At 72.2% G+C, this 51,646-nt stretch carries 38 protein-coding genes (1 of these 38 cut by a window edge); 23 read left to right on the forward strand and 15 right to left on the reverse strand.

Going from position 1 to position 51,646, the window contains the following annotated elements:
- A protein-coding gene (lanL, locus tag ACFRU2_RS32560) for a class IV lanthionine synthetase LanL (protein WP_382979057.1) crosses the window boundary here: on the forward strand, nucleotides 1-2,737 show its 3' portion. The gene continues 269 nt to the left of window position 1, outside the view; 2,737 of the gene's 3,006 nt are visible here — the last part of the coding sequence; the start codon falls outside the window, past its left edge; the stop codon is at nucleotides 2,735-2,737.
- Nucleotides 2,738-2,849: 112 nt separating this feature from the next.
- The gene (locus ACFRU2_RS32565) at nucleotides 2,850-2,975 is read left to right on the forward strand and encodes an ALQxL family class IV lanthipeptide (RefSeq protein WP_250744215.1); all 126 of its coding nucleotides are present in this window, start codon (nucleotides 2,850-2,852) and stop codon (nucleotides 2,973-2,975) included.
- 159 nt (nucleotides 2,976-3,134) lie between these two features.
- Here the strand turns inward: ACFRU2_RS32565 and ACFRU2_RS32570 are convergent, their stop codons facing one another.
- The 3 genes from ACFRU2_RS32570 to ACFRU2_RS32580 all read right to left on the reverse strand — a co-directional run bounded on the left by ACFRU2_RS32570 (nucleotide 3,135) and on the right by ACFRU2_RS32580 (nucleotide 7,025).
- Nucleotides 3,135-5,642, reverse strand: a complete 2,508-nt coding sequence (locus tag ACFRU2_RS32570) for a protein kinase (RefSeq protein WP_382979061.1) — start codon at nucleotides 5,640-5,642, stop codon at nucleotides 3,135-3,137.
- A 103-nt stretch (nucleotides 5,643-5,745) separates the two neighbouring features.
- Nucleotides 5,746-6,387, reverse strand: coding sequence for an ABC transporter permease (locus tag ACFRU2_RS32575; RefSeq protein ID WP_382979064.1), 642 nt, complete (start codon nucleotides 6,385-6,387; stop codon nucleotides 5,746-5,748).
- Between the two features lie 11 nt (nucleotides 6,388-6,398).
- On the reverse strand, nucleotides 6,399-7,025 hold the full coding sequence (locus ACFRU2_RS32580; protein WP_382979067.1) for a hypothetical protein: 627 nt from the start codon (nucleotides 7,023-7,025) through the stop codon (nucleotides 6,399-6,401).
- A 168-nt stretch (nucleotides 7,026-7,193) separates the two neighbouring features.
- Here ACFRU2_RS32580 and ACFRU2_RS32585 point away from each other — a divergent pair, with 168 nt between their 5' ends.
- A complete protein-coding gene (locus ACFRU2_RS32585) occupies nucleotides 7,194-7,850 on the forward strand; it encodes a response regulator transcription factor (protein WP_382979070.1) in 657 nt (218 codons plus the stop codon).
- On the forward strand, nucleotides 7,847-9,139 hold the full coding sequence (locus tag ACFRU2_RS32590) for a sensor histidine kinase (RefSeq protein WP_382979073.1): 1,293 nt from the start codon (nucleotides 7,847-7,849) through the stop codon (nucleotides 9,137-9,139). The genes ACFRU2_RS32585 and ACFRU2_RS32590 overlap by 4 nt, the downstream gene beginning before the upstream one ends.
- Nucleotides 9,140-9,141: 2 nt before the next feature.
- On the opposite strand, the gene ACFRU2_RS32595 is transcribed toward ACFRU2_RS32590, so the two are convergent.
- Nucleotides 9,142-10,398, reverse strand: coding sequence for an NAD(P)/FAD-dependent oxidoreductase (locus ACFRU2_RS32595; protein WP_382979076.1), 1,257 nt, complete (start codon nucleotides 10,396-10,398; stop codon nucleotides 9,142-9,144).
- 186 nt (nucleotides 10,399-10,584) lie between these two features.
- Nucleotides 10,585-14,928, reverse strand: coding sequence for a S8 family serine peptidase (locus ACFRU2_RS32600; protein WP_382979079.1), 4,344 nt, complete (start codon nucleotides 14,926-14,928; stop codon nucleotides 10,585-10,587).
- A 91-nt stretch (nucleotides 14,929-15,019) separates the two neighbouring features.
- Between ACFRU2_RS32600 and ACFRU2_RS32605 the strand changes: the two genes are divergently transcribed.
- Together ACFRU2_RS32605 and ACFRU2_RS32610 are read left to right on the forward strand one after the other, a co-directional pair.
- A complete protein-coding gene (locus ACFRU2_RS32605; protein WP_382979082.1) occupies nucleotides 15,020-15,991 on the forward strand; it encodes a helix-turn-helix domain-containing protein in 972 nt (323 codons plus the stop codon).
- A 170-nt stretch (nucleotides 15,992-16,161) separates the two neighbouring features.
- Nucleotides 16,162-20,871 (forward strand): HEAT repeat domain-containing protein, encoded by a 4,710-nt coding sequence (locus tag ACFRU2_RS32610; RefSeq protein WP_382979084.1) that lies wholly within the window; start codon nucleotides 16,162-16,164, stop codon nucleotides 20,869-20,871.
- A 66-nt stretch (nucleotides 20,872-20,937) separates the two neighbouring features.
- On the opposite strand, the gene ACFRU2_RS32615 is transcribed toward ACFRU2_RS32610, so the two are convergent.
- The 7 genes from ACFRU2_RS32615 to ACFRU2_RS32645 form a co-directional block, all read right to left on the reverse strand.
- The gene (locus ACFRU2_RS32615; RefSeq protein ID WP_382979086.1) at nucleotides 20,938-21,753 is read right to left on the reverse strand and encodes an enoyl-CoA hydratase/isomerase family protein; all 816 of its coding nucleotides are present in this window, start codon (nucleotides 21,751-21,753) and stop codon (nucleotides 20,938-20,940) included.
- On the reverse strand, nucleotides 21,750-22,997 hold the full coding sequence (locus ACFRU2_RS32620; RefSeq protein ID WP_382979088.1) for a cytochrome P450: 1,248 nt from the start codon (nucleotides 22,995-22,997) through the stop codon (nucleotides 21,750-21,752). Before ACFRU2_RS32620 ends, ACFRU2_RS32615 begins: the two co-directional genes overlap by 4 nt.
- 103 nt (nucleotides 22,998-23,100) lie before the next feature.
- Complete coding sequence (locus ACFRU2_RS32625; protein WP_382979090.1) at nucleotides 23,101-24,516, reverse strand: cytochrome P450; 1,416 nt, start codon at nucleotides 24,514-24,516, stop codon at nucleotides 23,101-23,103.
- Nucleotides 24,517-24,526: 10 nt separating this feature from the next.
- Nucleotides 24,527-25,087 (reverse strand): ATP/GTP-binding protein, encoded by a 561-nt coding sequence (locus ACFRU2_RS32630; RefSeq protein WP_382979093.1) that lies wholly within the window; start codon nucleotides 25,085-25,087, stop codon nucleotides 24,527-24,529.
- 3 nt (nucleotides 25,088-25,090) lie between these two features.
- Entirely contained in the window at nucleotides 25,091-25,483 is a 393-nt protein-coding gene (locus tag ACFRU2_RS32635) for a DUF742 domain-containing protein (RefSeq protein WP_382979096.1), read from the reverse strand.
- Entirely contained in the window at nucleotides 25,476-26,318 is an 843-nt protein-coding gene (locus ACFRU2_RS32640) for a roadblock/LC7 domain-containing protein (RefSeq protein ID WP_382979098.1), read from the reverse strand. Before ACFRU2_RS32640 ends, ACFRU2_RS32635 begins: the two co-directional genes overlap by 8 nt.
- Complete coding sequence (locus ACFRU2_RS32645; protein ID WP_382979100.1) at nucleotides 26,315-27,550, reverse strand: ATP-binding protein; 1,236 nt, start codon at nucleotides 27,548-27,550, stop codon at nucleotides 26,315-26,317. Before ACFRU2_RS32645 ends, ACFRU2_RS32640 begins: the two co-directional genes overlap by 4 nt.
- Nucleotides 27,551-28,620: 1,070 nt before the next feature.
- On the opposite strand from ACFRU2_RS32645, the gene ACFRU2_RS32650 reads away from it, so the two are divergent.
- The 16 genes from ACFRU2_RS32650 (at nucleotide 28,621) to mtnC (ending at nucleotide 46,604) form a co-directional block, all read left to right on the forward strand.
- Complete coding sequence (locus tag ACFRU2_RS32650; RefSeq protein WP_382979102.1) at nucleotides 28,621-29,313, forward strand: hypothetical protein; 693 nt, start codon at nucleotides 28,621-28,623, stop codon at nucleotides 29,311-29,313.
- Nucleotides 29,314-29,417: 104 nt separating this feature from the next.
- On the forward strand, nucleotides 29,418-29,870 hold the full coding sequence (locus ACFRU2_RS32655) for a CPCC family cysteine-rich protein (protein ID WP_382979104.1): 453 nt from the start codon (nucleotides 29,418-29,420) through the stop codon (nucleotides 29,868-29,870).
- Nucleotides 29,867-30,280 (forward strand): hypothetical protein, encoded by a 414-nt coding sequence (locus ACFRU2_RS32660; RefSeq protein ID WP_382979106.1) that lies wholly within the window; start codon nucleotides 29,867-29,869, stop codon nucleotides 30,278-30,280. Before ACFRU2_RS32655 ends, ACFRU2_RS32660 begins: the two co-directional genes overlap by 4 nt.
- Before the next feature lie 278 nt (nucleotides 30,281-30,558).
- A complete protein-coding gene (locus ACFRU2_RS32665; RefSeq protein ID WP_382979109.1) occupies nucleotides 30,559-32,355 on the forward strand; it encodes a non-ribosomal peptide synthetase in 1,797 nt (598 codons plus the stop codon).
- Between the two features lie 4 nt (nucleotides 32,356-32,359).
- Complete coding sequence (locus ACFRU2_RS32670) at nucleotides 32,360-35,872, forward strand: SDR family NAD(P)-dependent oxidoreductase (RefSeq protein WP_382979111.1); 3,513 nt, start codon at nucleotides 32,360-32,362, stop codon at nucleotides 35,870-35,872.
- An 80-nt stretch (nucleotides 35,873-35,952) separates the two neighbouring features.
- Entirely contained in the window at nucleotides 35,953-37,164 is a 1,212-nt protein-coding gene (locus ACFRU2_RS32675) for an aminotransferase class V-fold PLP-dependent enzyme (RefSeq protein WP_382979113.1), read from the forward strand.
- Nucleotides 37,161-37,937 carry a thioesterase II family protein gene (locus tag ACFRU2_RS32680; protein ID WP_382979115.1) on the forward strand — a complete coding sequence of 259 codons (777 nt, stop codon included), beginning with the start codon at nucleotides 37,161-37,163 and terminating at the stop codon, nucleotides 37,935-37,937. Before ACFRU2_RS32675 ends, ACFRU2_RS32680 begins: the two co-directional genes overlap by 4 nt.
- A gap of 1 nt (nucleotide 37,938) precedes the next feature.
- A complete protein-coding gene (locus ACFRU2_RS32685) occupies nucleotides 37,939-39,084 on the forward strand; it encodes a peptidogalycan biosysnthesis protein (RefSeq protein WP_382979118.1) in 1,146 nt (381 codons plus the stop codon).
- A gap of 75 nt (nucleotides 39,085-39,159) precedes the next feature.
- Nucleotides 39,160-40,383, forward strand: a complete 1,224-nt coding sequence (gene metK, locus ACFRU2_RS32690) for a methionine adenosyltransferase (protein WP_382979120.1) — start codon at nucleotides 39,160-39,162, stop codon at nucleotides 40,381-40,383.
- Nucleotides 40,380-41,972 carry an S-methyl-5-thioribose-1-phosphate isomerase gene (gene mtnA / locus ACFRU2_RS32695; RefSeq protein WP_382979122.1) on the forward strand — a complete coding sequence of 531 codons (1,593 nt, stop codon included), beginning with the start codon at nucleotides 40,380-40,382 and terminating at the stop codon, nucleotides 41,970-41,972. Before metK ends, mtnA begins: the two co-directional genes overlap by 4 nt.
- Nucleotides 41,969-42,622: a methylthioribulose 1-phosphate dehydratase gene (gene mtnB, locus ACFRU2_RS32700; RefSeq protein WP_382979124.1), complete on the forward strand. Its 654-nt coding sequence runs from the start codon at nucleotides 41,969-41,971 to the stop codon at nucleotides 42,620-42,622. The genes mtnA and mtnB overlap by 4 nt, the downstream gene beginning before the upstream one ends.
- A 50-nt stretch (nucleotides 42,623-42,672) precedes the next feature.
- On the forward strand, nucleotides 42,673-43,467 hold the full coding sequence (locus tag ACFRU2_RS32705) for an S-methyl-5'-thioadenosine phosphorylase (RefSeq protein ID WP_382979127.1): 795 nt from the start codon (nucleotides 42,673-42,675) through the stop codon (nucleotides 43,465-43,467).
- Complete coding sequence (locus tag ACFRU2_RS32710; protein ID WP_382979129.1) at nucleotides 43,464-44,654, forward strand: pyridoxal phosphate-dependent aminotransferase; 1,191 nt, start codon at nucleotides 43,464-43,466, stop codon at nucleotides 44,652-44,654. The genes ACFRU2_RS32705 and ACFRU2_RS32710 overlap by 4 nt, the downstream gene beginning before the upstream one ends.
- A gap of 216 nt (nucleotides 44,655-44,870) precedes the next feature.
- Entirely contained in the window at nucleotides 44,871-45,230 is a 360-nt protein-coding gene (locus tag ACFRU2_RS32715; protein WP_382979131.1) for a response regulator transcription factor, read from the forward strand.
- 52 nt (nucleotides 45,231-45,282) lie between these two features.
- Nucleotides 45,283-45,876, forward strand: a complete 594-nt coding sequence (locus ACFRU2_RS32720; RefSeq protein WP_382979133.1) for an acireductone dioxygenase — start codon at nucleotides 45,283-45,285, stop codon at nucleotides 45,874-45,876.
- A complete protein-coding gene (gene mtnC / locus ACFRU2_RS32725) occupies nucleotides 45,873-46,604 on the forward strand; it encodes an acireductone synthase (RefSeq protein ID WP_382979136.1) in 732 nt (243 codons plus the stop codon). Before ACFRU2_RS32720 ends, mtnC begins: the two co-directional genes overlap by 4 nt.
- Nucleotides 46,605-46,675: 71 nt before the next feature.
- Here mtnC and ACFRU2_RS32730 read toward each other — a convergent pair whose 3' ends face one another.
- The 3 genes from ACFRU2_RS32730 to ACFRU2_RS32740 are packed head-to-tail and all read right to left on the reverse strand — an operon-like array spanning nucleotide 46,676 to nucleotide 49,942.
- Nucleotides 46,676-47,386, reverse strand: coding sequence for a 4'-phosphopantetheinyl transferase family protein (locus ACFRU2_RS32730; RefSeq protein WP_382979139.1), 711 nt, complete (start codon nucleotides 47,384-47,386; stop codon nucleotides 46,676-46,678).
- An 11-nt stretch (nucleotides 47,387-47,397) separates the two neighbouring features.
- Nucleotides 47,398-48,657, reverse strand: a complete 1,260-nt coding sequence (locus tag ACFRU2_RS32735) for an ATP-grasp domain-containing protein (protein WP_382979142.1) — start codon at nucleotides 48,655-48,657, stop codon at nucleotides 47,398-47,400.
- A gap of 1 nt (nucleotide 48,658) precedes the next feature.
- A complete protein-coding gene (locus ACFRU2_RS32740) occupies nucleotides 48,659-49,942 on the reverse strand; it encodes an MFS transporter (protein WP_382979144.1) in 1,284 nt (427 codons plus the stop codon).
- A gap of 359 nt (nucleotides 49,943-50,301) precedes the next feature.
- On the opposite strand from ACFRU2_RS32740, the gene ACFRU2_RS32745 reads away from it, so the two are divergent.
- The gene (locus tag ACFRU2_RS32745; protein WP_382979147.1) at nucleotides 50,302-51,558 is read left to right on the forward strand and encodes a cysteine desulfurase; all 1,257 of its coding nucleotides are present in this window, start codon (nucleotides 50,302-50,304) and stop codon (nucleotides 51,556-51,558) included.
- Nucleotides 51,559-51,646: the final 88 nt, after the last annotated feature.

Below are 51,646 nucleotides of genomic sequence, written 5' to 3' on the forward strand. Positions count from 1 at the left end.
CTCGGCCCCCCTGGTCCTCGCCCGCGCCGCCGAAGTGCTGACCGGCCACCGCGCGCCGTTCAAGTTCGCCGGGAGCCCCGCGCGGGTCGCCGCCCTCGTCTCGGGGCGCTTCGCCCGCGGCGGAGCCGGCAAGTTCATCACGGTCTACCCGGCCGACGACGAGCAATTCCGGCTGCTCGCCGAGGAGTTGCACCGGGCCACCGTGGGTCTGCCCGGGCCCGCGGTGCTCTCCGACCGCCGCTACCTGCCGGACAGTCAGGTCTACTACCGCTACGGGGTGTTCGCCGCGCCCCGCGAGCTCACCCCCGACGGAGCCTACGCCGCCCGGCTGACCGATCCCGCGGGCCGGCCGGTTCCGGACGAGCGCAACGCCTGGTACAGCCCGCCGTCCTGGGCGGGTGACCCGTTCCCGGACCGCCCGGCCGCCCCGGCCCGCAGTACGGCCACCGCGAAGCCCGTGCTGCTGCACGAGCGCTACCTCGTGCGCGGCGCGATCCAGCACTCCAACAAGGGCGGCGTCTTCCGGGCGGAGGACACCGCCACCGGAGCCAAGGTGGTCGTCAAGCAGGCCCGCCCCCATGTCGGCGCCGGCCTCGAAGGCCTGGACGTACGGGACCTGCTGCGCCGGGAGGCGGCCCTGCTGGAACGCTTCCGCCTGCGGTTCCCCGACCGGGTCCCCCGCCTCGTCGAGGTGTTCGAGCAACAGGGCAGCGCCTTCCTGGTCGCCGAGTCGGTGCCCGGAGCCACCCTGCGCCGGACCGTCGCCGAGCGGCTGATCAGGGAGGGTGCCGCCTGCCCCGACGAGCGGACCGCCGGCTCCCTGGTCCGGCAACTGCTCGACCTGGTCGCCGCCGCCCACGAACTCGGCCTCACCCTGCACGACTTCAACCCCAACAACGTCATGGTCACCCCCGACGGGCAACTCCGCCTGATCGACCTGGAGATGGCCGCCGCGGAGGGCGAACGCTGGGTGCTCGGCGCCACCCCCGGCTACACCGCACCCGAACTGCGCGCCGCCGACCCGGTGGCCCCCGCGTTCGGTCCCGCCGTGGACCTCTACGCCCTCGGCGCCACCGTCCTGCACGCCCTGACCGGCGCCGACCCGCTCTTCGCGGCGGACCGGCCCGCGAGGGAGGCCCGCCCGGACGAGGAGCGGCTGTCCGGGCTGTTGGAGCTGCTGGGCCGGGACCAGCCGCTCGTACGAAGGTTCGGGCCGCTGGTCCGCGGCCTGATGCGCGACGCGCCCGCGGACCGCTGGACGCTGGAGCGGGCCCGGGAGGATCTCGCGGGCAGCCCGGCACCGGAGACGGAGACGGAGATGGCGGTGGCGGTGGCGGCACTCGGGACGCCTGCCGTACGTGTCGAGCCCGCCCTACGGAGCGCGCCCGCAGCGCCCGCGGACCTCCGGGCACGGCTGCTGCACGACGGGATCGCCCACCTGCTCGCCACCATGCGCCCGGCCGACCCCGACCGGCTCTGGGCCGCGGACTCCGTCGGCGCGACCTGCGATCCGGTGGCCCTCCAGCACGGCTCCGCGGGCCCCTTGGGCCTGCTCGCCCGGGCCCTGCGGCACGCGGACGACCTCGCGGCCGGCCCCGGCTCCGGCGCGCCCCGCGGGAGCTCCCAGGGCTCCCCGTACGAACCCCCGGTCACCCGGGAATCCCTGCGCGCGGGGCTGCGTACGGCCGCGCTCTGGACGGCGGACCGGCAGGAGGCGCTCCCCGGCCACCTGCCCGGACTCCACTTCGGCCGCTCGGGCACGGCCTGGGCCCTGCTCGACGCGGCCCGGGCACTGGAGGACGCGGCGCTCACCGAACGCGCCGTGGCCCTGGCCCTGGCGCTGCCCGTCGAGTGGCCCAACCCCGATGTCTGCCACGGCGCGGCCGGAGCCGGCCTGACCCAGCTGCACTTCTGGCGCACCACGGGCGACCCGCGGTTCCTCGACCGGGCCGCGCGGGCCGCCGAAGGCCTCCTGGCAGCGGCCCGGCGCACGCCCGAAGGCGTCTTCTGGCCGGTGCCCGAGGACTTCGACTCCGGCCTGGCCGGCGCCTGGCACTACGGGTTCGCGCACGGGGTCGCCGGCGTCGGCACCTTCCTGCTCCTCGCCTGGGAGGCCACGGGCGACGAACGGCTGCGCGCCGCGGCCGTGGAGGCGGGCGCCACCCTCGCCGGGGCCGCCCGCCGCGGACCGGCGGGCACCCTGTGGCCGGTGGACCGGGCCCGGCACCTGTCGGACTCCCCGGAACTGGCCCGGCACTGGTGCAGCGGCTCCTCCGGCGCGGGCACCTTCCTGGTCCGCCTCCGGGCGGCCGGCGGAGCCCGCGACACGGGCTGGGCCGACCTGCCGGACGTGCGCGGCCTACCCGAAGTACCTGGCCCACCCGGCCTGCCCGACCTCGCCGAGCTGGTGGAGGGCGCGGCCGCCGCCGTCCGGGCTGGCCGGGTCACCGATACGGCCGCCACCTGCCACGGGCTCGCGGGCAACGCCGAGTTCCTGCTCGACGCCGCCGAGCTGACCGGCGACGCACGCCACCGGGCGGGAGCCGAGCTGCTGGTCGAGCACATGGCGGCCCAGGCGGTGCTGCGCGACGGCCGGCTGCTGGTGCCCGACGAGAACCGCAAGACCGTGCTGGCCGAGTACGCCACCGGCCTGGCCGGGAGCCTCTCGCTGCTGCTGCGCCTGCGGTACGGCGGCCCGCGCGCCTGGCTGCCCGAGGGCGGCTCCGCCCACCCCTGAGTGTCCGGTGGCCGACGGCCACCGGCTGCCGGGCCCGCACGGGTCCGGCGTTCCACCCGCAGTTCCCTCTGCAGTTCTCGCTGCAGTTCCATCCGCACAGAAGGAGACCGCCATGGCGGAGTTCGACATCGACGCCCTCCAGGTCCTGCCCGAGGACCTCCGTACCGAGGACGCCCGCGGCGAGGAGCACGCCGCCGCGCTGATCACGGCCTGCCGCTGGCACACGAGCGGCTGCTGATCGCCCGCTGACGGGGCGGCGACCCCATTCGCCGCCCTGGGAGGGGACCGGACCTCTGCACCGGCCCCTCCCTCGCCGGCCGGCACCCGCCGGGGCCGGCTCTCGCGCACGGGCCTGGACGTCCTGGACGGCCTGGACGGGCTAGACGGCCTGGACGGGCTAGACCGGCGAGGGTTCGACGGAGGACCACCCCTTGGCGGTCGGGGTGAAGACGATCCCGCCCACCACCAGGAAGCCGAACGCGTCGTCGGCCCCGGGGCGGACGCCGCCCGGGACGGCGAACCGGCCGGTCTGCTTGCGGGAGACCAGGTCGATGACCACGCCCGAGGTCCGGCACCGTACGTACGCCAGCCCGTCGGTCACCACCACCGCGTTCGAGGCCTCCGGGCGCTCCGGGTCGGTGCACTCCTGCGCCAGCGGAATCCGCCACACGGCCCCGCCGGACTCCTGGTTGAGCTCCATGAACCCGGGCTCGCCGCCCGCCGCGGTAGCCATCAGGTACACCTTGTCCCCGGCCACGGCCGGTCCGGACAGCGTGGTGCCGGCGTAGGGGAGGTCCGCGCTCCGCCGGCGTGCCGGCTCACCGCGCAGCACACCCGCCCCGTTCTCCTTGTTGCACAGGAAGACGGTCGCCTCGCTCTCGTCCCGGCCCAGGGTCAGTCCGCGCGTCTCGCAGATCCCGGGCATCGTGAAGCGGGTGCCGTCCTGGGCAGTCCCGAACGGCAGCTTCTTGCCCGTGGCCCCGTCGAGGGCGGTCACGAAGCTCTCGAACCTCATGTCGGCGTTCTGGGTCCGCCCTTCCACGTACACCCGGTCCCCGTCGACGCGTAGCGCCGGATAGCCGTCCGCCGACCCGTCCGACCCGAACGCCGCCTGGGTCCACAGGACCTTCCCGTACCGGGTCTCCAGCGCGGTGACCGTGCCGGACATGGAGACCGCGAACACCCGGCTGCCGTCCGCGTCCAGCACCGGCCGGCGCAGCATTTCCTTGGTGGGGAACTTCCACCGGGGGGTGCCGTCGCCGAGGTCCAGCGCGGTGAACCCGCTCCTGTCGAGCGTGATCACCGTGTGGGTCCCGGCGGTCGCTCCCGGGGCCACCATCGGGGCCTTCCCGTCCACGATGCCTTCCAGCAGGGACCCCCACAGCAGTTCGCCGGTCGCCGCATTGAACCGGCTGAGAACGGAGGCCTTGCCGGGGCGGGCCGCGGTGCACACCAGAGAGGATTCCGCGTACGCGCAGGACCCCATGTCCTCGGTGCCGTTCCAGGCCCGCCACCCGGCGGGGCGCCGGGCGGGCGAGTCCGCGTAGGCACGGCTGCCACCCGGGCTGCCGCCCTCGGTGGCCACGTACGGGGCGAGGGTCCCGTGGGGCGTCGGGGTGGAGGGGGCCCGCGTGGTGGGGGTGCCGGAGGGCCCGGCGGAGGACTCGGGGGCCTTCGCGTTGTCCCGCGAACCGCCGGCCGGCGGGGAGAACCGCAGGTAGAGCCCGCCGCCGGTCAGCAGCGAAGCCGCGAGCGCCGCGGCGAGGAGAGCGCGCCTGCGGGGCCTGCGCGGCCGCCGGGGCCGCCCGGCCGCCACCTCGGCGGCGGGGCCGGTGGGCGGCCCGGACTGCCGGGTGAGCGCCCCGTCGGTGTCCTCGGATCCCTCCCCGGACACGGCGGGCGATTCCGGGCCGCCGGAGCCGGAGCCGGAGCCGGAGTTGGTGCCGGAGTCGGAGCCGTCGGAGTCGTTGGCACCGGCCCCGGGCTCCGCTCCGTCGCCTCCGTCGCCGGCCCGCGTGCCGGTCCAGGTCCCGGATCCGAGCGGCTTACGGGCTTCCCCGCCGGGGCCGTCATCCTCGCGGAGCGGGCTCTCCCAGTCGGCCGCCGGGATCTGCGCGAGCACGGCCAGCAGTTCGTCCGGTCCCGGCCGGGCGGCCGCCTCCTTGGCCAGGCACGCCCCGAGCACGGCCCGTAGCGAATCGGCCAGACCCTCGATGTCCGGCGCGTCCGACACCACGCGGTAGGCCGTCATGTAGTGGGACTCGGCGTCGAAGGGCCCCCGCCCGGTCGCGGCGAACACCAGCACCGATCCCAGCGAGAACACGTCCGAGGAGGGCCGCACCCGCGCCGGAGCCGACAGCTGCTCCGGCGACATGTACGGCGGAGTCCCCAGGATCTGCCCGGTCGAGGTCAGGGTCTGCTGCCCCGCCGCCCGCGAGATCCCGAAGTCGATCACCCGCGGCCCGTCGTCCGTCAGCATGACGTTGTCCGGCTTCAGATCGCGGTGGATCACCCCGGTGGTGTGCAGTTCGCGCAGCGCCTCCACCAGCCCGAGCGCGAGCACGCGCAGCGCGCTCCCGCGCAGCGGCCCGTCCGCCTTCACCCGGGCGCCCAAGGTCCGTCCCGGCACCAGCTGGGTGGCCATCCAGGGCCGCTCCGCGTCCGGGTCGGCGTCCACCACCGCCGCGGTGAAGGCCCCGCTCACCCGCCGGGCGGCCGCCACCTCCTGCCGGAACCGGGTCCGGAACTCCGGGTCGTCGGCGAACTGCTGGTGCACCAGCTTCACCGCGACGAGCCGCCCCGAAGCGGCCCGCCCCGAGTACACCGTCCCCATCCCGCCGGAACCCAGCCGGGCGATCAGGACATACCCGCCGATCGCCCGCGGATCCCCGTCCCGCAGTGTCATGTCCCGCCCCACCCCACCGAGTACAACCGTCGGCGGCACCCTATCCCGGACCTGCGCACTCGTACCGCGAAGGCACCCCCCGGCCCGCCCGGATCCGCGGGCGTCACGCCGGACGCAGGGCCTCCGTGGGGGAGGTGCGGGCGGCCCGCAGCGCGGGGTGCAGTCCGGCGAGCGCGCCCACCACCACCGAGACCGGCGGGCCGGCGATCAGGATGCGGAACGGGATGACCGCAGGCCGGCCCTGGACCAGTGCGTAGCCGTACACGGTCAGGCTGCCCAGGAGCAGTCCGCCCGTCCCGCCGATGAAACCCACCAGCACGGCCTCCAGCAGGAACTGCGCCGAGATCTGGCCGCTCCGGGCTCCCAGCGCGCGGCGCAGCCCGATCTCGCCGCGGCGTTCCATCACGCCGACGACCATGGTGCTGGAGATCCCGATGCCGCCCACCAGCACCGCCACCCCGGCCAGGACGAGTACGAGCGGGGTGAGGTCGTTCTCCGTCCCGCTGCGGGCCGGCAGGAGATCGGAGGGCCGGCTCACCGCGACCGCGGGCCGGCCGACCGGGGCCGCCGTGCCCAGCTCGGAGCCGAGCTGGTCCAGCCGTGCCGGCAGGTGCTGCTGGTCGGAGTCCGAGATGCCGGTGACCGCGACCGCGGCGGCGATTCCCACCGAGATGCCCAGCCCGGACAGGGCGGTACGCAGCTTGCGCGTCCGCGGCCCGATCATGCCCAGGCGCAGCAGGTCCATGGGGCGCACGGTCACCCACCGATCCGGTAGCCGGGCAGCGGCAACCGCGCATCGCAGGCGCGCGCGGCGGCATCCCACCGGGCCTCGTCGAACACCGAGCGCGGGATGACGACCACCGCCTCCTGGGGATCCGGGTCCGGCATCTCGGAGTAGCCGTTCTTGCGCGCGCACGCGACCCACTTGCGGGCCATCTCCACGAACTTGGTGGTGTCGGCCTTCTTGACCTGGTGCATGCCGGGCACCTTCTCGTCGCACAGCCGGGCCGCGTCCTCGTACCCGGACCGCATGCCTCTGTAGGTGCTCGCCGCCGGAAGGCCGATGGCGCCGTCCTCGTCCTGCTCGACGCTCGTCCGCCCCTGCCGGTGCATGCAGTCCACCCAGGCCCGGCGGACCGCGTCGTCGTCCTGCGGCGTGGCCTGCCTCCCGCGCTCGCCCCCGGCGACTTCGGGCGCCGGGGCGTCGGCCGAGCACCGGGCCAGGGACAGCAGCGCCGTCGCGGCGGCCGCGGCGGGCAGTGCGCGCAGGATCCGTACGCTTCGTGGACCGCGCAGGCCCGGCAGGCCCGGCAGGCCTTGCGGACCTCGCAGGTCTCGCAGGGCCCGTACGGTCCGGCCGCGTATCGCGGATGCGCTTCGCATGTCCCACACTCCCAGTGCGTTGCCGATGAACGCCCAGTTCTACGGTTCGTGCGGTGAGCCGCTTGTGATCGCGCGCCTAACCACCGGCTAACCGGAGTGCGGGCAGGCTGGTCCCCGGCGCCGGCCCGGAGGGAACAGCGGCGGCACGGGCGAACGGAGCGGGGCGCGATGAGGGTGCTGGTGGTCGAGGACGAGCGGGAACTGGCCCTGATGCTCACCGAAGGGCTACGCGGCGAGGGCATGCTCTGCGACGTTGCCCACGACGGCCTCGAGGCGCTCGAGCGGACGGGCGAGGCCGACTACGACGTGGTGATCCTGGACCGGGACCTGCCCGGACTGGGCGGCGACGCCGTGTGCCGTGCGCTCGCGAGCATGGGCCACCCGGCCCGGATCCTGATGCTGACGGCCGCGGACACCCTGTCCGACCTCGTCGACGGCCTCGGCCAGGGCGCCGACGACTACATGACCAAGCCCTTCTCCTACCTGGAGCTCGTCGCCCGGCTGCGCGCGCTCGGCCGCCGCACCGCGGTCGGCCGGGCCGAGGTGGTGCTGAGCCGGCACGGAATCCGCCTCGACACGGTGCGCAGGGTCGCCGAACGGGACGGCCGTCCGCTGCACCTGACGCCGAAGGAACTGGGCGTCCTGGAACTGCTGCTGGCCGCCGACGGGGCCCCGGTCACCACCGAGGACCTGCGGGAGCGGCTGTGGGACACGGGACTCGACCCGGCCACCACGGCGGTACGGGTCACCGTGCACGCGCTGCGCCGCAAGATCGGCGATCCGCCCCTGATCGTGCACGACGCGGGCTACGGATACCGGCTGTGATCCGATCCCGCTTCCCGCTCGGCCCCGGCCGCCTGCCGCTGCGCGGCCGGCTGACCCTGGTGACCACGGCCGTCTTCGCCGTGCTCGGCTGCGGGGTGCTGGTGCTGAACTGGCTCAGCTCGCGCCAGCTCATCGAGGCCAACCGCGACCTCATCACGGAGTCCGCCGGAACTCTGGACCCGGCGCTCTCCGACCCGGCGCCCCTCGAAGTGCCCCCGGGCTCCACCGAACTGCCCCCCGGATCCACCGAACTGCCCCCGGGCTCCACCGCAGTGCCCCCGGGCTCCACCGAGGCCGCCGCCACGACGACCCCGGCCCAGGCCTTCGACCACTTCCAGGACGCCATCCTGGGCGACCTGCTGACCCGTTCCGCGCTGCTGCTCACCGTCTTCACCGCGCTCGCCGCGCTGCTCGCCTGGTGGGCGAGCCACCGCTCCCTGCACCGGCTCCACCAGGTGACCGGGGCCGCACGCCGGATCAGCACCGGCAGCAGTCTGGACGAGCGGCTCGCGCTGGACGGTCCGTACGACGAGATCCGCGAACTCGGGGACACCTTCGACGCCATGCTCGACCGGCTCGACCGGAGCTTCACGGCCCAGCGGAGCTTCACCGCACACGCCTCGCACGAGCTGCGCACCCCGCTGACCGTCCTGCGCACCGCGCTGGAGATCCCCCTGGCCCAGGGGCGGGTCCCGGACGACCTGCGCCCCGCCGTCCTGCGCGCGCTCGACGCCAACGTGCGGATCGAGCGGCTGATCGCGGCCCTGCTGACCCTGGCGCGCGCGGAGAGCGCCGCACTGGCGCTGCGTCCGACGGATCTGGCGGACACCGCCCGGGCCGCGGCGCACGACCTGGCCGAGGAGGCCCGTACCGCCGGGGTCAGGGTCACGCTCGACGCGGCGGACGCGCCGGTGGACGGGGACCCCGCGCTGCTCCGGCAGGTCGCGCTCAACCTGCTGGCCAACGCCGTGCGCCACAACTACCCCGGCGGCACCGCCGTGATCGCGACCGGCACCGCGGACGACAGGGTGTTCCTGGAGGTCTCCAACACCGGCGACCTCGTGCCGCCGGAGGAGGTGCCCGCGCTGTTCGCGCCGTTCCACCAGGGCAGGGAGCGCGGCAGCGGTTTCGGGCTCGGGCTCGCCGTGGTCCGGGCGATCAGCGACACGCACCACGGCGAGATCGTGGCCACGCCCCGTGCGGGCGGCGGGCTCACGGTCCGCGTCCTGCTGCCCGGCCGCGACGGGGGCGCGGCCGGCTCCGGGTCGGCCTCAGCCGGTACGGGTTGACCTCATGCGTCGTCCGCCCCGCGGTGTTTGATGTTGATGAGCCAGGCCTTGGCCAGGACCACGGGATTCAGGAAGCGCACCGGGCCGATCAGCCGGGACGCGAACAGGTGCATGTGCCGCGCCATGGCCGCGTCGCGCGCCGCCGCCGCGAACACCAGCTCCTCCCCGGCATTGAACGGACGGGACTTGGCGAAGTCGATGGCGAGCGTCTGGTGACCGCGCAGCTTGCGCTGGTGCTTGCCCGCGTACCGCTTGAGCGCCTTGCCGAGGTCGCCCCGGCCGGCCGCGGCGGGGGCGACCGCCTCCGCCAGCCATTGCGCGGACTCCAGGGCCCACCCGCATCCGACTCCCCACAGGGGGTCGCCGGTCAGGGCGGCGTCGCCGATCAGCGCGAGGCCCGGTGCGGTGGGCTTGCGCAGGTGGAGCGGGTAGTCGACCGTCCCGATGATCTTCGAGACGCGCTCGGCGGAGTCGATCGCCGGCGCCTCGGGCAGGGCGCGGACGAAGGCGGCGAAGCTGCCCTCCAGGTCCTCGCGGAACTCCGGCAGCCGCTTCTTGTCCGGGAGCACCGCGAGGACGGTCACTCCGTCGTCGTTCGGGAACGCGTAGGCCATGTCGGGTTCGAGGAACCAGGTGTGACCGATGCCGTCGCGGAGCGGCAGGTTGCGGAAGTGGGCGAGGTAGCCGAAGCGGTTGTTCGGATGCGTCCAGGTGCGCATCCCGGCGTGCTTGGCCACGGCCGAGTCCTTGCCGTCGGCGCCGACCACCAGCCGGGCCCGGATCTCGCGCTCGCCCTGCGGCGTCGACGTGCGCACCCCCACGGTCCGTCCGGCTTCCCGGACCACTCCGGTGACCTGGTGACCGAGGAGCAGGTCGACGCCCGGGGTCTGCGCGGCACGGGACCTGATCAGCGGGTCGAGGGTGCTGCGGCGGACGTTGTACGCGTACGGCAGCGGGGGGCCGCCCGGCGCGGGCTTCGGCTCGATCCAGCCCCAGCGGGTATACCAGCGGGCCTCGTTGTGCACGCCCCCCGCCTTCTCCAGGGCGGGGACGAGGCCGAGCTCGTCCAGGATCGGATAGGCGTTGGCCGTGATGGAGTGGGTGCACAGCACCTTGTACGCCTCGGGGTCCGAGCGGCGTTCCAGCAGCGCGACGCGGACGCCGCGCCGGGCGAGCAGGATCGCCGCGGCGCTGCCGGCGAGGCCGGCTCCGCTGATGACCACGTCGTAGTCGTGTTCCGCGCTCTCAGGCCTGGGCATGCGCTGATCGCCCCCTTCGGGGTGTGGTGCCGCTGACGGGAGTGGGAGTGGTGCAGCACCACTGGTGTCATGCTCATGAAGACTTGTCAAGATCGCGCCGACCCCGACTCCGAGCCCGGAGGCGGGCCGGTGCGGTCGCCTTGTCGTACGGCGGCCGCACCGGCCCGGACCGAGTGGGCCCCGGCCTCAGTCGTCCAGCTCCAGGCGGTGGACGCCGCCCTGGTCGACGCCGGCGAAGAGGTACCGGCCGTCGGGCGAGGCCGCCAGGGACAGGACGTCCTTGTTCGGCATCGAGCGGGAGATGTTCCGCCAGGTCAGCCCGCCGTCGGTGGAGCGCAGTACGCCGCGCCCGCCGGTCGGGGTGAAGTCCGTCCAGCGGGTGTTGGTGCCCGCGTAGAGGGTGTTGCCGACCCGGAGGAGGTCGGAGACGCTGATCCGCAGGGCGCCGGTGTCGGCCTTGGCGAAGGTCTTGCCGCCGTCCTTGCTGACCCGGATCGCCTGACCGCCCGTGACCATGGCGTCCGCCGTGAACTGGACCGCGTGCACCTCGGCTTCGGACACCTGGTGCATCGTGGCCCCGAAGTCGTCCGAGGAGGACAGGCCCCACCAGCCGCCGCACCAGATCCGCCCCGGCTTGCCGGGGTCGGCCACGAGGATGTCGCAGTACCGGCCCTGGTCGAAGGTCGTCCAGTGGGCGCCGCCGTCGGTCGTGGTGTAGAGGCCCGCCGAACTGGAGCTCTTGTACGAGATCATCATCCGGTCCGGGTTCGCGGGGTCGACCAGGAACGCGGTTCCGTTCGCCTCGCGGGTGGCGACGTCCGACCAGGTCCGGCCGGCGTCCGTGGTCTTCTGCAGCACCACGTCGTAGAGGTAATTGACCAGCTGCCAGCCGGACTTCGGGTCCGCTGCGGACGGCTGGAACCCGACGACGGCGGTACCGGTCGTCCCCTCGCGCTCCGCCGCACCCCACTCGGGGCTCGCCGCGGGCACCGTGGTGCGGTAGGTGCCGACCGAAGTGCCGGCGAGGAGCTGGTCGCCGAAGGCCGCCAGCGCCGGGACGGACTCGCCCTGGACGCCGATCCGGCGGTAGCCGCCGTCCCGGGTGGAGCGGAACAGACCGGCCGCGCCGGAGCCGATGGTGTGGGAACCGTCGGCCCAGCGGTCGTAGTCGTAGACCACCGAACCCGGTACGGGCTGCGCGGACGTGGTCCACGTACGGCCGCCGTCGCGGCTCAGCGCGCCGGTGCCGCTCAGGTCGTCCTGGTAGATGTCGCCGCCGGAGACGTCGACCAGACCGCTGAAGGTGCGGCTGGTCTTCTCGACGCCGCGGCCGCCGTCACGGCTCACGTACAGGCCCGAGTTCTGGCCCTGCACCTTGATGGCGAGCAGTGCGCCGTCGGCGTCGAAGCCGCCGATGAGCTGCACGCGCGGAGTGGCCTGGAAGACCTTCTGCGCGGGCCCGGGGGTGCCGGTGACGAAGTTGCGGATCACCCAGATCGCCTGGCCGGCCCAGAGGTACAGGTCGTCGCCGCCGATCACGCTCTTGGCGACGTACCCGGTGATCCCCGTGAGGTCCACCGGTGTCCAGGTGGCGCCCCGGTCCCGGCTGACGAACCGCTCGCCGGTGTACTCGGACGCGGCGAGCAGGACGCGGGTGCGGGCATCGGCGCTCAGCTGGGTGATCGGGGCCGGCGGACCGGCCATCCGCTCCCAGCTGCGGCCGCTGTCCTCGGTGCGCATCAGCACGCCGCCCTCCGGGAACGCCGACGGGTGGGCGCTGACCACGGCCTCCCACCAGCGTTTCGGATCTCGGGAGTCGATGACCAGGGAGGGCTCGGTCAGCGCGTTGCTGACCGGGGTGTGGCCCCGCTGCTGCCAGCTCCTGCCGCCGTCGGTGGTGAGCCAGGCGCCCGGGCGGGTGCCGAGGGTCATCACGGCCCGGTCCGGGGCGCCGGGGGCCAGTTGGGTGGTGCCCACGGCGCTGTTCGGGCCGACGGCCTTCCAGTTCTTCGCCTTGGGCGCGGTGAGGGCCACCTCGACGGCGCCCGTACCGTATTGGCGCACCGCCGTGGAGGTGGTGGCGCGGGCGGTCATCGTGTGGACGCCCGATCCGAGGCCGGTGAAATCGGCCCGGTAGTAGAACGGGTCCGAAGTGGGCGCCGTCGCCTTGGTGTAGGCCTTGCCCTTGGGCGGGGTGACCGTCAGCACCGGCGGCGCGGTGAGCGGTGTCGGGCTGTACACGTACACGGTGGTGGAGCCGTCGTTGGACGGGTCCTCGGCCGGGTCGACGTACAGCGGGATCGCCGCCATCAGGTACGGGACGGTGAGCGCCCGGCCCTCCCCGGGGGTGACGGTGACGCGGCCGCTCAGGTAGTTGGTGGCGTAGTCCGTGACGTCGGGCCGGTCGCGCGCGACGGTCAGCGTGACCTTCGCGGTGCCGCCCGCCGGGATGTCGACGTGGTCCGGGGTGACGGTCGCGGGGCCGGTGACGGTCACCTTGCCGCCGACCGGTGCGCTGCCGGTGTTGTGCAGGGTGACCTCCCGGCTGCCGGTGACCTGCGGCCGGTCCATGTGCGCCAGGCCGAAGGAGACGGTGGCGGGGGAGGCGTACAGCCCGGCCCGCGCCGCGGCGGCGGTGTCGAGCCGGCCGCTGCCCTGCGCCTGGAGGTCGGGGCCGTCGAGCGGCTTCGCGGAACCGATCACCTCGGCGCGCAGCCGGTCCGCGGGGCGGTCCGGGTGCAGCTGGCGCAGCAGCGCCGCCGAGCCCGCGGCGAGCGGCGAGGCCATCGAGGTGCCGGACATCCGCCGGTAGCCCGTGGGCTCCGTGCCCTTGGGCACGGTGGACAGGATCTCGACGCCGGGGGCGACGATATCGGGCTTGAGGCCGAGCCGTTCGGAGTCCGGGCCGCGGGAGGAGAACGAGGCCATCTCGTCCGTGGAGTCGCGGCCGCCGAGCACCAACTCGCCGCCGGACTCGGCCAGCGCGGCGAGCCGCTGCCCCGTCTCGTGGTCCACGCCGGTCACGACGAGCCGGTCCAGGCGCAGGGAGTCGCCGGACTCCGCGGGCGTGGCACCGAGCAGGACCTCGCTCCGGGCGGCGGCCCCGCTGCGGGCGTCGGTCCCGCTGCGGGCGGGCTCCTGTTCGCGCTGCGGCCGGAGCGGGTTCGTACGGCTCTTGCCGCCGAACACGACCGGGCCGCCGCCTCCGCCGCCGACACCGCCCACCAGGGCGGCGGCGCCGCGCCGTTCGGCCTCGCGCCAGGTTTCGAGCTCCTCGGGCCACACGTCGTACGGGTTCACGGCCGGCGGGATCGCGTACAGCACGACTTTGCCGCGGACGTCGCCCGCCTTCGCCCAGTCCTCCGCGGTGCCCATGCCGATGCCGACCACCCCGGCGGTCACCTCCCCGGCGGGCGGGTTGGCGGACCGTCCGCCGCGGTAGCTCTGCAGGGTCTCGCCCGACGCCTTGAGCACGGGCAGCCGTATCCCGCTGGTGGAGGCGCCGACGGCGATGACACCGGGAGCGGCGGCCGGGGAGCCGACGGTCCAGTAGCCGGGACCGGAGTTGCCGGCCGCGGCGAAGACCAGGACGCCGGCGTCGACGGCCGCGGACGCGGCCCGGGACAGCGGGTCGCTCGCGGTGCCCGCGCTGTTGCCGAGGCTCATGTTGATGATGTCGGCGCGGTGCGGATTGGCCGGGTCGACCGCCGCCTCGATGGCCGCGATGATGCCGGAGTCGTCGCCGCTGCCGTTCGCGCCGAGCACCCTGTACGCCAGCAGTTCGGCGTCCGGCGCGGCGCCGGTGACGCCCCCGGCCGCGGCCGGCTTGCCCGCGACGATGCCCGCGACATGGGTGCCGTGGCCGTTGTCGTCCATCGGGTCGGCATCGTTGTCAACGAAGTCCCATCCGCCGACGACCTTGTGGCCCTCACCGAAGCCGCCGCCGAGATCGGGGTGGCCGTAGTCGACCCCGGTGTCGATCACGGCGACGGTGACGCCCTTGCCGGTGACCTTGACGCCGCCGGGGTCCTCCTGGTCCCACAGGGCCGGGTTGCCCACGACCCCGTTCGCGTCGGCGTCCAGGGCGCGCGAGGTGCCGGCGGCGCTGACGGCCTTCACACCCGGCAGCTTGCGCAGCTTCGCCGCGTCGTCGGCGCCGACGGTCATGGCCACGGCGTTGAGCAGCAGCGTGTGCCGGCGTACGGACCGGGCGGTGACGCCGGCGCCCTTCGCCTCGGCCAGGAACGCGTCGTGCCTGCCCGTCAGGTTCTTGCGCGCCGCCGTCACCTCGGCCGCCCGCGCGTCCCGCGCGGCCCTGGATTCCTTGGCGCTCCCGTCGCCCGTGGCGTCCCGCGCGGAGCCGGGCCCGGCCTCCAGCGCCGCGGCGCCCTCGAACTCGACGATGACCCGTTGCGTGCCGCGGCCCGCGGACTCGGGGGCGGCGACGGCGGGCGGGACCGAGACGAGCAGTCCGCCGAGCACCGCGGCCACCAGGCCCGTATGCGCAGTTCTTCGGTGTGAGTGACCCATAGGCGGTACCTAATGCGGCCCGGTCCGGCCAGGGCAACGATTCCCCGTGGCCCATTGCTGCCGCTGGCACAGGTGGGCCAGGATGGCCCGCATGTCCCAGGAGCTGGAGGCCGTCGGCATCGACGCCTTCGACGAGCAGGTCTACCGGGCGCTGCTCGCCCGGCAGGCGGCCGCGCCCGCCGAGCTGGCGAGCGAACTCGGCACGGGCTCCGAGCGGGTGGCGCGCGCCCTCGACCGGATGCACGACCGCGGGCTGGTCGGGCGGCTCTCCGGCCCCCGGCGGCGCTACGCGGCCATCGACCCGCAGCACGCGGTGGAGGCGCTGATCCAGGAGCGCACGGTGGCACTGGGCCGCGTACGGTCGGCAGCGGGCGAGCTCGCCGGACTCTTCGAGGCGGCCCGGCGCGGCGATGCCAAGGAGGTCGAGATCGTCTCCGGCCGGGAGGCGCTGGGCCGTTGGTTCGTACGGCTCCAGCAGGAGGCGAAGCAGCAGGTCCGCACCCTGGACCGGCCGCCCTACGCACTGACCACCGCCAACCCGGTGGAGGAGACGGCGATGCGCGGCGGGCTGGCGTACCGCGCGGTGTACGCCCCGGAGGCGCTGGAGTGGCCGGGGGTGCTGGACGACATCCGGCGGCTGGTGGCCCAGGGGGAGCAGGCGAGGGTCCTGCCGGGCCTGCGGATCAAGCTGGCCATCGCGGACGACGCACTCGCGCTGATGCCCCTGTCGCTGGACCTGACGGACGTGCGCGCGGCGGTGATCCGCCCGTCCTCGCTGCTCGAGGCGCTGACGGACTACTGGCGGCTGTGCTGGACCCTGGCGACCCCGCTGCTCGCGTCACCGGAACCGACGGGACCCGGCGAGGAGTCCGCGGAACCCGGCGAGGAGGACCGGCTGCTCCTCGCCCTGCTGGTCAGCGGGTTGAAGGACGAGGCGATAGCGCGCCAGCTGGGCTGGTCGGTACGGACCATGCGACGCCGGATGAGCCGCCTGCACGACCAACTGGGCGCGGCGAACCGCTTCCAGGCGGGGGCCATCGCGGCCCGGCGGGGCTGGCGCTGACCCGCCCCCGGGCTGAGGGCCCGAGCGGACGGCCCGGACGGCCCGGACGGCCCGGACGGCCCGGACGGCCCGGACGGCCCGGACGGCCCGGACGGCCCGGACGGCCCGGGCGGCCCGGGCGGACGGAAACGCGGTGGTGGCGCCGGGAACCTCCTGGTTAGCATCCGAAGATGACGACGCCGGCAGACAAGCCCCTCCACGACGCCGTGCGTCGAGCCGACCTCGACTGGCCGGCCCGCCACCTCGACCCGCAGGTCTGCCCGCCGGCCGCCTTCGGACTCCTCGTCCGGCACGAGGATTCCCGGCTGCGGTACCTGGGACTGGCCCTGCTCGCCGAGCGCGTCACCTCGGGCCGGACGGGCGACGAGCACGAGATGGCCGAGCTGGCGGGGCTGCTGCCGGCATCGGTGGAGGGCACGCCGGAGGAGGCGCTCCTCCTGGCCCGGCTCCACGAACGACTCGGCCCGTACCTCCGGGGGCACCGCCGGCCGTCGTGGCGTACGGCCGGGCTGCCGGTACGGGTACGGATCGCCTGGCTGCGCGCCGAGATCCTGAACGAGCCCGCGGTGATCCGGAAGGAGCCCCCGGGCGAACTGCTCTACCAGGCCCTGCGGGAGACGACCGCCACCGGAGCACACCGGCCCGAGCAGCTCGTGAACGAGCTGGTGGCCAGCGGCGACCCGGTGGTGCAGGGGGAGGGACTGCGGCTGGCCCGGCAGGCACTGCACGCCGGCCTGCTGGCCCCCGTACGGGTACGCGCCCACGTGATCGGGCTCCTCGGCAGCGCCGGCCCGGCCGTCGTCGCCGCCGCACTGGAGGAACTCGCCGAGCCCTGGGCGGCGTTGGAGCCCCTGCCGGCGGGCCGGCTGGCGCCCTTCCTCGCCGCCGCATCGGCGAGCACACGGCCCGGGACCGCCGATGCCGCACTCACGGCCGCGGCCCACCACGGACACCGCGGCCTGCTCCGGCAGGTCGTCGACGATCCGGATCTGCCGCCGGGCCTTCGCCGGCGCGCGATGGAACGGCTCGGCGACCTGGCGGACCGCGGCGACATCGGCGCACTGACGGCGATCGCGGCACGGGATCCGCTGCTGTTCGGAGCACCCGCCGTGACCTGCCTGCGCGGGCTCCACCGGCGCGGGCACTTCCCGGACGCCCCGCACGTCCCGTCCGTCATCGGCCTGGCGCTGGCCGATCACTCGATTCCGCCCCACGAGGTCGCGACGGTCCTGTTCACCTGCCGCCACGAGACGCTCCGCGTCCTGGCCGACGCAGCCGCAGACGACCCGAGCTGGCCGCGCCGACTCGCCCTGCTGGTCGCCCTGGCCGGGCAGGGGGCGCCGGACCTGGAGATCGGGGACGCCGTCACCCGGGTCCTCCCCTCGGCCTCCGCGCCGGGGCCGTTCCTCGACGCCATCCGTGCGCTGCGGCACGCGGATGCCGAAGACGCCGTGATCGCCCTCCTGCCCTCGGCTCCCGCAGCGGCCTTGGAGGCCCTGGAGGCCATCGGCGGGCACCGGACGACGGCGGCGCTGAGGGAAGGGCTCGGGCTCGTCGCCGAGGAGGGCGCGGGAGGGATCGCCCCGCACCTGCGCGCCGTACGTCACCGCGCGCTCGAGGTGCTGTGGCACCTGACGGACGATCCGTCAGGGCGGCGCGCCCTTCTCGTCCGCCTCGATCCCGCCGATCTGCCGACGCGCATCGCGACGGACCTCGGCGGTCCGGACGAGCGGGAACTGGCTCTCCTGAGCTCCCATCTGGACCCGGACCAGCCGGTGGCCGCACTGTGCCGACTGGCCGCACACGGCGGCGCGGGCACGCTGCCGGTCATCGCGGACCTGCTGCTGCGCGTCGTGGCCGAGCTGGCGGCGTCCCGGGAACCGGGCGCAGCCGCCCCGTTCGGCGACGGCGTACAGCAGGCCGCAGCGCCGGCTGCGGAGCAGTCGTGGGAGCCGGTCCGACAGCAGCCCGGGGAGCCGGTGCTACCCCAGGAGATCCTGGACGCCGTACACGGCCTGGGCCGCCGGCTCCACGAGCGGGGGCGCATCAGGCCGGCCTGCCTGCTCGACGCGCAGACCCCGCACGAGGCGGGGCACGCTCTCGTCGCGACCCTGGCGCTCGATCTGCTGGACCGGCCCGGACTGTCGAGCGGCGAACAGGCGGTCCTGCTCGAACTGCTGCTCCGAGCCCCCTACGCGCGCACCCGTGCGCGGGTGCACCGCCTGCTGCGGCACCGCGACCGTCACGTGCGCAAGCACGTGATCGCCCTGCTCGCCCGGGAGGCCACCGGGGACGATGCGCAGGCCCTGTCGGCGACGCTGATCACGCTGACCACCGCCCAGGACATCCAGACCGTCCGGCAGGCGCTGCTCGCCCTCGGCCACGCACGGGCCCGCTGGGCCGCCACCGCGATCGCCGCATGTCTCGGCCACCCGAACATGAACGTCAAGAAGACCGCCGCGCAGGTCCTGGTCGGCGCGGGCACGCCCGCGGCGGTACCGGCGCTGCTCTTCTGGCTCGGACGCCACGACAATCCGGGCCTGCGCGGCACCCTCGTCGAGGCGTTGCGCGCCGTCCTCGGCGAGGCGTACCCGGCGACCGTCCTCGCCGCAGCCGAACACGGAGACCACGGCCGTACCCGCGAACTACTGCTGGCAGGCCTCGACGGCGCTCTGCCGGTGCGCTCGGTCCTCGCCCTGGACGAGCAGGCGTCACGGGTCGCCCCGACCCTGCTCGCCCTGGTGGCGAGCGGTCGCGTCGGCCTCTCCTCCGGGACGGTCGAGGACCTGTCCACGGTCCTGGCCCGGCACGGGATCACCACGGCCGCCGTCTCCCGGTCGGCGGCGGACACCGGAGCGCAACGCGACGTCGACGCGCTGGCGGCGGAGGGCTGGCACGCCCCGACCGCGCTGCGCCTCACCGCGCGGCACGAGCCGCTGCACGACTTCCGGCTGCGGGAGCTACGGCACCTGCTGCCGGACTGGCTGCGCCTGGCCGCCTCCGAACCCGTCGAGCGAGCTGCCGTCCTGCGGCTCACGCTCCGGCTCTGCCCCGCGCCGTGGACGGCCGGGGAACGGGCGGCCTTCGCCCGGTCCACCGCGGTCCTGCTCGACGGGCTCGCCGAGGCCCCGGCGGAAAACCGGCACGGCCTCCTGGCGGTACTCGAAGCGATCGCACCGACCCTGCCGGCGGTCGAGAAGCAGGCCGTCGCCGCGGCGGTACGCGCACTGCCCGGCGCCCCCGCGGACGGCCCGGCCACACTGACGCTGCTGCGGAGCCTCGGCGCGGTACTGGTCCGCGCCGACCTCGAACAGGCCATGGATTGCGCCCGGTTGGGCGCCGGACCGCGGCAGGCCGAGGCGGCTGTGCTGAGGGACGCGTTCGCCGCCCCGCACGCTCCCGCGAACACGGAGGCCGACGCGCAGGCCGAAGCCGAAGCCTGGCGCGCCGAGCTGGAGGCCGCGGTGCGCACACCGGGCGCCCTGGAGGAGTTCCGCCGACGCTGCCGCCATGACGAGGGCGTCCCAGGCCAAGGTGAAGGCGAAGCCCAAGCCCAAGCCCAAGGCTCCCGGGACCGTCTGACCGCGCTGATCGACGTCCACGCCTCGGCCGGACCCGAGGTCCGCGTCGCCCTCGTCGACTGGATGACGGAGATCCAGCCCCTCGACGCACCCCCGTGGACCATCGCCGAAACCGCCCGGGCCAAGGCGCCGCATCCGCGGACCGTGCGCATCGACGACCTCGACCAGCCCCGTTCGGCGGCATTGCGGGACCGTCTGCTGGCCATGCTGCAGGCACCTGCGCCGGACCGCCGGCACACCGCGGCCCTCGCGCTCCGCGCATGGCCCGAACTCGAGTGCGCTCTCCCCGTGCTCCGCGCGTACCTCCGGGGCGGCGTCGACGTACCCGTCGGCGAAGGCCTGGCCCGCGCCCTGAGCGTGATCGACGAGGCGGAACTCCGCGCGGACGGCATCCTGCACGACAGGGTCGCCCTCGTCGCATGCGAGCTCGATCCGTCGGCCCTGGAGCCGCTGGTCCCGCTGCTGCTCGAATGGTGGGAGCACGATCCGCCGTCCGGCAGCTCCGCGGCCGCGCAGGCACTGGGCCGGGTCCCCGCCGACGTGCTGGCGGAGCGGCTCGCGGACCGCCTCGACGCCGGCGCCTGGGGGTTCCTCGACCTGCTCGGCGGACGTCCCCTGCTGCGCACGCCCGCGCTGACGCGGACCTGCCGGCGGCTGCGCGCCGAAGGACGCGACGGCCTCGCCGACACCCTGCACCTCGTGGACGGTCCGCTGCGCCGCCCGGACACCGTGCGACAGGACGCCGACGCGCTGGCGGCGCTCCGCGACCGCGGCCCGGCCGCGTCCACGGCGGCGTACCAACCCCCCTCCCGGCAGCAGCTGTTGGACCTGGCCCGCACGGGCGACCCCGCACAGGTACGCCGAGCACTCACGCGAGTTTCCGAGGAGCACAGCGGCCCGGACGCGGACCCCGACCCCGGCCTGCGGGACCTGATCGGCACCTTGCTGCACCACCCCAGGCCCAAGGTCCGCCTGCACGCCCACCGGACCTCACGGGCCGTGCTGGACCGTCAGACCTACCTCCACCACACCTCGATCCTGCTGCACGACCCCCAGCCGGACCTGGTGCGCACGGCGATCCGTACCCTCTGCCACGCGACCTGGGCCCCCGCGATCCCCGCGGTGACCGGCCTCCTGGAGCACTCCCACCCCGTCGTCCGCCGGGCTGCGGCCGAGGGGCTCGTCGTCATGGGCGCCCCGGCGGTGCCGGCCCTCCGGCATGCCGCCGACCACGCCCGGCCCGACAAACGGTCCGTCTACACGGAGGTCCTCGAACAGATCGGGCAGGGCAGTGCGTAACGCGCGGCTGCCGCGAGGTGCCCGACCCGGCAGGGGGGTGGTCAGGTACCTCGCCGCGCGGTGGGATCAGCCCCTGGCGTGCGGCTGGAGACTGGCTGCCAGGAGGTGGGAGTCGAGCAGGGAGACGTCCGCCGTCCGGTCCGCCCGTGCGTAGCCTGCCAGCATGCGTTTGGTCAGGACGAGCGCTTCGGGGGAGCGCCGGACGAGCGGTCTGGTCCAGGCGTCGATCACCTTGTCCAGCTGGTCGAGCGGGGCGGTCCGGTGGAGCAGGCCGATGCGGTGGGCCGTGGCGGCATCGAAGACGTCGCAGGTGAGCATCAGCTCGCGAATCCTGGATGCGCCGACCTCGGAGACCAGGCGTCCCATCGCCCCGCCCCATGCCGGCGGCAGCCCTATGCCGACCTCCGGCATGCGGAAGCGGCTGGTGTCGGCGCCGGCGCGCAGATCGCAGAAGGCGGCGAGGGCGAGCCCCGCGCCGATGACCCGTCCGTGCAGCCGGGCGATGGTGACCGCGTGGGTGTTCTCCAGGGCCTGGCACAGGCGGTGTGCCTTGTCGGCGATCCGCCGCAGGCCCACTCCGGACGGATCGGCGGCCAACGCCTCCTGGTACTCGCCCCGGTCGGCGCCCAGGCAGAAGTCCGTACCCAATGACGACAGCGTCAGGATCCGGACGTCGGGTCTCTCGTGGAGATCGTCGAGCAAACTGGTGAGATCGTCCAGGACCGCGGAATCCAAGGTGTCGTCCAGCCCCCAGGGGTTGAGGCGGACGTGCAGTACGGGGCCGTCCTGCTCGGTGCTGATCGCCTTGGGAGCGGTCCGCACCTGTGTGGGGGTGGGGGTGGAGACGGGGGAGAGGGTGGAGATGGGGGTCGGGTCGGTCATGCGACTGCTACGTCCAGGTTCAGGAGTCGTCGGAACGCCACGCGGGGCGCCATCGACGGGGGGCGTACGAGGGTGAGGCGGGGGAGGCGCCGGACCAGCTGGTGGAGCAGGGTCTGGGCTTCGATGCGGGCCAGCGGTGCGCCGAGGCAGTAGTGGATGCCGCCGCTGAACGCGAGGTGGTCGGCGGCGCGTTCGGGGTCGAACCGGCTCGGGTCGACGTGCCTGGCCGGGTCCCGGTGCGCCGCTCCGATCATGAGGTGGACCATCTCGTCGCGGCGGATCTCGAAGCCCCCGAGCACGGAGTCCTGCGAGGCGACCCTGCTGATCACGTGGGTGGGCGGGTCGTAGCGGAGGGTCTCCTCGACGAACCCGGGCACGAGGTCGGGGTTGTCGGCGACCATGGCCCAGCGGTCCGGGCTTTCGACGAGCCGCAGCGCCATCGTGGAGAGGAGGGTCGCGGTGGTCTCCAGGGCGGCCAGCAGGACGAACAGCACCAGGAAGTAGACGGCCTCGTCGGCCTTGTCCCGGTCGGGCTCGATCGCGTCCCAGGTCTGGATCCACCGGGTGACGGGGTCGTCTCCGGGGTGGGAACGCCGATCGCGCACCAATTCCATGAAATACGTACGGAGTTCCGCCGTGGCCGCATCGGACAGGGCCAGTTGGCTGGCCGACGGCAGCAGCTCCTGGGTGAAGACCTGGTCGTGCGTCAGCTCTCGGAGCCGCGGCCAGTCGGCCTGCGGAAGTCCGAGCCAGTCACCTATGGTGGCCACCGGCAGTTCCTCGCAGACGAGTTGCGAGAAGTCCGCCTCGCCGGTGCGTATTCGTTCGGTGAAGGCGTCGAGGAGCTGATCAGAGGTCCGCTTCACGGTGTGGCCTATGCGCTCCACGGTGCCCCGGTCGAACGAGCCGGCCGCCCGTCGCACCGTGGTGTGGTCCGGGGGGTTGAGCGCGGCGAGGGTGTTGCCCATCTCGCGCGAGGAGGGAGCGTTCCAGCGCGTTCCGGGCCCCTGGCGTTCCCGCCACGCCTTGTCGGGCTCGAGCCATTGCCGGTTGCGCAGGATCTGGTCGCAGGCGGCGAACCCCGTCACGGCGAAACCGCCCCAGGGGGCGGGCACCACCTCGCCGCGCGCGAGGAGTTCGTCGTAGATCGGGAAGGGGTCGGCCTGCCCTCTGGCCGTCCGGAGACGGGAGAAGAGGGAGGCGGACGCCCGGCGGTCGTACGTAGGAGTTACGGCAACGCCCATATGGCGGCTCCTTTCTGAGAACCAGCCGCCATGCATACCCGCATGATCGTTAGCGCATCCACTACCGGTCAGTACTCAGGGAGTTACCAGAATCACACGTTCCTCATTCGCCCCTGGTCCAGGCCAGGAAGCGGCTGAACAGGCCGCCCTTGGGCTGCGGCGCGGCGCCGGCGTGCGGACGCGAGGGTCCGGCACCGGAGGGCGAGGGCGCGGCCGACTGGTGCTGGGCCGCCTGGTCGGCGTTCGACGAGTGCGAGGTGTGCGCCCCGGACGACCCGGCCGAACCGGACGACCCGGCCCCCTGGGCAACGGCCCTCGGGGTGAAGCGGATCGGAAGGGTGACCAGCGAGCGGCTCCACGGGCTCGGCGCCCACGTGAGCGCCTTGAACGGGACGCGCAGCTCGACGTCGTGGAGCTGGTTGAGCAGCGCCTCCACGGCCGTCACGGCGATCATGAAGGCCGGGTCCTTGGCGGGGCAGGCGTGCGGGCCCGCTCCGAACGCCAAATGCGCCTTGGCGCTGAGCTGTTCGCGGTGCTCGGTCAGCTTCGGGTCGGTGTTGGCTGCGGCGAACGAGACGAGGATCGGGTCGTTCGCCCGGATCACCCGGCCGCCGATCTCGACGTCGTGGGTCGGGTAGTGGGCCGCGTAGTTGGAGATCGGCGCGAAGTTCCAGAGGGTCTGGGAGACCGCGTCCTCGACCGGGAGACTGAGCTGCCACTCGTCCCCGAGGTACAGCGCGCTGCTGGTGCCGATGGCGGCGGTCAGCGGCGCGGTGCCGCCGGAGAGCAGGGTGACCAGCTGGTGCAGCACCTCTTCGTCGGTCAGCCCGGCCGAGTGCTCCATCAGGCGCGTCGTCAGATCGTCCGTCGGCCGCCGCCGCTTGAGGGCGATCAGCTCGGTGAGCGCCCCGCCCAGCACCTCGTCGGCCCCGGGGGTCCCCTCGAAGATGCCGCTGATGCCGGCGATCACGCGGTCGCCGATCTCGGGCGGGCAGCCGAACAGCTCGCTGAACACCAGCAGGGGCAGCGGCTGGGCGTACTCCGCCATCAGCTCCGCATGGCCGCGGATGTCGGTGCTGAACTGACTGATCAGGTAGTTGGCGGACTGCTGCGTCTGCCGGATGAGCTGGTGCTCGTTGACCGTGGCGAGACTGTCCGTGACGGCCCTGCGCAGCCGGGCATGCGCCGCACCGTCGCTGAAGAGCGCGTTGGGGCGGTACCCCATCATGGGCAGCGCCGGGCTGTCGGCCGGGACGCGGCCCTCGTTCAGGGCGTTCCAGCGGCGGGAGTCGCGCACGAAGGAGGCGGGGTTCTGCAGGACGTACAGCGCGGCGTCGTAGCTCGTGACGAGCTCGACCTGGACGTCGGGGGCGATGTCCACGGGCGCGCTGGGGCCGTAGGCACGCAGCTGGGCGTAGTGGCCGTCGGGGTCGGCTCCGAACGAAGGGCCGTACATCTGGACGTTCCCGTGCGCGGGGCAGCCGGGGGGTATCTCGTGCGGGTCACGTGGCTGTTGCATTCCTGCGCTCCTAGCCGAGTTGGGACATGAGGTGGGTCACGAGGGTGATGAGGGCCCGCGCGGAGGATTTCTCGTCCCGTACGTCGCACTCCACGACAGGGGTCTCGGCGCTGAGGTTCAGGGCCTCGTGCACCTCGTCGAGCGGGTAGTGCGTGGTGCCCTCGAAGTGGTTCACGGCGATGGCGTACGTCAGGCCGAAACGTTCGACGAGGTCCAGGACGGGGAAGGACTCGTGCAGGCGCTCCGGGTCGACGAGGACCAGCGCGCCCAGGGCACCCCGGGACAGCTCCTCCCACATCTCCTTGAAGCGCTCCTGGCCGGGCGTTCCGAAGAGGTAGAGCACCAGGGTGTCGCTCAGGGTCAGCCGGCCGAAGTCCATGGCGACGGTGGTGGTCGTCTTGTCGGGCGTGCCCGACAGATCATCGAAACCCACGCTGGCTTCGGTGATCTCTTCCTCGGTCCGCAGGGGCTCGATCTCCGAGAGACTGCCGATGCAGGTGGTCTTGCCGACCCCGAAATGCCCCACGATGAGGATCTTCACCGCATGGGAGACATCTGGATCCAGGTACACGCGTTACGCTCCGAATCGATTCTTCAGGCCTTCGAGCACGGCGCTGACCAGTTCTCTGTCGACACGTTCGGCGCGCGGTATCGGTGTCCTCGCGAGGATGAGCTCGTCCTCCTCCAACTGCGCCAGCAGGATGCGGACGACGCCCAGCGGCAGGTGCGTGTGCCCCGCCACCTCGGCCACGGACAGGAAGCCGTTCGCGACCAGGTCCATGACCCGCCCCGCTTCGGGAGACAGCGTGCGCGCCGCCACCTGTCCGATCTCCGCCGCCGCCGTCACGAGCGTCGTGTGCTCGTACTCGTGGTCCGGGGGCAGCGCCCGTCCGTTCGTGATCACGAAGAGGGGGACTAATGGAGACGTCAGCTCCAGCTCGTCGTCGTGTCCGAGACCATCAGGCATGGCCAGCCACCTTCCCCGGTGTCACCGTGGCGGTCAGTCTGGGAACCACCTCGTGCAGACGCGTGGTGAACTGCTCGATGTCGCAGTCGTGCTCGGCGGCGGCCGCCAGGAAGGCGTCGGGGCCGGCCGCCATCAGGAAGATCCAGCCGTGCTGGAACTCGATGACCGTCTGACGCCATTCCGCGTCCTCGATGACCCCCGCGAACTGGGAAGTGACCCGGCTGTAGGCGTGGATGCCCGTCATGGCCGCGGAGATCGTGTCCGCGAGGTCGCGGCTCATCCCGTTGGTCGCCCCGCGGGGAAGGCCGTCCGATCCCAGCAGCACGGCGTGGCGGGCACCCTTCACCTCCGACATCACCCGGTCGAGCTCGCCGAGTACGAATCCCGAGTCACCCGGTCCCGGCTGCCGGGGTACGTTCCCGCGCGGCCCTCCGGCGTCCTCGGTGTGCACCCGGGGCGGCGAGGTGAGGTTGTTGCCCAGCCGGGCGACGAGGCGGTGCATGCGGAAGGAGATCTGCTGCATGTCCACATCGGGCGCGGCCGCGGCGGCGAGGTAGGAGCCTTGCCCCGCCCCGATCAGGAAGCTCCAGCCGTGCGAGAACTCGATGATGGTCTGGTTCCACTGCCGGTCCTCCTCCGGCCCGGCGAAGTGGGCCGTCGCCCGGCTGAGCGACTGCATCCCGGCCATGGCCGCGGAGATGGTGCGTACGTCCTTCTCGGCCAGGCCTTCGGTCGCGCCGCGAGGAAGGCCGTCAGCGGACAGCAGGACGGCGTGCCGTGCACGGGGCACGTTGTGCACGATGTCCTCGAGCATCCACGACAGGTCTGCGGTCATGCCTCTTCGGGCCCTTCGAACGAGGTGGCGTCAAGGTTGCGGCCGGAGAGCGTGCCGCGCTGGAAGGCGCCGAGGCTGCGCCCGGAGGCGCGGCCCGTCTCTCCCGAGATCCGTGGCGCCGGCGCGGTGGTGTCGGGATCGGGGACGCTCGCGATGGGTGCCTGACGCGCGCCGCGCTTGGGAAGCCCGTGCATCGTGCGCGAGGTCGCGCTGTGCGGCACGGTGCTCTGCGGCGTCGTGCCGTGCGAGGTCGCGCTCTGCGGCGGCCGGTTCTCGGCGACCCGCCGGATCTCGCTGACCGGGGCCTCCTGGACGGGCGGAATCTCTTCCATGGTCCACAGCTCCTCGGGCAGGAGGACGACGGCCCGGACGCCGCCGTACCGGGAGACTCCGGTGACGTCGACCTTGAAACCGTGCTGACGCGCGATCAGGCCGATGACCGGGAAGCCGAACTTCGGCTGGGTCCCGAGCTGCGAGAGACGGGGGGCGACTTCGCCGGAGAGCAGCGCGGTCGCCCGCTGCCGCTCTTCGTCGTTCATGCTGACGCCGGCGTCGTCGATGACGATGCACAGGTTGTTCTGGACGCGCTGGAACGTCACCTCGATCGGTGCGTCGTGCTGCGAGAAGCTGGCGGCGTTGTCGAGCAGCTCCGCCACGGCGAGGGCGACGGGTGCGACCGCGGACGCCTTCAGGGCCAGACTGGTCTGCTGCATGATGGCGACCCGGTGGAAGTTGCGGATCTGGCCCTGGGCGCTGCGCACCACGTCGTAGACGCTGGCGGGCCTGTTGCGGCGGCCGAGCGGCGCACCGCACATGACGGCGATGCCCTGAGCCTTGCGCGCCATCTGGGCGTTGGCGTGGTTGACGTCCAACAGGTCGCTCAGGACGGTGTGTCCGCCGTACTTGCGCTGGATGCCGTCCAGGAGGGTCGTCTGCTCGGCGGCGAGGCTCTGCAGGAGGCTGGCGGCACCCTTGAGGACCGCCTTGGTGTTCTCCTCCGCGGCTTCCTTGGCTTCGCGGAGCGTGGCGTCCTGCTCGCTCCGGAACCTGTGCAGTTCGGCGCGCGATGCGTGCAGGTGGCTGTCCGCCGCGAGCAGTTGGTGCCTGAGTTCGGCCTCGGTGTGTTCCTTCTTCGCCCCCAGTGCTCTGTTGCGGGCGACGAGTGCCACGACCGCGACCACGGCTATCGCCGCCACCGCAACCAGGCACCACACAAGTGCGTCTCGATTCATGGAAACCTTTCCCGGCGCGTGCCATGCGGACGGCTGCAGATACACCTCGCGAGGCCCCGCAACACAGCTGATCGGCACGGTTCACCCGGTGTTGCGCGGTGATCATGCCGCCGATCCAAATCAGCATCTGCGTCAAATGAATCAAGATCACAGATGCCGGGATGCTATCACCGGATCTTCGCCTCCCCGGACGCCCGCTTTGGCACCCCATCCACCCAACCGGAGTGTCACTGGCGGGGGTTGACATGGCCTTTCGATCCCTCCGCATCGGCCGTCGGGCACACCCCGCGCCACCCGTCCGTTAAGGAGTTCTTCACGAGAGGAGCGGCGATCTCTCACATCCGTCCGCCCCGGGAAGGACTCGCCGGCAGAGGGGGCCCAGGTTGATTGGCGCTACGCGAATGTAAGGCTTTGCCCCCATATATCAACATCTCATCGGGATCGGGGGTCGGAGTACGGGATCCGAGACGGAGGCGTTCTCATCGCTATTGCCCCGCATTGTGAGGTGGACAAAAGGGTGCGGTGGCGCTGTGTTGATGACGTCGCCGTAACGCGAGCGGCCGAAGGGTCCGCACAACCGGATCCGCGAACCGGAAGGTGATCCCCACCGAAACGAAGGGCGCCCGCGGTGTCTCCCGTATCGCCCGGGAACTGCGGGACTTGAGGGAGAGCGGCCGACCGTACATCACAACCGAGAGGTGCGGCGGCACGCGTACACCGGCACATAAGAGGTGTCGGATCGAGCAACGGCAATGCAATGGCGGAGTCGTTCTTCACCGCACCCAACACAAATTGTTGAGTGGCGAACCATGGCCGAAAACACCGAAACGCGCAGGGCCGTTCCGATGGGCCGGCGGCCCCGTCGGCGGGCTCCGATCGCGGGCGCAGACTGCACGTACGGGGCCGTTCTCGTACGAGACGTCCTGCGCCGGGGGGCAGGGCCGCACATGATCGACTCTCGGCCTGACGGCGCGATTTCGCTCTTTCCCCCGCCACGGCCGTGCCGGTTCTCTTGGCTGGAGCGCCGACATGAGGCGACCACGTATCAAGAACCCGCCCCTGGAGGACTCATGGCACCGAACCCGAACCCGAACCCGAACGTGAACGCGAACCCGACTCCGACCCCGGCCTCGAACCCGGACTCGGCTTCGGACCAGGAGTGGAAGCTCGACGGCGGAACCGCGTGGATACGCCCCTCGAGCGACCGGGGCATCGTCAAACCGCTCGTCCTGGCCAGCAAAGCAGGACCGGGGGAGACGGACCTGGCCGCACTCCGGGCCCGGCTCTACTCCACCACGGACTCGTTCGGCGAAGCGCTGCGCGCCCGCGGCCACGACCTGATCCTGCTCGGCTTCAACGACGGCGCCGCCCCCCTGGCCGACCTGGCGGACACGGTCGTGGAAGCCCTCCGCCGCACGGCGGCCGAGCAGACGGGCGACGCCCCCTTCGCCGTGGGCGGCATCGGCAGGGGAGCCCTGGCGGTCCGCTACGCCCTCGCCGGGATGGAGTACCGCCAGGAGAACCACCGGGCGGGGACGTACTTCTCCTTCAACGGAACGGCGCCCTCCCCGGAGGAGCACACGGACCCGGCCCACCACACCAGTTGGCCGCAGATCCCGAAGCGCCTCAAGCTGACCATCGGCGAGGCCCCCGCCGCCCTGAGCGACGCCGACTTCGACGACACCACCGCGGCCCCCACGGACCCGAACGGCCTGCTCTTCCCCGGCGCCCAGGTCACCTGGCTCCTGAACCACCTGGCCTAGGCCGTCTCTTTCGGATCTTGTCGGGCCGACAAGATCCGAAAGAGACGGCCTAGGCCGCCGAATCCCGTTGGCGCACAGCCCGCACCTGCAACAACACTACTCAGGTGAGCGACTGCTGCCATCCCTGTCCCTGCTGCGGGCACCGCGTGCTGGACTCCATGCCCGGCTCCTACGAGATCTGCCCCGTCTGCTTCTGGGAGGACGACGGCATCCAGTTCCGCTGGCCGACCACGTCCGTCGGCGCGAACCGGGTCTCCCTGATCGAGGCCCAGCTCAACTACCGCACCTTCGGCGCCTGCGACGAGCACGGCCGGCAGTACGTCCGCCCTCCGGCCGAGGACGAACCCCTCGACCCCGCCTGGCGCCCCATCGACCTGACGCGCGACTCCTTCGAGGACTGGGACGCGGACGAAAGCGTCCCCTGGCCCGACGACCGCTCGGCACTCTGCTGGTGGCTCCCCACCTTCTGGCGCCGCAACCACCCACCGCAGCCGACCTCCACTCCGAAGGGTTCGCGCCGGGGCGCGGTGGGGGAGGAGACCGTCAGGGGCGGGTGAGACACCGGGGGGTGGCGCCGATGATGTTCGGGTACTCGGACGAGTGGTGGGTGCTGCTGCTGTTCCCGGCGGTGCTGTGGGTGCCGTTCGGGCCGTTCGTCATGGCCGGCCTGGGGGCGTGGTGCGCCTCCGCGCCCGGCCCTCGCGCGCGGCTGTGGTCGGCGCTGGTCCCCCTGGTCCCGGTGCTGACCTCGGCGTCCGTCATGACCTTCCCGCTGAGCCGATGGGACCGCCCGGTACGGGTCGACGGCGCCTTGGAGGCGCCGGAGCATCTGTACGACTTCCTCGGCTACCTGGCCGTGTACGTCGGGGCCATCACGGTGCTGCCCTGGCTGCTCGGCTACGGCAGCACACGCCTGCTGCGCTTCGCACGAACCCGCCGACACGGCCCCGGAGGCTCACCCGGCTGAGCGTATTGGCCTCGGCGGCCTCCCCGGCCAGGGCCTCGCGCAGGCCCGCGGCCGGCTCGGTCTGTTGGGTGACCTGTGTCATGCGCAGGTGTGTACGTAGGTCCAATGTCTTCGCGGATCTGGCGTGTTTGGATCTTGCCTGGATCGGGGGGCCTTCCGAAAGGGGGCGCGTCAGGCAGTCGGTGCGGACCTGTACGCGCGGTGGACGGAAGCGGCGTGCATGGCACCGGCCCGTCCACAGAGGCCCGTGACGAGATCTCCTGGACAGGAAGAGTTCAATGGTTGACATCCAGCGGCCGGTTCGGCACACCGGGTCGTCCACACGCTGCCTGAACGACATGTTCGCCGCGCACGCGGCGGCGACTCCGGGGGCGCCGGCGATCACGCAGGCCGACCGGACCCTCTCGTACGCCGAACTGCACCACCGGGCAATCCGGTTGGCGGCGCACCTGCGGGACCGGGGGGTCGGCCCCGATGTGGTCGTCGGCCTCCACGTCGAACGGTCCGTCGACATGCTCGTCGGCATGCTGGGCATCCTGGAGGCCGGCGGCGCGTACCTACCGCTGCGCACGGACGATCCCGCCGAGCGGGTGGCGGACATCCTCACGGACTCCGGGGCCGCGACCGTGCTCACCTCGGCGGCGACCCACGAGCGGCTCGCCGGTTTCGGCCGCGCGAGGGTCCGGGTGGACGCCGAGTACGCGTCCCCGGCGCAGGACGCTCCCGTCGGTCCGCGGCCCACGGCGGAGAACCTCGCGTACGTCATCTACACCTCGGGGACCACAGGCGCCCCCAAGGGCGTCGCCGTCCCGCATCGGGCCGCCGCCCGCATCGTCCGCACCGGCGTCTACGCCGACTTCGGGCCGCGGGAGACCTTCCTGCAGATCTGCCCGCTCTCGTTCGACGCCCACGTGCTGGAGGTGTGGGGCTCGCTCGCCAACGGCGGGCACCTCGTGCTCCACCCGGACACCCGGGTGTCGGCCGAGTCGGTCATGGAGGCCGTACGCGCTCACGAGGTCACCGCGCTGTGGCTCACCCCGACGGTGTTCAACCAGATCGTGGACGAGGGCCTGTTCGAGGGGAGCGGGCTGCGCCAGGTCATCGTGGGCGGCGAGGTGGTGTCGACACCGCACCTCGCCCGGGCGATGCGCACGACGGACATCCGGTTCTCCAACGGCTACGGGCCCACCGAGGCCGGGGTGTTCACCTGCTGCCGTGTCTTCGAAGAGGTCGACCTCGTGCATGCGCCGCCGCCCGTCGGCGCCCCGCTCCCCGGTACCGAGGTCTGGGTCGTGGACGCCGAGGGGAGGGAACTGCCCGAAGGGGAACTCGGCGAGCTGTACATCGGCGGCGACGCCCTGGGGCGCGGCTACCACGGCCGCCCCGACCTGACGGAGAAGGCCTTCGTCCCCCACCCGTTCGGCGGCGCGCCGGGCGAGCGGGTGTACAAGTCGGGTGACCTCGCACGGGTGTTGCCCGGCGGCCTGGTCCAGGTGATCGGGCGCATCGACAGCCAGGTCAAGATCCGGGGGAACCGGGTCGAGCTGACCGAGGTCGAGTCGGCACTCCTGGACGCGCCGGAAGTGAAGCAGGCCGCGGTGGTGGACAGGCAGCAGGGTGCCGAGCGGGTACTGGCCGCCTACGTCGTTCCCGCGGACGGCGCGGCACCCACCGTCGCCGAGTTGCGCGGCCGTCTTGCCCGGAGGCTGCCCGACTACATGATCCCCTCCGAGCTGTTCCGTCTGGACCGGATCCCCCTGACGGGCAACGGCAAAGCCGACCGCGCCGCGCTGCGCGACGGGGTGAACGGCACCCGTCTGGAGCTGGGCGTCGACTTCCGCCCCGCGGACACGGACGTGGAGGGCAGGCTCAGCGCGATCTGGGCCGACGTGCTGAAGACCCGCGCCGTCGGCGTCGACGACAACTACTTCGATCTGGGCGGTACGTCGATCTCGATCAAACACGCCCACCAGCGGATCCAGCAGGAGCTGGGCATCCGGCTCTCCCTCGTGTCGATGTTCGAATACCCCACCGTGCGGCTGCTGGCCGACGCGATCGCCAACTCCGAGGTGTAGAACAGTGAGCATTCTTCCGAACACCGGCCGCCCGGACATCGCCGTCGTCGGCATGGCCGCGGTCATGCCCGGGGCCCCCGACGTCGACGCGTTCTGGTCCCTCGTACGCGAGGGCCGCGAGGCCATCACCCATGGTTCGCCCCGGGTCGTGGAGGAGGCGGACACCGGCCGCCGCTGGGTGCACGCCCGCGGAGTCATGGGTGGGGTCAAGGACTTCGACGCCGAGTTCTTCGGCATACCCAAGCGCGAGGCCGAGGTGCTCGATCCGCAGCACCGGCACCTGCTCCAGTGCGCGTGGAACGCCATGGAGGACGCGGGCTACGACCCGTACCGGATCGCGGAGGACGTCGCCGTCTACTCCTCCGTCGGCCCCAACACCTACTACGAGGGACGCGACTTCGGTCCCCGCTCGGCGGCGGAGCGGATGCTCATCCAGCTCTCCAACGGCCCGGACACCCTGCCGACCCGCATCTCCTACAAGCTCGGCCTGACCGGCGAGAGCGTCAACGTCCAGTCGGCCTGCTCCTCGGCCGCCGTCGCCGTGCACCTGGCCTGCGAGGCGCTGCGCGAGGGCCGCGCAGGCATGGCGCTCGTCGGCGCCGCCAGCATCGGGACGGCCGACACCTTGGCCTACGAGCACCAGGAAGGGTTCATCCTGTCGGCGGACGGCAGCACCCGTGCGTACGACAGCAAGGGCTCCGGCTACGTCGAGGGAGACGGCGTCGGCGTTCTGGTGCTGCGCCGGCTCGTGGACGCGCAGCGCGACGGCGACCAGATCCACGCCGTGATCAAGGGCAGTGCGGTCAACAACGACGGCCGCGCCAAAGCGGGTTTCTCCGCACCGAGCGTCCTGGGCCAGTCGAAGGTGATCCGCACCGCACTGGAAGCGTCCGGCGTCCCGGCCGAGTCCATCGGTCTGATCGAGGGGCACGGCACCGGCACGCTCGTCGGCGACCCCATCGAGGTCCGGGGGCTCACCCGCGCCTACCAGTCCCTCACCTCGAAGACCGGGTACGTCGCGCTGGGGTCGGTGAAGGCGAACATCGGCCATCTCTGCTTCGCCTCCGGCATCGCCGGGCTCCTCAAGGCGATCCTGTGCCTCAAGCACGGTGAGATCCCGCCGATGGCCGTGATCGACGAACTCAACCCGGACATCGACCTCGACGCGACCCCCTTCTACATCAACCGCGAGCTCAGGCCGTGGGAGGCGGAGATCAGGCGGGCCGGTGTGAGCTGCTTCGGCATGGGCGGCACCAATGCCCACTTCGTGCTGGAGCAGGCCCCCGAGCCACAGCCGGCCACCGACGGGGCCGCCGCCGACGGCCCGTACGCGGTCCTGCTGTCCGGACGGACCGGGGAAGCGCTGGCGCAGGTCAGGGAGCGGCTGCGGGAATTCGTCGCTGCCCGGCCGGAGACCAGCCCGGGCGACCTCGCCTTCACCCTGGCCGCCGGTCGCCGGCCGCTGGCCCACCGGTGGGCCGCGGTGGTGGCTTCTACCGCGGAGCTGGAGCAGGCCCTCTCCGCACCCGGGGCCGAAGCCGCCGCCGGCCAGGCAGGCACCGCCGCGGACATCGCGCGCGAGTGGGCTGCCGGGGGGAATCCGGACTGGGCGGCCCAGTTCGAGGGCCGCGAGCCCCGCCGCGTCTCCCTGCCCACCTACCCCTGGCAAGGCGAACGCCTGTGGATCGAGCCTTCGGCGGCGGAGAGCGCCGGAGGCGCACTGCTGGAGCCCGAGCAGCAGGCGCCGCTGGCCGAATGGCTGTACCGGCCGGTGTGGACGAGGACCTCGCTCCCCCGTCCGTACCACCGGGGAGACCTGCAGGACACCGACGGCACGGCCCTGGTGATCGGTGACGGCCGCCCGATGACCGAGTCCGTCCGCGAGGAGCTCGACGCCGCCGGCCTGACCTGCGTCCTGGTCGAGCCGGGAACCGAGTTCGAGGCGGATCGGGAACGGCGCCACGTCCGCATCCGGCCGGCGGACGCCGAGGACGCGGTCCGCCTGGTGGAATGGGCGGTCGCCGAGGGCGGACCCATCCGCAAGGTCGTGCGGCTGAGTTCGTACGGTGGCCGGGCCGCCGGGCAGCACGAGGCCATCCGGCTCGGCGCGCTCAGTATGCTCAGCCTGGTTCAGGCGCTCGCCGGTGCGGCGCAGACGCCCGAGATCTGGGTCGTGACCGAGAACGCCCAGCCCGCTCAGGGCGAGGCGACCACGCTGGACCTGGAGGCCTCGGCGCTGATCGGTCTGTGCCGGGTCATCCCGCAGGAGCACAGCGGGATCAGCTGCCATTGCGTCGACTTCTCGGTGGGCAGTCCGCCCGCCGAGGTGATCCCGCGGCTGCTGGCCGAGATGTCCACGGGCCAGGACGAGCTCGAGGTCGTCTACCGCGGCGGTGACCGCCTGACGGGCACGGTGGAGCGGATCGCGGCCGAGCCCGGTGTGCCCGCTCCCCTCCAGACCGACGGCGTGTATCTGATCACCGGTGGTCTCGGCCGTATCGGTCTCACCATCGCCGAGCGGTTCGCCCGGACCACCCGCGTCCGGCTGGCCCTGGTCTCGCGTCGCGGCCTGGACCCGGCAGACGCCGGCCGGCACCAGGCGGTGCGCGCACTGGAGGAACTCGGCTCCGAGGTCCGGGTGTTCGCCGCGGACGTGGCGGACGAGCACCAGCTCGAGCAGGTCGTCAAGCAGATCACGGAGGAGTGGGGGCCCGTCAACGGCATGGTCCACGCGGCCGGCATCGAAGAGGGCCGAAACTTCTCGCTGCTCTCCGAGATGACCACCGAGCGGGCGATCGACGCACTGCGCCCCAAGGTCCCGGGCATCGCCGCTCTCGACCGCGCCACTCGGGCCCAGCCGCTCGACTTCTGCCTGGTCTGCTCCAGCCTCGACACGCTGCTCGGAGGCATCGCGTTCGGCGTCTACACCGCGGCCAACCGCTACCTGGACAGCTATGCCCACTGGCGGCGGGCCCACGGCGCCCCCTGGGTCAGTGTCGACTGGGATTCGTGGCGCTTCGACGACAGCGGTGGCGCGCGCATCGGCGCCGCCGCCGCCCGTACCGCGATCCGCCGCGAGCAGGGCGGTGAACTGCTGGGCTCGATCCTGGCCTTGGGCGAGGCCCAGTGCGTGGTGTCGACCGTCCCGCTGGAGGAGCGCGTCGAGCGCATCCGCCTCACCTTCGCGCGCAAGGAGGAGGCCGGGGAGCACGGCGGGGCGCACCGTGCGACGAAGGACGAGGTGGGATCGGTCGTACGGCAGATCGTCGCCGAAGTCGCCGAGGTGGACGAGGTCGCCGACGAGGACGAGCTCCTCGCGGTCGGCTGCGACTCCCTCGCCCTCCTCGAGGTGGTTTCGCGGGTGGAGCAGGTGCTTCAGGTCAAGGTGCCTCTCGCGCGGTTCTGGGGCTGTACCACCGTCGGCGAACTCGTCGACGTCGGCTGGGACAGCGTGCCCCGGCAGCCCGAGGAGGAGGCCGACGCCGGCCAGGAGGCGCTCCAGCACCTCGCCGGATAGTTCCGGCCGGACAGCCCCGCCGGGCAGCCCCCCCCGCCGGGCAGCCCCTCGCCCCCCTACACGCCACCAGACTTGGACGGATGATGTACGAGACTCTTGATCTCGCCAGGGCACGTGCCGAAACTCCCGGTGTCGGCCATGTGGTGCACCTGAACAACGCCGGCGCCAGCCTCGTCCCCCTGCCCGTCGTCGACGTGATGACCTCCTACCTGCGGCTGGAGAGCAGAGTGGGCCCGTACGAGGCGGCCGAGCGGTCCGAGGGCGCCTTCGGCAACGCGCACGTGGCGCTCGCGTCCCTGCTCAACTGCAGCCGACAGGAAGTCGCCGTCCTGGACAGCGCGACCCGGGCCTGGGGCATGGCGATGTCGTCCGTTCCCCTGCGGGCCGGCGACCGCGTGATCATTTCCGCGGTGGAGTACGGCAGCAACTACCTCTCGCTGCTGCACCTCGCGGAGCGGCTGGGGGTGTCCCTGGAAGTGGCGCCCGTGGACGCGAACGGCCTGGTCGACGTGGCCGGGCTGGAGGCGATGCTGGACGAGCGGGTCCGTCTGATCGCCATGGTGCACGTCCCGATGCACGATGCGCTGGTCAACCCGGTGGCCGAGGTCGGCCGGGTGGCCCGGCGGTACGGGATCCCCTATCTGGTCGACGCGTGCCAGTCGGTCGGGCAGATGCCCATCGACGTCGCCGAGCTCGGCTGCGACCTCTTGGTCGGGACGGGGCGCAAGTTCCTGCGCGGCCCGCGGGGCACCGGATTCCTCTACGTGCGCCAGGAGATAGCTCACAAGCTGGTCCCGGCCATCGTCGGCCTGGACGGGGTCGAATGGCTCTCGGGCACCTACCGGCTGGCGCCGGGTGCTCGCCGGTTCGAGACCTGGGAGACCAACGCCGCAGCCCGCATCGGCCTCGGCGTGGCCGTCGACTACGCCCTGGGCTGGGGGATCGCGCGCACGTACGGGCGGATACGGGAACTCGCGGCGGGTCTGCGCAAGGACCTGGTCGGCATGGCGGGCGTCGTCCTGCACGACCGCGGCCGCGAACAGTGCGGGACCATCACGCTCTCCTTCGAGGGCCGGGGTGACTTCGAGGTCCGCAACGCGCTGAAGGACGCGGGGATCAACACCTGGGTCTGCCTGGAGAACGCGGCCTGTGTCGACATGCAACAACGCGGGCTGAGCACCTTGCTCCGGGTCTCTCCCCACTACTACAACTCGGAGCAGGAGCTGGAACGGTTCTGCAGCGTGCTCGAAGACATACTTGCCGGCACCCGTCGAGAGCGGGTGTTCGCGTGACCGGCACGATCGAGTCCCCGGAGTCCCCCTGGATCAAGCGCCCGCGCGTGCTGCCCGAAGCGCGCGCCCGGCTGTTCTGCGTGCCCCACGGCGGCGGCGGCCCGTCCTCCTTCGCCCGGTGGGTGCCCGGGATGGCCCCGGACGTGGAAGTGTGCCTGGTCCATCTCCCCGGACGGGAGGGGCGACTGCGTGAAGCCCCGCTCGCCGACCTGAGGCAGATCGCGACCCGCGTCGCGGAGGCGATGGCCCCGCTGCTCGACCTGCCGTTCGCCTTCTTCGGGCACAGCATGGGCTCGATCATCGCCTACGAGGCCGCGCTCCTGCTGGACGGGGAACCGCGTCACCTGTTCGCCTCCGCCTCCCCGCCGCCCCACCGGGTGGAGGAGGAGCCGCCGTTCGCGCACCTGCCCGACGCCGAGTTCCTGGCCGAGGTGCGGCGCTCCTACGAGGGCATCCCGGACACCGTCTGGAACGACGCGGAGCTGATGCGGCTCATGCTGCCCTCGATGCGCGCCGACTTCGCGGCGTACGAGTCCTATCGGTGGCGGCCGAGCGAACCGCTGCGCTGCCCCATCACGGCCCTGGGCGGCAAGGACGATCCCCTGGTGCCCGACGGGACCCTGGCGGACTGGTCCGAGCTCACCTCCGGCGACTTCCGGACGGAGATGTTCGCGGGCGGCCACTTCTACGTGAACGAGGCCCGCCCGCAGGTGCAGGAGCTCGTGCGCGAGGCGCTGGTCACCGTGGTCCCCGCCGTGAAGGGGCGTGGGTGACGTGGCCGTGCGCACCTTCGACACCATGGCGGAAGCCCGCGTCAACGGCTGGGAGGACCTGTCCCCGTCCTGGGACCTCTTCCACTCGGCACACTGGCTCGCGCTGGAGGGCGAACAGACCAACATCGCTCCCCGGTTCCACCTGGCCGGTGAAGAAGGCGGCCGGCCGGAAGCGGCCCTCGCAGGCTTCCCGCTCGACGAGACCTCCGAACCCTGGCCCTTCATGCGGGTCGACTGCGTGCTGCGCCTGCTCGCCGACCGCTGGAACGCACCCGTGCCGGACGGGGCCTTGGACCCCGGCCGCCTCCTGCCGACCTATCTGGGCGGCAGCCGCCGGGTGCCGGACACGCTGTTGCTGACGGACCCGCACAGCGGGACGGCGCGGCGACGGGTCCTGACGGAGCAACTCGTCGCGGCAGCGGAGGAAGAGGCGCGCGACCGCGGCTCCCGCAGCGTGGCCTACCTCTACGTGGGAGAGGACGACCCCCTGCGGGACGTGCTGCGCGGCCGTGGCTACGCGGAGTTCCCCACCGCCCGCTACGCCACCTTGCACCTGCCGAAGCCCGGGTTCGACTCCTATCTCGACAGCCTGCCCGGCGCGCGCCGCCGCAAGGTGGTGAAGGAGCGCAGGCTCCTCGAGGGGGCCGGTCTCGACATCGACGTACGGCCGCTGACCGGCGAGCTCATCCCCGAGCTGGTTCCGCTGATGATCGAGCACGGCGGCAAGTACGGGCACTCGTACGCCGAAGAGACGCTCACCCGCTCCCTGGACCTGCACGTCAGGCACTGCGGCGACACCCTGTACGCGATCACGGCGCGGTCCGTGGACGGCGTGCTGCGTGGATTCTCGGCGTTCGTGCACCGAGGCTCGCGCCTCTACCTGCGCCAGACCGGCTACGACTACGACTGGCTCGGGAAGCTGCCGCTCTACTTCGAACTCGCCTTCTACGCGCCGATCGAGTACGCGGCCCGGGTGGGCGCCACGGCCGTGGACTACGCCGTGGAGTCCGAGCAGACGAAGCTCTCCCGCGGCTGCACGCTCGAGCAGCGCCACGGCTACCTCAAGCTCTTCGACGCGCAGCGGCAGGCAGAGCTGGAGCCACTGCTGGAAGGCATCCGACGGGGAGCGGTCCAGGCCCTGTCCTAGCCGGATCCCCTGCCGCCGGGCGGATCCCGCCCGGCCGGCGAACGAGCCAACAGGCCTCACATTCCTTGGAGTTCCATGTCCCGCCGTCTGTTCACCTCGGAGTCCGTGACCGAGGGGCATCCCGACAAGATCGCTGACCAGATCAGCGACACCATCCTCGACGCGCTGCTCCGCGAGGACCCGACCTCGCGCGTCGCCGTGGAGACCCTCATCACCACCGGTCTCGTCCACATCGCGGGAGAGGTGACGACGAAGGCGTACGCGCCGATCGCGCAGCTCGTCCGCGACAAGATCCTCGAGATCGGCTACGACTCCTCGGCCAAGGGCTTCGACGGCGCCTCGTGCGGCGTGTCGGTGTCGATCGGTGCGCAGTCCCCGGACATCGCGCAGGGTGTCGACACCGCGTACGAGAAGCGGGTCGAGGGTGCCGCCGCAGGTGAGGAGGGAGACGAGCTCGACGAGCAGGGTGCCGGCGACCAGGGCCTGATGTTCGGGTACGCCTGCGATGAGACGCCCGAGCTGATGCCGCTGCCGATCCACATCGCGCACCGCCTCTCCAAGCGGCTGTCCGAGGTCCGCAAGAACGGGACCATCGCGTACCTGCGTCCCGACGGCAAGACCCAGGTCACCATCGAGTACGACGGTGACAAGGCCGTCCGTCTCGACACCGTCGTGGTGTCCTCGCAGCACGCGTCCGATGTCGACCTGGACTCGCTGCTCACCCCGGACATCCGCGAGCACGTCGTCGAGCACGTCCTGGCGCAGCTGGGCGACGAGGGCATCAAGCTGGAGACCGAGGGGTACCGGCTGCTGGTCAACCCGACCGGCCGTTTCGAGATCGGCGGCCCGATGGGTGACGCCGGCCTGACCGGCCGCAAGATCATCATCGACACCTACGGCGGCATGGCCCGTCACGGTGGCGGTGCCTTCTCGGGCAAGGACCCGTCCAAGGTCGACCGCTCCGCCGCGTACGCCATGCGCTGGGTCGCCAAGAACGTGGTCGCCGCCGGTCTGGCCTCGCGCTGCGAGGTCCAGGTCGCGTACGCGATCGGCAAGGCCGAGCCCGTCGGCCTCTTCGTCGAGACCTTCGGCACGCACAAGGTCGACGTCGAGAAGATCGAGGACGCCATCGGCCAGGTCTTCGACCTGCGTCCGGCCGCGATCATCCGCGACCTCGACCTGCTCCGCCCGATCTACGCCCAGACCGCCGCCTACGGCCACTTCGGCCGCGAGCTGCCGGACTTCACCTGGGAGCGCACCGACCGCGTCGACGCCCTGCGCAAGGCGGTCGCAGCATGAGTACACAGGATCGCGCTGCGGCGCCGGCGGTCTCCCTGTCCTGGGAGGACCGCGCGATCGTCACCCTCGACCAGCGCGCCCTGCCGCGCGAGCACCGCCCGCTGCGCATGACCGGGGTCGACCAGGTCATCGACGCCATCGCCACGCTCGCCGTACGGGGTGCACCCGCCATCGGCCTGGCCGGCGCGCTCGGCGTCGCGCTCAGCGCATACGCCCACACCGACGGGGACACGCTCGACGAGGCGGGCGTCCGGGCGGACGCCGAGCGGTTGGCCGCGGCCCGTCCGACCGCCGTGAATCTCGCCTGGGCGGTCGGCCGCGCGCTGACCCGAGTGGGGGAGGGCGCCGACGCCGTGCTCGCGGAGGGTCTGGACATGCTGGCCGAGGATGTGGCGGTGAACACCGCCATGGTGCGCAGCGCCGCCAGCCTGGTCGAGTCGCTCACCCCCGGCCGGCCGTTGCGGCTGCTCACCCACTGCAACACCGGCAGGCTCGCCACGGCCGCGGTCGGGACGGCGCTCGGCACCATCCTCGAACTCGCCCGCCGGGGCAGGGTCGCCGACGTACTCGTCGACGAGACCCGCCCGCTCCTGCAAGGCGCCCGACTGACCGCGTGGGAGCTCGGCGAGGCCGGCGTCCCCTACCGGGTCTGCGTGGACTCGGCCGCCGCCGCGGCCATGTCCCAGGGGCTCGTGGACTGCGTCCTGGTCGGCGCCGACCGCATCACGGCGAACGGGGACACCGCGAACAAGATCGGCACCTACGGTCTGGCCGTGGCCGCGGCCCGGCACGGGATCCCGTTCATCGTGGTCGCTCCCGAGTCCACGTGGGACGAGCAGTTGGAGGACGGTTCTCAGATCGTGGTGGAGGAACGCTCCCCGCGCGAGGTCGTGGAGTTCGCCGGCGTGCCGACCGCGCCCGAGGGCGCCGCCGTGTTCAACCCCGCCTTCGACGTCACGCCCGGTGAGCTGATCAGCGCCATCGTGACCGAACGGCGTGTGTTCGACGGCGGCCGGTCCGTGGCCGCCCAGGGCCCTTCCGCCGGCGCCCAGGTCCCCTCCGGGCCGGCCGGGGAGCGGATAGCCGGGCTGCTCGAGGAGTTTCCCGATCACCCCACCCCCGGCGTGGTCTTCCGCGACCTGTCCCGCGTCTATGCCGAGCCGGGCCTGCTCGCGGACCTCGCGGCCCAGGTTGCCGCGGACTTCGGCGGATCGTTCGACCGGGTGCTGGCCGTCGAGTCCCGGGGCTTCCTGCTCGGCGCAGCCCTGGCGACCCGTGCCGGGGTGCCGCTCACCCTGGTCCGCAAGCCCGGGAAGCTGCCGGGCTCGGTGCACTCGGCCGCGTACGCGCTGGAGTACGGCGAGGACCGCCTGGAGATCCGTACCGACGCGCTCGCCCCCGGTGACCGGGTGCTCTGCGTCGACGACGTCCTGGCCACCGGCGGCACCCTGGGCGCCGCGGCCCGGCTGGCGGAGGAGTGCGGTGCGAAGGTCGTGGGCCTCGTGGTCCTCGTCGAGCTGACGGGGCTCGGCGGCCGCGCGTCCCTGGCCCCGTACCCGCTCTCGGCGCTGTGCGAGGTGCCGGTATGACGGTTGTCCCGGACACCTCGATGCGGCCCGGGCTCGTTGCGGAGGCGGCCGAACTGGCCAAGTTCTCGAGGCTGTTCTACGAGAGGGGCTGGATGCCCGGCACCTCGGGCAACCTCTCGGTGCGGCTCCGGGGCGAGGCCGCGGACACGGCGCTCATCACGGCCAGCGGCCGGGACAAGGGCGAGCTCACCCCCGGAGACGTGGTCGCCGTGCACGCGGCCACCGGCGAGCTGTTGCACCCCGGGGCCCTGCGCGCCTCGGCGGAGACCTCCATCCACGCCGCGGTCTACCGCACCACGCCGGCGCGGGCCGTGATCCACGTGCACTCCCCGTACGCGACGGTGATGGCGTGCCGGGCGGCCGACCGCGAGCGGCTCTCGACGCTGGAACTCACCCGGTTCGAACTGCTCAAGGGGCTGGGCCTGGACGCGCGGGAGCGGACCGCGGTGCCGGTCTTCCCCAACTGGCCGCACGTGCCCCGGATCGCGGACGAGGTGGCCGGCCACCTGAGCCGTGCGGACCGGTGCCCGCCCGGGCTGCTGATCGCCGACCACGGGATCACCGTCTGGGGGAGCGATCTCGCCCAGGCCCGCAACCGCCTGGAGTGCTTCGAGGCGATCTGCCAGCTGCTCGCCATCGGCGTGGGCTGACCCCAGCGCCTTCGCGGAACACCCGACACACGTCTTCAGGAGGAATTCTCATGGCAGAGATCGCCGTCATCGGAGGCAGCGGCTTCTACGAGCTGCTGGACGAGGCCGAGCGGATCGAGGTGGACACCCCGTTCGGCGCTCCGTCGGACACGATCACCGTGGGTATGGTGGGCGGTCGCAGCGTGGCCTTCCTGCCCCGGCACGGGCAGGGCCACCAGTTCCCCGCCCACAAGATCAACTACCGGGCGAACCTGTGGGCCCTGCGCTCGCTCGGCGTACGCCAGATCCTCGCACCCTGCGCGGTCGGCTCCCTGCGCCGCGAGCTGGGCCCGGGCACGGTCGTCGTCCCCGACCAGATCGTGGACCGGACCACCGGCCGCATCCAGACCTTCTACGACCAGGGCGCGGTGCACGTCTCGTTCGCCGACCCGTACTGCCCCCACGGGCGGATCGCCGCCGTCAAGGCTGCGGCCGCCTCCGGCACCCCGGCCACCGACGGCGGGGCGATGGTGGTCATCGACGGACCGCGCTTCTCGACCCGTGCGGAGTCCCAGTGGTACGCCTCGGCCGGCTGGTCACTGGTGAACATGACCGGCCACCCGGAGGCGGTCCTCGCCCGCGAACTCGCCCTCTGCTACACCTCGGTGGCGCTCGTGACCGACCTCGACGCCGGCATCGGACCCGAGGAGAGCGTTTCGCAGGAAGAGGTCTTCGCGGTGTTCGCGCAGAACATCCAGCAGCTACGGAAGATCATCTTGGAGACCGTCAAGGAGCTGCCCGAAGAGCGCACCTGCGGCTGCTCCGGTGTCCTCGACGGCATGACCATCCCGCTGGAACTGCCGTGACGACAGGCGCCGGGCAGGCGGTCGAGCACCGGCTCAGCGCCTTCGGCACCACCATCTTCGCCGAGATGTCGGAGCTGGCCGCCCGCACCGGGGCGGTCAACCTGGGGCAGGGGTTCCCCGACACCGACGGGCCCGCCGAGATCCTCGAGGCGGCGGTGCGGGCCCTGCGGGACGGCCGCGGCAACCAGTACCCGCCGGGCGCGGGCGTCCCCGAGCTGCGCGCGGCCGTCGCGGAGCACCAGCAGTACTGGTACGGCCTCACCTACGACCCCGACACCGAGGTGCTGGTGACGGCGGGTGCGACGGAGGCGATCGCAGCCACCCTGCTGGCGCTGGTCCGCCCCGGCGACGAGGTGATCGCGCTGGAGCCGTACTACGACTCCTACGCCGCGTGCATCGAAATGGCGGGCGGCACGCGGGTGCCCGTGACGCTCCGGCCGCATGAAGGGGCGTTCCGACTGGACCTCGACGAGTTGCGGGACGCGGTCACCGCACGCACCCGGCTGCTGCTCATCAACACGCCCCACAACCCCACCGGGACCGTGCTCGGTCACCACGAGCTCGCCGCGATCGCGGAACTCGCCGTCGAGCGCGACCTCCTGGTCGTGATGGACGAGGTGTACGAGCACCTGGTCTTCGAGGGCGCATACGTGCCGGCCGCCACCCTGCCGGGGATGCGCGAGCGCACGGTCTCCATCGGGTCGGGGGGCAAGACCTTCTCCTTCACCGGGTGGAAGGTGGGCTGGGTGACGGCGCGGCCGGAACTGGTCGCGGCGGTGCGCAGCGCCAAGCAGTACCTGACCTACGTCTCCTCCGGTCCGTTCCAGTACGCCGTGGCCGAGGCCCTGCGGATGCCCGACGCGTACTTCAGGGCGTTGCGCGACGACCTGCGGGTCAAGAGGGACGTGCTGGCCGTCGGCCTGGAATGCGCGGGCTTCGAGGTGTTCCGGCCGGCGGGCACTTACTTCGTAACCGCCGATATCCGGCCACTGGGTGCGAGCGACGGATTCGCTTTCTGTCGCGATCTGCCCGGTAGGGCGGGAGTCGTGGCGATTCCGAACGGCGCGTTCTACGACGTGCCGTCCAGAGGCGCTCCTTTTGTGCGGTTTGCCTTCTGCAAGCAGGTCCCGGTACTGGAAGAGGCCGTGCGGCGCCTGGGGAGTGGATTCTCGCGTGGCGAGAAATAGGCCGAGTCACTTTCTCGCGTGCCGAGAATGGGCGTCAATTGTCCAATTTAATTCATAAACCGTGCCGGTGTCTCTCTCTGTTAGGCTGAACGCCAATGGAATGGCATGGATGTTTCCGGCTGAAAGCGTCCCGCATATGGGGGAGCGAATCGCCGATCCAGGCCTGGTTCTGGGCGCACCGCGGTGAGGTGTGCCTGAAGGCCGGCAGGAGGAACATTGATCACCGCACGACGTGGACTCCGGCACGGAGTTGAGGGAGGGGCGCCGACGCCCGACGATGCGTGGAGGCGGCTCAGGTCGCTGATCGGGGATGGCGAAGCCGACTGGTCGCACGGTTCCGTGCGCCGCATCCGGCATTTGACGGAGCGAGAGTTCGAGGTGTTCATTCTTCTCGGCCGGGGCCTGTCGAACCAGGCCATCTCGCACCTGCTGCTCGTCACCGAGCGCACCGTCAAGGCGCACGTGACGCGCGTGCTCGCCAAGCTGCAGCTGGACTCGCGGTTACAGGCCGGCCTGGTGGCGCAGTCGTATACGCGCACGGCCGCACCGAACTTCATCCAGGATATGGCGAGTTGACGTCTTCACCGGTTTCTCGCACCTAGTACCCAGGATTTTCAGGGGGATTGACATGACGCTACTGATCACCTGGCCGGACTCCGGTCCCGAGACCGTCGTCCGCCGTACCTCGGACTGTACGGAGATCGCCGCCGCTCTCGCCCCGATCGGGGTGCGGTACGAGCAGTGGCCGGTCCGTGACGACGTGGCCGCCGGGGCTTCGGCCGACATCGTCTTCGAGGCGTACCGGAAGCAGATCGAAAAGCTCAATGACGAGGAGGACTTCTCCACGGTGGACGTGGTCTCGCTCCACCCGACGGATTCCCCCGAGTGGGAGGCGACCGCGAAGGCGGCTCGTCAGAAGTTCCTTCGTGAGCACACGCATGACGATGACGACGAAGTCCGGTTCTTCGTTGCCGGATCGGGAATATTCTACTTGCATGTGAAGGGTGAAATCCATGCGGTCTACTGCGAGAAGGGCGATCTTCTAGGGGTTCCGAGGGGGACCACCCACTGGTTCGACATGGGAACGTCGCCTTCCTTCACGGCCATTCGCTTCTTCCACGAGGAAGACGGCTGGATCGGGAACTTCACCGGGAGCGAGATCGCCTCGCGCTTCCCCGACTTCGACCGGATCCACGCCGAGTACACCGGAGAGCACGCGTGATCCTGCACGACGACGTCGAGTCCGTGGTCCTGGACATCGAAGGCACCACGAGTGCCACGGGATTCGTCCTCGACGTGCTCTACCCCTACTCCCGCTCGGCGTTCGGAGCGCTCCTGACGCAGCGCGCCACCGAGCCCGAGGTGCGGCGCGCCGTCGGCCGGATCCGCGACCTCATCGGGGAACCGGACGCGGACGCCGCACGCATCGAGGCGGTCCTGGGCTCCTGGCTCGACGAGGACCGCAAGGTCACGCCGCTGAAGTCGCTCCAGGGGATCGTGTGGGCGGAGGGGTTCGCAGCCGGTGAGCTGGTCTCCCACTTCTACGACGACGTGGTGCCCGCGCTGAGGCGCTGGCGCGCCGCCGGGGTGCGCCTGCACGTCTACTCCTCGGGGTCCGTAGCCGCTCAACGCGCCTGGTTCGGCCACACTCCCGAGGGTGATCTGCTGTCGCTGATCGAGGGGATGTTCGACACCGAGAACCCGGGGCCGAAGCAGGAGGCCGACTCGTACCGCGCCATCACCCGGGCGGTGGGCACGTCCGCCGGGCGGACCCTCTTCCTGAGCGACCGCACCGCGGAGCTGAACGCGGCCCGTTCCGCGGGATGGCTCACGACCGGACTGCGGCGCGAGGGCGAGCCGTATGCCCTGGAGGACGATGGCGGACATCCCTCCGTGTCCACGTTCACGGAGATCACCGTGGTGAACCCGGCCGGCGGGTCAGCCGCCTGACGTCGTTTCCCGGTCCCGGAAGGCCCGGGTGCCCGCCACGGTCAGTGGAGGTGCACCCGGGCCTCCGCCGTTCAGGACTCCCGGTCCCGCACGGCGCAGGCGGCCGCGAAACCGTGGGGAGCGGCGAGGTCCGTCAGGGTCCAGCCGGGCAGGGGCGCCGCCTCGGAGCCGGAGCCCACGTAATCGCGGTCCAGCCCCGCGGCCAGACCGATGCCGATTCCCTTGAGGTACGCCTCCTTGCGCGTCCAGCACCTGGCGCAGGCCGCCGCTCGCTCGGCGGGCGGCAGGGACGCGAGCTCGGAGCGTTCGGCCACGTGCAGGCGCGGGACGAGATAGGTCAGCGAGTCCGGGGCCGGTGGCCTCTCGATGTCGACGCCGACCGGGGTCCCGGCGAACGCGAGCAGGGCCACACCCCCGCTGTGCGAGACGGAGAAGTGCACGGGAGAACCGGCCACCGCGGGCCGCCCGTGCGGTTCTCCGCAGCCCGGGCAGTCTTCCCGTACGAGGGGCAACGCCGCGGGGTCCTCCTCCAGATAGCCGCCGAGCAGCATCCGTAGGGCCACGTGAGTGGCGACGTAGATCCGGCGGTGCTCCGCACGCAGGAACATGTCGGCGCGGCCGCGCTCCCCGGCGTCCAGGACGAACTCGGATCCGGGAGGCAAGGGGGCGCCGCCCCGGCCGTCGACGAGCCACACCTCCGGCTCCGCGCCCCGCCACCGGCCCGGCACGGCGCCGGCCTCGTACGGCCGGGGGAGCGGGGCGGGAGCGCGGACGCCGGTCACCGCGGCCGCCTTCACGAGGCCGCGTCTGCGACGGGCTCGACCACGAAACGCACGGACTCCACGAGGCGGCCGACGAGTTCCTCCGCCTCCTGCACGGTGTCGGCGCCCACGGCCAGCGCGCCGACGCGCTCCTCCGAGTGCCGGTACGAGGGGATGACGTCGCCCGGCGCGATCCGCAGCTCGGCCGCCACCACGGCGGGATGCGCCGCGGCCTCCTCCCAGCCTTCCACCGAGAGGAGCCGGCCCGCGGGCGGGGTGAAGAACCGGGAGGCCCCGGCGCGGGTGCAGGACAGGTCCGCGGCGGCCGAGGGCCTGCCCAGGGCGTCGTCGAAGACGGCACCGAACATCTCCAGGCCGGGGACGGCGTGGGCGAGCATGCGGTGGATGTATCCGCCCGCAAGCCTTGCATGGACCTCGCCCAGGACGATGCCGTCGGCCGTGAGCCACAGCTCGACGTGGAACAGTCCGAACCGCAGCTTGAGCGCGGCGAGTGCCTCGGCGACCGTTTCCGTCACCTCGCGGGTGACCTGTTCGGGCAGCGGTGCGGGAAGTGAATGCCCCACCTCGACGAAGTACGGAGGCGGCAGCTTGCGCTTGGCCGTGACCGCCAGCACGTGGGGTGAGCCGTTCAGGAACAGCCCCTCGACGCTGTACTCCTCGCCCTCGACGAATTCCTCCACCAGGAAGGCCCCTTCGTCGGGAAGCAGGTCAAGTGCCGCGGACAGTCCACCGGGTTCCGACACCATGCTCACGCCGAGGCTCCCGCCGCCGACCCGCGGTTTGACCACCCAGGGGCCGCGGGTCTCCCGCATCGCCTGCTCGGCCTCCTGCCGGTCCCGGCAGAGGCGGACGGCAGGCTGTCGGAAGCCGGCCCGTGCGAGGAAGCTCCGGCAGGCGTCCTTGTTCCTGACGGTGTCCACCGACCACGGGGGATTGCCCACGGCGCCCAGCGCCTCCGCCATCCGAGCGGCCGGACCCAGAGCGGGTTCACGGCCGGTGAACACGACACGGGGCCGGGGATCGTTCCCGGCGTGCTCCGTGGACCAGGCGACCACGGCGCCGGCGTCGGTGAAATCGATCGCGTGGACCCCGTCGGCGAGGTCGACGGCCCGCCGCGTGTGCGGAAGGTCGGCGGCGTGGCTCAGGAGCCGGGTGACCATTCCGCGCGACCGGGCCTGCTCGATGGCCGTGGCGACGATGTCGATACTCAGCGGAGCCTGTCCGGCTCCTCCCACGAAGAGGACTTCGGGAGCCTTTTCTTGCTGCGTCATATCATTTCCCGTGAGGTTCGATTGGAATATTTCGGATCCTGCGCAGGGGCGAGAACAGGAGGAAAAGGGGACTTCCCCACATGCCGAGAACGCACACGAGCAGAGCGGTTCGGATGCCGAAAGCCGAAGCGAGGGATCCCCCGAAGAGCGCACCGAATGGAATCACTCCGAACGCTACCCAGAGCACCGAGGCGTTCGTGCGGGCCAGGAGTTCCGGAGGACATACCTGCTGCCGGTACGAGGTGTCCGCCGTGTTGTAGAGGACCTGGCTCACGGAAATGGCGGTGAGGCCGAAGGCGAAGAGCGAAATGCCCCAGCCGGGTTGTGCGAAGGGAATCGGCAGACACAAGGGCCCGGCGGCCAGGAGGGACACCCATGTGATCCTCGCGGTACCGATCCGGCGTGAGATGCGACCGGCGAACATCCCGGCCAGGGCGCCGCCCGCCATTCCCGCACTGAAGACCGCGCCGACCATGGACGGGGAAGCCCGCAATTCGTCCACCAGATAGACGATCTGCAGTCCGGTCATCCCCATGAAGAAGAAATTGGTGGCGCTGCTGCAGGCGAGCAGGGGGCGGAGCACCGGGTGCCGCAGGACGAATCCGAGGCCCTCGCGAACTGCGGCGGCGAAGGTCGGCCGAGGGGCCTGCCCGGTGGCCGCCGGATGCTGCTCCGGTGTCCGGATCGACCCGAGCAGAACGGCGCTCACCAGGAAGGACAAGGCGTCGGCGAGGATGGTGCGCAGTGCGCCGACCACGCCGACGAGCACGCCTCCGGCGGCCGGACCCACCAGTTTCGCGACCGATTGGCCCATGGCCAGGTGTCCGTTGCCCTCGACCAGCTGTGTGTCCGCGACGATGCCGGGCAATTGGGTGCGGAATGCCACGTTGAAAAACACCGTGAGAATTCCGCAGGCCGTCACCACGACATACACCTGGGTCAGCGTGGCCGCGCCGAACAGTGCGCCGGCGGGCAGGGAGAGCATGAGCACCATGCGGGCCAGATCGCAGAAGACCATCAGCCGGCGCCTCGGAAGTCGGTCGACGACGACCCCGGCCGGAAGGGAGAAAAGAAGAAAGGGGAGCCAGGTGAGTGCCGTGATGGCCGAGACCTCGAAGGTCGAGGCGCCGAGCTGACTCGCGGCGAGGAGCGGAACGGCTACACCGGATATGCGCGCACCGGTCTCGTTGACGGTCTGGGATCCCCACAGCAGCAGAAAGTCCCGCTGCCGCCATACGGAAATGATGTGCTGCGTCGGTGTTCTCTTGGCCGCGGTGCTCGTCACGCGCTGTTCCTCCCCAAGGTGGTTTCTCGGAGCACGTGGCTAATGAGAAAGGGGCCGTTGTGGCGCGCTTTACTCCAGGCACCAGGCGCAAAGATCCGCCTCGCATTGTGCCACATGCGTACCGGGGCGCAAGGGGCGCCGACTTACGGTCAAATTGTGGGGTGGGTCACGTGTACTTTCGTCCACTGCGTTTCGGCTTTCCGGGTGGTTGAATTCGCCCGGCCGGCCATGCCGTGATCCCTCGTGCCCCTCGGGCCGGCCGCGGCGGCGTGCGCGGGACGGCCCGGCCCTCCCCCACCCCGTTCCAACGGATAACTGCGATAAGGTCGTTAGAAACGGTCAGAGGAAGAGGTACGCGCGTGAGCACGTCGGCAGGAACAGGGACCTCGAAGCTGGACATCGGAAAGATCCGGGCGGACTTCCCGATCCTCCAGCGGGTGCTGAGCAACGGTGCGCCGCTGATCTACCTGGATTCGGCGGCCACGACCCAGAAGCCGCTCCAAGTGCTCGACGCCGAACGCGACTTCTACCTGAACCACAACGCGGCGGTGCACCGCGGCGCCCATCAGCTCGCCGAAGAGGCGACCGAGGCCTACGAGGACGCCCGGGCGGCCGTGGCCGCCTTCATCGGTGCACGGCAGGACGAGATCGTCTTCACCAAGAACGCCACCGAGGGCATCAACCTCGTGGCGTACGCCCTGGGCAACAGCGGGCGGATCAAGGCCGGAGACAAGATCGTGGTGACCGAGATGGAGCACCACGCCAATCTGGTCCCGTGGCAGGAGCTCGCCCGGCGGACCGGCGCGACGTTGGAGTGGTTCCCGCTGACCGACGACGGTCGGCTCGACCTGTCCGGGATCGACGACCTGATCACGGAGAACACCGCGGTCGTCGCACTGACCCACCAGTCGAACGTGCTGGGCACCGTCAACCCGGTCGAGCTGATCGCGGAGCGCGCCCACCGGGTGGGGGCGCGGGTCCTGGTCGACGCGGCGCAGTCGGTGCCGCACCGGCCGGTGGACGTGGCCGCGCTCGGCGCGGACTTCCTCGTCTTCTCCGGCCACAAGATGCTCGCGCCCGGCGGTGTGGGCGTCCTGTGGGGCCGCTACGAACTCCTCGAGGACCTCCCGCCGTTCCTGACGGGCGGCTCGATGATCGAGATCGTCACGATGGAGGAGTCCACGTACCTCCCGCCGCCCCAGCGGTTCGAGGCCGGCGTGCCCATGACGGCGCAGGCCGTCGGGCTGGGTGCGGCCGTCGGGTATCTCGGTGAACTGGGCATGGACCGGGTGAAGCTGCACGAGGACGAGCTGACGGCGCTGGCGCTCGGCCTGCTGTCCGAGATCCCCGGAGTCGGGATCATCGGACCGTCCGGCACCGACGACCGCGGCTCCACCGTGGCGTTCACGGTGGACGGCATCCACCCGCACGACGTGGGCCAGGTACTGGACGACCGGGGTGTGGCCGTCCGGGTGGGCCACCACTGCGCCCGCCCGCTCATGCGGCGGTACGGGGTTCCCGCGACCTCGCGTGCGAGCTTCTACGTCTACAACACCGCCGAAGAGGTCGAGGCCCTGGCGCGTGGAGTGCGGGCGGCTCAGAAGTTCTTCGCGTGATGCGTGACGCGTGACGCGTAGCGGCCCCGGGTCCCCCGGATCCCCCAGGCGCTCCCCCCCCCCCGAGGACCCAGCCCCCGATGCGTCC

The sequence above is a fragment of the Streptomyces sp. NPDC056883 genome (assembly GCF_042788835.1).
Taxonomy (GTDB): domain Bacteria; phylum Actinomycetota; class Actinomycetes; order Streptomycetales; family Streptomycetaceae; genus Streptomyces; species Streptomyces stoeckheimensis.

Coding starts and splice junctions, on each gene's coding strand:
- ACFRU2_RS32565 (WP_250744215.1), top strand. CDS start 2,850: ATGGCGGAGTTCGACATCGACGCCCTCCAGGTCCTGCCCGAGGACCTC.
- ACFRU2_RS32570 (WP_382979061.1), bottom strand. CDS start 5,642: ATGACACTGCGGGACGGGGATCCGCGGGCGATCGGCGGGTATGTCCTG.
- ACFRU2_RS32575 (WP_382979064.1), bottom strand. CDS start 6,387: ATGGACCTGCTGCGCCTGGGCATGATCGGGCCGCGGACGCGCAAGCTG.
- ACFRU2_RS32580 (WP_382979067.1), bottom strand. CDS start 7,025: ATGCGAAGCGCATCCGCGATACGCGGCCGGACCGTACGGGCCCTGCGA.
- ACFRU2_RS32585 (WP_382979070.1), top strand. CDS start 7,194: ATGAGGGTGCTGGTGGTCGAGGACGAGCGGGAACTGGCCCTGATGCTC.
- ACFRU2_RS32595 (WP_382979076.1), bottom strand. CDS start 10,398: ATGCCCAGGCCTGAGAGCGCGGAACACGACTACGACGTGGTCATCAGC.
- ACFRU2_RS32600 (WP_382979079.1), bottom strand. CDS start 14,928: ATGGGTCACTCACACCGAAGAACTGCGCATACGGGCCTGGTGGCCGCG.
- ACFRU2_RS32605 (WP_382979082.1), top strand. CDS start 15,020: ATGTCCCAGGAGCTGGAGGCCGTCGGCATCGACGCCTTCGACGAGCAG.
- ACFRU2_RS32610 (WP_382979084.1), top strand. CDS start 16,162: ATGACGACGCCGGCAGACAAGCCCCTCCACGACGCCGTGCGTCGAGCC.
- ACFRU2_RS32615 (WP_382979086.1), bottom strand. CDS start 21,753: ATGACCGACCCGACCCCCATCTCCACCCTCTCCCCCGTCTCCACCCCC.
- ACFRU2_RS32620 (WP_382979088.1), bottom strand. CDS start 22,997: ATGGGCGTTGCCGTAACTCCTACGTACGACCGCCGGGCGTCCGCCTCC.
- ACFRU2_RS32625 (WP_382979090.1), bottom strand. CDS start 24,516: ATGCAACAGCCACGTGACCCGCACGAGATACCCCCCGGCTGCCCCGCG.
- ACFRU2_RS32635 (WP_382979096.1), bottom strand. CDS start 25,483: ATGCCTGATGGTCTCGGACACGACGACGAGCTGGAGCTGACGTCTCCA.
- ACFRU2_RS32640 (WP_382979098.1), bottom strand. CDS start 26,318: ATGACCGCAGACCTGTCGTGGATGCTCGAGGACATCGTGCACAACGTG.
- ACFRU2_RS32645 (WP_382979100.1), bottom strand. CDS start 27,550: ATGAATCGAGACGCACTTGTGTGGTGCCTGGTTGCGGTGGCGGCGATA.
- ACFRU2_RS32650 (WP_382979102.1), top strand. CDS start 28,621: ATGGCACCGAACCCGAACCCGAACCCGAACGTGAACGCGAACCCGACT.
- ACFRU2_RS32665 (WP_382979109.1), top strand. CDS start 30,559: ATGGTTGACATCCAGCGGCCGGTTCGGCACACCGGGTCGTCCACACGC.
- ACFRU2_RS32675 (WP_382979113.1), top strand. CDS start 35,953: ATGATGTACGAGACTCTTGATCTCGCCAGGGCACGTGCCGAAACTCCC.
- metK (WP_382979120.1), top strand. CDS start 39,160: ATGTCCCGCCGTCTGTTCACCTCGGAGTCCGTGACCGAGGGGCATCCC.
- mtnA (WP_382979122.1), top strand. CDS start 40,380: ATGAGTACACAGGATCGCGCTGCGGCGCCGGCGGTCTCCCTGTCCTGG.
- mtnB (WP_382979124.1), top strand. CDS start 41,969: ATGACGGTTGTCCCGGACACCTCGATGCGGCCCGGGCTCGTTGCGGAG.
- ACFRU2_RS32705 (WP_382979127.1), top strand. CDS start 42,673: ATGGCAGAGATCGCCGTCATCGGAGGCAGCGGCTTCTACGAGCTGCTG.
- ACFRU2_RS32720 (WP_382979133.1), top strand. CDS start 45,283: ATGACGCTACTGATCACCTGGCCGGACTCCGGTCCCGAGACCGTCGTC.
- ACFRU2_RS32735 (WP_382979142.1), bottom strand. CDS start 48,657: ATGACGCAGCAAGAAAAGGCTCCCGAAGTCCTCTTCGTGGGAGGAGCC.